The sequence below is a fragment of the Paraburkholderia caledonica NBRC 102488 genome, assembly GCF_000685095.1.
Classification (GTDB): Bacteria; Pseudomonadota; Gammaproteobacteria; order Burkholderiales; family Burkholderiaceae; genus Paraburkholderia; species Paraburkholderia caledonica.
Window position 1 is genome coordinate 285,539 of the sequence record NZ_BAYE01000006.1, and the last position, 56,612, is coordinate 342,150.

55 protein-coding genes (2 of these 55 running past the window's edge) are annotated in these 56,612 nt (G+C 60.8%); 25 read left to right on the forward strand and 30 right to left on the reverse strand.

All coding sequences use genetic code 11. The features are described 5' to 3' along the window. The 7 genes from BCA01S_RS15150 to BCA01S_RS15180 form a co-directional block, all read left to right on the forward strand. On the forward strand, positions 1-73 hold the end of the coding sequence (locus tag BCA01S_RS15150; RefSeq protein WP_027777625.1) for a beta-galactosidase. It extends 1,913 nt beyond the left edge of the window; 73 of the gene's 1,986 nt are visible here — the last part of the coding sequence; its start codon lies off the left edge, out of view; its stop codon occupies positions 71-73. An 88-nt stretch (positions 74-161) separates the two neighbouring features. Continuing rightward, on the forward strand, positions 162-1,415 hold the full coding sequence (locus BCA01S_RS15155) for an ABC transporter substrate-binding protein (RefSeq protein ID WP_027777626.1): 1,254 nt from the start codon (positions 162-164) through the stop codon (positions 1,413-1,415). Between the two features lie 78 nt (positions 1,416-1,493). Continuing rightward, a complete protein-coding gene (locus tag BCA01S_RS15160; protein ID WP_042318676.1) occupies positions 1,494-2,465 on the forward strand; it encodes a carbohydrate ABC transporter permease in 972 nt (323 codons plus the stop codon). 10 nt (positions 2,466-2,475) lie between these two features. After that, positions 2,476-3,327 (forward strand): carbohydrate ABC transporter permease, encoded by an 852-nt coding sequence (locus tag BCA01S_RS15165; protein WP_020068273.1) that lies wholly within the window; start codon positions 2,476-2,478, stop codon positions 3,325-3,327. 233 nt (positions 3,328-3,560) lie between these two features. After that, positions 3,561-4,796, forward strand: a complete 1,236-nt coding sequence (locus tag BCA01S_RS15170; protein WP_027777628.1) for a Crp/Fnr family transcriptional regulator — start codon at positions 3,561-3,563, stop codon at positions 4,794-4,796. An 89-nt stretch (positions 4,797-4,885) separates the two neighbouring features. After that, positions 4,886-5,650: a flagellar motor protein gene (locus BCA01S_RS15175; protein WP_027777629.1), complete on the forward strand. Its 765-nt coding sequence runs from the start codon at positions 4,886-4,888 to the stop codon at positions 5,648-5,650. Positions 5,651-5,695: 45 nt separating this feature from the next. After that, the gene (locus BCA01S_RS15180; protein ID WP_027777630.1) at positions 5,696-6,388 is read left to right on the forward strand and encodes an OmpA family protein; all 693 of its coding nucleotides are present in this window, start codon (positions 5,696-5,698) and stop codon (positions 6,386-6,388) included. Between the two features lie 3 nt (positions 6,389-6,391). Here the strand turns inward: BCA01S_RS15180 and BCA01S_RS15185 are convergent, their stop codons facing one another. Continuing rightward, positions 6,392-8,065 carry an FAD-dependent oxidoreductase gene (locus BCA01S_RS15185; RefSeq protein WP_027777631.1) on the reverse strand — a complete coding sequence of 558 codons (1,674 nt, stop codon included), beginning with the start codon at positions 8,063-8,065 and terminating at the stop codon, positions 6,392-6,394. Between the two features lie 288 nt (positions 8,066-8,353). On the opposite strand from BCA01S_RS15185, the gene BCA01S_RS15190 reads away from it, so the two are divergent. Both BCA01S_RS15190 and BCA01S_RS15195 read left to right on the forward strand, forming a co-directional pair. After that, the gene (locus tag BCA01S_RS15190; RefSeq protein ID WP_027777632.1) at positions 8,354-9,904 is read left to right on the forward strand and encodes a methyl-accepting chemotaxis protein; all 1,551 of its coding nucleotides are present in this window, start codon (positions 8,354-8,356) and stop codon (positions 9,902-9,904) included. Positions 9,905-9,945: 41 nt separating this feature from the next. Beyond that, positions 9,946-11,046: a lactonase family protein gene (locus BCA01S_RS15195; RefSeq protein WP_042318678.1), complete on the forward strand. Its 1,101-nt coding sequence runs from the start codon at positions 9,946-9,948 to the stop codon at positions 11,044-11,046. 79 nt (positions 11,047-11,125) lie between these two features. Here BCA01S_RS15195 and BCA01S_RS15200 read toward each other — a convergent pair whose 3' ends face one another. Further along, entirely contained in the window at positions 11,126-11,710 is a 585-nt protein-coding gene (locus tag BCA01S_RS15200; RefSeq protein WP_027777634.1) for a glutathione binding-like protein, read from the reverse strand. Positions 11,711-11,834: 124 nt separating this feature from the next. Then, on the reverse strand, positions 11,835-13,670 hold the full coding sequence (locus BCA01S_RS15205) for a thiamine pyrophosphate-requiring protein (RefSeq protein WP_027777635.1): 1,836 nt from the start codon (positions 13,668-13,670) through the stop codon (positions 11,835-11,837). Positions 13,671-13,839: 169 nt separating this feature from the next. Between BCA01S_RS15205 and BCA01S_RS15210 the strand changes: the two genes are divergently transcribed. The 4 genes from BCA01S_RS15210 (at position 13,840) to BCA01S_RS15225 (ending at position 18,008) form a co-directional block, all read left to right on the forward strand. Continuing rightward, positions 13,840-14,838 carry an SDR family oxidoreductase gene (locus BCA01S_RS15210; protein WP_027777636.1) on the forward strand — a complete coding sequence of 333 codons (999 nt, stop codon included), beginning with the start codon at positions 13,840-13,842 and terminating at the stop codon, positions 14,836-14,838. Between the two features lie 118 nt (positions 14,839-14,956). After that, positions 14,957-15,598, forward strand: a complete 642-nt coding sequence (locus BCA01S_RS15215) for a DsbA family oxidoreductase (protein ID WP_027777637.1) — start codon at positions 14,957-14,959, stop codon at positions 15,596-15,598. Between the two features lie 81 nt (positions 15,599-15,679). Continuing rightward, entirely contained in the window at positions 15,680-17,692 is a 2,013-nt protein-coding gene (locus BCA01S_RS34890) for an NHL repeat-containing protein (protein WP_244145993.1), read from the forward strand. Further along, a complete protein-coding gene (locus BCA01S_RS15225; protein ID WP_027777638.1) occupies positions 17,676-18,008 on the forward strand; it encodes a DUF2322 family protein in 333 nt (110 codons plus the stop codon). The genes BCA01S_RS34890 and BCA01S_RS15225 overlap by 17 nt, the downstream gene beginning before the upstream one ends. A 42-nt stretch (positions 18,009-18,050) precedes the next feature. Here the strand turns inward: BCA01S_RS15225 and BCA01S_RS34895 are convergent, their stop codons facing one another. The 3 genes from BCA01S_RS34895 to BCA01S_RS37115 all read right to left on the reverse strand — a co-directional run bounded on the left by BCA01S_RS34895 (position 18,051) and on the right by BCA01S_RS37115 (position 22,560). Continuing rightward, the gene (locus BCA01S_RS34895; protein WP_042318681.1) at positions 18,051-19,568 is read right to left on the reverse strand and encodes a PepSY-associated TM helix domain-containing protein; all 1,518 of its coding nucleotides are present in this window, start codon (positions 19,566-19,568) and stop codon (positions 18,051-18,053) included. 54 nt (positions 19,569-19,622) lie between these two features. Then, the gene (locus tag BCA01S_RS15235) at positions 19,623-22,067 is read right to left on the reverse strand and encodes a TonB-dependent receptor (RefSeq protein WP_027777639.1); all 2,445 of its coding nucleotides are present in this window, start codon (positions 22,065-22,067) and stop codon (positions 19,623-19,625) included. A 91-nt stretch (positions 22,068-22,158) separates the two neighbouring features. After that, a complete protein-coding gene (locus BCA01S_RS37115; protein ID WP_084166868.1) occupies positions 22,159-22,560 on the reverse strand; it encodes a DUF2946 domain-containing protein in 402 nt (133 codons plus the stop codon). Positions 22,561-22,771: 211 nt separating this feature from the next. Between BCA01S_RS37115 and BCA01S_RS15245 the strand changes: the two genes are divergently transcribed. Continuing rightward, positions 22,772-24,922: a tetratricopeptide repeat protein gene (locus BCA01S_RS15245; protein ID WP_027777641.1), complete on the forward strand. Its 2,151-nt coding sequence runs from the start codon at positions 22,772-22,774 to the stop codon at positions 24,920-24,922. Between the two features lie 55 nt (positions 24,923-24,977). Here the strand turns inward: BCA01S_RS15245 and BCA01S_RS15250 are convergent, their stop codons facing one another. From BCA01S_RS15250 to BCA01S_RS15300, 10 genes are all read right to left on the reverse strand, one after another. Next, a complete protein-coding gene (locus BCA01S_RS15250) occupies positions 24,978-25,394 on the reverse strand; it encodes a DUF1801 domain-containing protein (protein WP_027777642.1) in 417 nt (138 codons plus the stop codon). A 23-nt stretch (positions 25,395-25,417) separates the two neighbouring features. Beyond that, the gene (locus BCA01S_RS15255; RefSeq protein WP_027777643.1) at positions 25,418-25,945 is read right to left on the reverse strand and encodes an SRPBCC family protein; all 528 of its coding nucleotides are present in this window, start codon (positions 25,943-25,945) and stop codon (positions 25,418-25,420) included. Continuing rightward, a complete protein-coding gene (locus BCA01S_RS15260; RefSeq protein WP_020068292.1) occupies positions 25,942-26,277 on the reverse strand; it encodes an ArsR/SmtB family transcription factor in 336 nt (111 codons plus the stop codon). The genes BCA01S_RS15255 and BCA01S_RS15260 overlap by 4 nt, the downstream gene beginning before the upstream one ends. A 99-nt stretch (positions 26,278-26,376) precedes the next feature. Further along, a complete protein-coding gene (hpaI, locus tag BCA01S_RS15270) occupies positions 26,377-27,180 on the reverse strand; it encodes a 4-hydroxy-2-oxoheptanedioate aldolase (RefSeq protein WP_027777644.1) in 804 nt (267 codons plus the stop codon). 8 nt (positions 27,181-27,188) lie between these two features. Further along, positions 27,189-27,992 (reverse strand): 2-oxo-hept-4-ene-1,7-dioate hydratase, encoded by an 804-nt coding sequence (gene hpaH, locus BCA01S_RS15275; RefSeq protein ID WP_027777645.1) that lies wholly within the window; start codon positions 27,990-27,992, stop codon positions 27,189-27,191. Between the two features lie 42 nt (positions 27,993-28,034). After that, positions 28,035-28,436, reverse strand: coding sequence for a 5-carboxymethyl-2-hydroxymuconate Delta-isomerase (locus tag BCA01S_RS15280; RefSeq protein ID WP_027777646.1), 402 nt, complete (start codon positions 28,434-28,436; stop codon positions 28,035-28,037). A 20-nt stretch (positions 28,437-28,456) separates the two neighbouring features. Then, a complete protein-coding gene (gene hpaD / locus BCA01S_RS15285) occupies positions 28,457-29,320 on the reverse strand; it encodes a 3,4-dihydroxyphenylacetate 2,3-dioxygenase (protein ID WP_027777647.1) in 864 nt (287 codons plus the stop codon). A 62-nt stretch (positions 29,321-29,382) separates the two neighbouring features. Beyond that, the gene (gene hpaE, locus BCA01S_RS15290; RefSeq protein WP_027777648.1) at positions 29,383-30,840 is read right to left on the reverse strand and encodes a 5-carboxymethyl-2-hydroxymuconate semialdehyde dehydrogenase; all 1,458 of its coding nucleotides are present in this window, start codon (positions 30,838-30,840) and stop codon (positions 29,383-29,385) included. Between the two features lie 28 nt (positions 30,841-30,868). Further along, complete coding sequence (locus BCA01S_RS15295; protein WP_027777649.1) at positions 30,869-31,627, reverse strand: fumarylacetoacetate hydrolase family protein; 759 nt, start codon at positions 31,625-31,627, stop codon at positions 30,869-30,871. Then, positions 31,624-32,397, reverse strand: coding sequence for a fumarylacetoacetate hydrolase family protein (locus BCA01S_RS15300; protein WP_027777650.1), 774 nt, complete (start codon positions 32,395-32,397; stop codon positions 31,624-31,626). The genes BCA01S_RS15295 and BCA01S_RS15300 overlap by 4 nt, the downstream gene beginning before the upstream one ends. 192 nt (positions 32,398-32,589) lie before the next feature. Here BCA01S_RS15300 and hpaR point away from each other — a divergent pair, with 192 nt between their 5' ends. After that, positions 32,590-32,997, forward strand: a complete 408-nt coding sequence (gene hpaR, locus BCA01S_RS15305) for a homoprotocatechuate degradation operon regulator HpaR (RefSeq protein WP_042318719.1) — start codon at positions 32,590-32,592, stop codon at positions 32,995-32,997. An 18-nt stretch (positions 32,998-33,015) separates the two neighbouring features. Here the strand turns inward: hpaR and BCA01S_RS15310 are convergent, their stop codons facing one another. Together BCA01S_RS15310 and BCA01S_RS15315 are read right to left on the reverse strand one after the other, a co-directional pair. Then, positions 33,016-34,158 carry a DSD1 family PLP-dependent enzyme gene (locus BCA01S_RS15310; protein ID WP_027777652.1) on the reverse strand — a complete coding sequence of 381 codons (1,143 nt, stop codon included), beginning with the start codon at positions 34,156-34,158 and terminating at the stop codon, positions 33,016-33,018. A gap of 132 nt (positions 34,159-34,290) precedes the next feature. Next, entirely contained in the window at positions 34,291-35,202 is a 912-nt protein-coding gene (locus tag BCA01S_RS15315; RefSeq protein WP_027777653.1) for a LysR family transcriptional regulator, read from the reverse strand. A 171-nt stretch (positions 35,203-35,373) separates the two neighbouring features. Between BCA01S_RS15315 and BCA01S_RS15320 the strand changes: the two genes are divergently transcribed. Further along, on the forward strand, positions 35,374-36,444 hold the full coding sequence (locus BCA01S_RS15320; RefSeq protein ID WP_027777654.1) for a hypothetical protein: 1,071 nt from the start codon (positions 35,374-35,376) through the stop codon (positions 36,442-36,444). A gap of 19 nt (positions 36,445-36,463) precedes the next feature. Here the strand turns inward: BCA01S_RS15320 and BCA01S_RS15325 are convergent, their stop codons facing one another. Continuing rightward, complete coding sequence (locus BCA01S_RS15325) at positions 36,464-37,873, reverse strand: MFS transporter (RefSeq protein ID WP_027777655.1); 1,410 nt, start codon at positions 37,871-37,873, stop codon at positions 36,464-36,466. Positions 37,874-38,199: 326 nt separating this feature from the next. On the opposite strand from BCA01S_RS15325, the gene BCA01S_RS15330 reads away from it, so the two are divergent. Then, a complete protein-coding gene (locus tag BCA01S_RS15330; protein ID WP_027777656.1) occupies positions 38,200-39,723 on the forward strand; it encodes a CoA-acylating methylmalonate-semialdehyde dehydrogenase in 1,524 nt (507 codons plus the stop codon). A 6-nt stretch (positions 39,724-39,729) separates the two neighbouring features. On the opposite strand, the gene BCA01S_RS15335 is transcribed toward BCA01S_RS15330, so the two are convergent. The 7 genes from BCA01S_RS15335 to BCA01S_RS39055 all read right to left on the reverse strand — a co-directional run bounded on the left by BCA01S_RS15335 (position 39,730) and on the right by BCA01S_RS39055 (position 47,033). Next, entirely contained in the window at positions 39,730-41,070 is a 1,341-nt protein-coding gene (locus BCA01S_RS15335) for an MFS transporter (RefSeq protein ID WP_027777657.1), read from the reverse strand. A gap of 52 nt (positions 41,071-41,122) precedes the next feature. Further along, on the reverse strand, positions 41,123-41,686 hold the full coding sequence (locus BCA01S_RS15340; protein WP_027777658.1) for an isochorismatase family protein: 564 nt from the start codon (positions 41,684-41,686) through the stop codon (positions 41,123-41,125). 29 nt (positions 41,687-41,715) lie between these two features. Continuing rightward, the gene (locus BCA01S_RS15345) at positions 41,716-42,168 is read right to left on the reverse strand and encodes a MarR family winged helix-turn-helix transcriptional regulator (RefSeq protein WP_027777659.1); all 453 of its coding nucleotides are present in this window, start codon (positions 42,166-42,168) and stop codon (positions 41,716-41,718) included. Positions 42,169-42,258: 90 nt separating this feature from the next. After that, entirely contained in the window at positions 42,259-44,193 is a 1,935-nt protein-coding gene (locus BCA01S_RS15350; protein ID WP_027777660.1) for a putative bifunctional diguanylate cyclase/phosphodiesterase, read from the reverse strand. Beyond that, complete coding sequence (locus BCA01S_RS15355; RefSeq protein ID WP_027777661.1) at positions 44,190-44,720, reverse strand: YfiR family protein; 531 nt, start codon at positions 44,718-44,720, stop codon at positions 44,190-44,192. The genes BCA01S_RS15350 and BCA01S_RS15355 overlap by 4 nt, the downstream gene beginning before the upstream one ends. Before the next feature lies 1 nt (position 44,721). Beyond that, a complete protein-coding gene (locus BCA01S_RS15360; RefSeq protein ID WP_244145994.1) occupies positions 44,722-46,605 on the reverse strand; it encodes a TonB-dependent receptor plug domain-containing protein in 1,884 nt (627 codons plus the stop codon). Then, entirely contained in the window at positions 46,587-47,033 is a 447-nt protein-coding gene (locus BCA01S_RS39055) for a hypothetical protein (protein WP_244145995.1), read from the reverse strand. Before BCA01S_RS39055 ends, BCA01S_RS15360 begins: the two co-directional genes overlap by 19 nt. 116 nt (positions 47,034-47,149) lie before the next feature. Between BCA01S_RS39055 and BCA01S_RS15365 the strand changes: the two genes are divergently transcribed. The 6 genes from BCA01S_RS15365 to BCA01S_RS15390 all read left to right on the forward strand — a co-directional run bounded on the left by BCA01S_RS15365 (position 47,150) and on the right by BCA01S_RS15390 (position 50,810). Then, positions 47,150-47,350 carry a hypothetical protein gene (locus tag BCA01S_RS15365; RefSeq protein ID WP_084166865.1) on the forward strand — a complete coding sequence of 67 codons (201 nt, stop codon included), beginning with the start codon at positions 47,150-47,152 and terminating at the stop codon, positions 47,348-47,350. Between the two features lie 375 nt (positions 47,351-47,725). After that, positions 47,726-48,010: a CsbD family protein gene (locus tag BCA01S_RS15370; protein WP_020068314.1), complete on the forward strand. Its 285-nt coding sequence runs from the start codon at positions 47,726-47,728 to the stop codon at positions 48,008-48,010. Between the two features lie 108 nt (positions 48,011-48,118). Next, complete coding sequence (locus tag BCA01S_RS15375; protein WP_027777664.1) at positions 48,119-48,493, forward strand: phage holin family protein; 375 nt, start codon at positions 48,119-48,121, stop codon at positions 48,491-48,493. Further along, positions 48,490-48,792, forward strand: coding sequence for a hypothetical protein (locus BCA01S_RS15380; RefSeq protein WP_027777665.1), 303 nt, complete (start codon positions 48,490-48,492; stop codon positions 48,790-48,792). The genes BCA01S_RS15375 and BCA01S_RS15380 overlap by 4 nt, the downstream gene beginning before the upstream one ends. Positions 48,793-48,937: 145 nt before the next feature. Next, on the forward strand, positions 48,938-50,107 hold the full coding sequence (locus BCA01S_RS15385; protein WP_027777666.1) for a zinc-dependent alcohol dehydrogenase: 1,170 nt from the start codon (positions 48,938-48,940) through the stop codon (positions 50,105-50,107). Between the two features lie 91 nt (positions 50,108-50,198). Then, entirely contained in the window at positions 50,199-50,810 is a 612-nt protein-coding gene (locus tag BCA01S_RS15390; RefSeq protein ID WP_027777667.1) for a hypothetical protein, read from the forward strand. Between the two features lie 138 nt (positions 50,811-50,948). Here BCA01S_RS15390 and BCA01S_RS37120 read toward each other — a convergent pair whose 3' ends face one another. Next, positions 50,949-51,206: a hypothetical protein gene (locus BCA01S_RS37120; protein WP_084166866.1), complete on the reverse strand. Its 258-nt coding sequence runs from the start codon at positions 51,204-51,206 to the stop codon at positions 50,949-50,951. Between the two features lie 204 nt (positions 51,207-51,410). Here BCA01S_RS37120 and BCA01S_RS15400 point away from each other — a divergent pair, with 204 nt between their 5' ends. Next, the gene (locus tag BCA01S_RS15400) at positions 51,411-52,619 is read left to right on the forward strand and encodes a zinc-dependent alcohol dehydrogenase (protein WP_027777669.1); all 1,209 of its coding nucleotides are present in this window, start codon (positions 51,411-51,413) and stop codon (positions 52,617-52,619) included. A gap of 109 nt (positions 52,620-52,728) precedes the next feature. Next, positions 52,729-54,474 (forward strand): RecQ family ATP-dependent DNA helicase, encoded by a 1,746-nt coding sequence (locus BCA01S_RS15405; RefSeq protein ID WP_027777670.1) that lies wholly within the window; start codon positions 52,729-52,731, stop codon positions 54,472-54,474. Here BCA01S_RS15405 and BCA01S_RS15410 read toward each other — a convergent pair. The 3 genes in view from BCA01S_RS15410 to BCA01S_RS15420 are tightly spaced (at most 57 nt apart) and all read right to left on the reverse strand, a layout consistent with a single transcriptional unit that may run on beyond the window. Beyond that, positions 54,453-55,472 carry a UDP-glucuronic acid decarboxylase family protein gene (locus BCA01S_RS15410; RefSeq protein ID WP_027777671.1) on the reverse strand — a complete coding sequence of 340 codons (1,020 nt, stop codon included), beginning with the start codon at positions 55,470-55,472 and terminating at the stop codon, positions 54,453-54,455. The two genes, BCA01S_RS15405 and BCA01S_RS15410, sit on opposite strands and share 22 nt — an antisense overlap. Before the next feature lie 57 nt (positions 55,473-55,529). Continuing rightward, positions 55,530-56,486, reverse strand: a complete 957-nt coding sequence (locus tag BCA01S_RS15415) for a glycosyltransferase family 4 protein (protein WP_027777672.1) — start codon at positions 56,484-56,486, stop codon at positions 55,530-55,532. Further along, a protein-coding gene (locus BCA01S_RS15420; RefSeq protein ID WP_027777673.1) for a glycosyltransferase family 9 protein crosses the window boundary here: on the reverse strand, positions 56,476-56,612 show its end. 1,003 nt of this gene lie beyond the right edge of the window; the window shows 137 of its 1,140 coding nt (coding positions 1,004-1,140); the start codon falls outside the window, past its right edge — the gene reads right to left on this strand; the stop codon is at positions 56,476-56,478. Before BCA01S_RS15420 ends, BCA01S_RS15415 begins: the two co-directional genes overlap by 11 nt.

The window sequence follows — 56,612 nt, forward strand, 5'->3', positions numbered from 1 at the left end:
GGCAGACAACGCATTTGTGATCGGCTCACGCGCTGTCGAGCCACAAGGCGTGGCAGTGTACCGAGCCGGATGACGGGTGCGGCGAGCGGGACGATGTGCAAACCGGAATTCCATGCAGTAACGACAACGATGCAAAATCAGGAATAAAGGAGACAGGTAGCATGAAAATGAAACCACGCAAGGTTCTGCTGGCACTCGCGGTCGCTGCGGCGGCTCTTGGCACGTCCGTCGTCAGCACTGCGCAGGCCGGCACGCTGACCGCAAATATCGCATTCAAGGGGGCGAGTCAGCGCGCGGTCTGGCAGTCTGTTGTGGATGAATTCAAGAAGGCGCATCCCGGCATCGACGTGAAGGTGTCGTTTATCGACGAAGAAGCGTACAAAGTGCAATTGCCGGGTTGGCTCTCCACTGTCGCGCCCGATATCGTCAACTGGCATGACGGCGAGCGCATGGCGTATTACGCGCAGCGCGGCCTTTTTGAAGACCTGAGCGGCGACTGGGCGAAGAACGGCTGGAACGACATGTATGCCTCGACGAAGGAAGCATCGTCGTATAAAGGCAAGCAATTTGCGGCGCCTACGGTGTATTACTCGTGGGGCATGTTCTATCGCAAGGATCTGTTCCAGAAAGCCGGCATCTCTGGCGAACCGAAAACGTGGGATCAGTTTCTCGACGACTGCAAGAAGCTGAAGGCCGCCGGCATTACGCCAATTGCCGTGGCGGGCCGCGATGCATGGACGCTCGCCGGCTGGTTCGACTATCTCGATCTCCGCTTGAATGGCAATGCGTTTCATCAGAAGCTGATGGCGGGTGAAATTGCGTACACCGATCCGCGTGTGAAGAAGGTCTATACGACGTGGAAGCAGTTGATCGACGCGGGTTATTTCATCGACAACTCCCTGTCCTACGATCTGGATTCGGTGCAGCCGTTCCTGTTCCAGGGCAAAGCCGCGATGATGCTGATGGGCACCTTCATCACCGCAGGCTTCCCGCCGAATGTGAAACCGGAGATGGGCTACTTCCAGTTCCCGATCATCGACGCCAATGTGCCGACCGCCGAAGACGGTCCGGTCGAATCGCTGCATATCCCGTCGAAGGCGAAGAACAAGGCGGACGCTCATACGTTCCTCGCGTTTGTCGAAACGCCTGAAATCGGCGCGAAGCTTGCTGCCGGTCTCGGGTCGCTGTCGGCGAATAGCAAGTCGCCGGAGCCGGAAGATCCGATCTCCAAGATTGGCTTCCAGATTCTTGCCAATACGAAAGGCGGCATTGCGCAGTTCTACGATCGCGACATGACGAAGGAAATGGCCGATGAAGGCATGAAGGGAATGCAGCAGTTCGTCTCCGATCCGACGAAGCTAGACAGCGTGCTCGCGCAACTGGAGCAGACGCGCAAGCGCATTTACAAGAAGTAGTGGGCGGTGGCGGCCGTTGGGTCGCCTTCCGGTGTGTCCGATCGGCAGCAACTGTATGTCGACAGCTCTGCATGGAGAATGATTTTGTCGCATTCCGTCACTCGTCATACTGTGGGCGGTCCCGCTGAATCAGGCGGCTCGCCGCTGCCTGCGTCGGGCAGCACAACGCGGGGCTACGCACGCGAGCGTCGTCCTTCGCCTACTGCGCGGCGTCAACGACGCGCCGCCTTTCTGTTTCTCGCGCCCGCTTGTGTGATGGTGGCCATTTATGTGATCTGGCCGATTCTGTCGACAATCCGCCTGAGCTTCTTCAACTGGGACGGCATGACGGAGCCGACTTTCGTCGGCCTCGCCAACTACACCGAACTGTTCCATACGCAGACGTTCTACACGGCGCTGAAGAACAACCTTATCTGGCTCCTGCTGTTTCTGCTCGCACCGCCGATGGGACTCGCCGTCGCGTTGTATCTGAACCAGGCGGTGGCCGGTATCCGGATCGTCAAGTCGCTCTTCTTTGCGCCGTTCGTATTGTCCGGTGTGGTGGTCGGGCTGATCTTCTCGTGGTTCTACGATCCAACGTTCGGCCTGCTCGCGGTGATTGTCGGCCACGGCGTGCCGGTACTCGGCGATCCGCGCTACGCAACGCCAGGCATTGTGTTTGCCGCGCTGTGGCCGCAAACGGCCTATTGCATGATCCTTTATCTGACAGGCCTCACTTCGCTAAACGCGGAACAGATCGAGGCGGCGCGCATGGAGGGCGCACGCGGCTGGTCGATGCTGTGGCATGTGATCCTGCCGCAATTGCGGCCCACTACTTTTATGGCAATCGTCGTCACGATTATCGGCGCATTGCGTAGTTTCGATCTGATCTCGGTGATGACGGGCGGCGGTCCTTTCGAAAGTTCGACCGTGCTCGCCTATTACATGTACGACCAGGCAATCAAGTACTACCGCATCGGCTATTCGGCGGCGGTGGCGGTCGTGCTGTTCGGCATCATGCTGGTGTACATCGTTTATCACCTGCGGCGGATGCTGCGCGCCGAGCAATAAGGAGCCAACCATGTTTCCAATTCCAATCGACAAGTGGAAACCGGCAACGCGCCGCGTCTACAAACTGACGCTGCCGATCGCATTGCTGATCTGGCTTCTACCGATGATCGCAGTGCTCGTCACATCGATACGCTCGAGCGAAGAACTCAGCGAGGGCAACTATTGGGGATGGCCGAAGCATTTTGCGCTGTTCGACAATTATCGCGAGGCGTTGACCACTTCGCCGATGCTGCATTACTTCTGGAACAGCGTGCTGATTACCGTGCCCGCGGTAATCGGTTCCATTGCACTTGCCGCAATGGCCGGCTTTGCGCTCGCAATCTACCGCTTTCGCGGCAATTCCTCACTGTTCGCTACTTTTGTCGCGGGCAACTTCGTGCCTGTGCAGGTATTGATGATCCCGGTACGCGATCTGTCGTTGCAGCTAGGGGTGTTCAACACGGTGAGCGCCCTGATTCTTTTCCATGTGTCGTTCCAGACAGGTTTTTGCGCGCTTTTTTTGCGCAACTTCATCAAGCAGTTGCCGTTCGAACTGGTCGAGGCGGCGCGGATTGAAGGTGCGAACGAGTGGACAGTGTTCTTCAGAATCGTCCTTCCGCTGATACGGCCCGCGCTCGCCGCATTGGCCATTCTCGTGTTCACGTTCGTGTGGAACGACTATTTCTGGGCGTTGTGCCTGACGCAAGGCGACGACGCTGCGCCGATCACCGTTGGTGTGGCCGCGCTGAAGGGGCAATGGACGACCGCATGGAACCTCGTTTCCGCCGGCTCGATCCTCGCTGCGTTGCCTTCCGTCGCAATGTTCTTCGCGATGCAGAAGCACTTTGTCGCAGGCTTGACATTCGGCGCGACGAAGGGTTAAAGCGGCTACCCGATGACCTTGCAAACGCACGAACGAAAAATAGCAAATCGAGTAGCGCGTATTGAGCGTTGAGAGTATGAGCGGCAAACGTTTGCGCGATTGCCGTCGCGTTTGCCCTCATTAAAGATTGGGATGGGCTTGTCGTTATCTAGTGAAATATGTCAGATCGTCGAACTGACTCGTGCTTGACGAAGGCACGCGCTGGACCAAAAAGCTCATCGGGGGTACCAATCTTGAACCAACAACGCACGCCATGGACGCGCACGGCGGCTCCGGGGGAAGTCATCTATTCAGAAGGCTTCCTGGGTGACGCAGTGATCTACGTCATTGCAGATGGCAAAGTCGAAATCTCCACCCAGTGCGATGAAAAAAAGGTCATTCTGGCTACGCTCGGCAAGGGCGAATTTTTCGGCGAAGCGGCGCTGTTGCCGCCCGAACCGCGAGCACACACCGCGAAAGCACTGAGCTTCTGCCAACTTACCGCCATCGCGGGCGGCATTGTCGAAGAAGAACTCGAGCGCGTCTCGCCGCTGCTGCGCCATATCGTGCGCACCATGATCCGTCGCGTCAAAAAGAAAGACGACATTCTCGCGACTAATACACATGCCGATTTTCTACCCGGCGTCCTTTCCTACGCACACGTTCTTTCGTTGATGGCCGGAGCCGAACCCAACGACAGATTCGATGGACGCGCGCGCCGTCCTCAAAACGAGGAAATCTCGATTCCGCTTTCCGAAGTCATCAAGAAATGCAACGCGATAGCGGGCCATTCGCGTCCGCATGTGATGGCAATGCTCAAGCGCATGGAGAAGCTCAATCTCGTGTCCATCGAAGGGGGACGCTCAGAGCGGCTGAACAATACATCTGGGCGCTATTCGGCAAGTGACGGCGCGGCGGGCCGGCAGCTCGTCACGTTCGACGCAGTGAAAATCACCGAACGCGCGCAGCAGGTGGCGGACCACGATCTGGACGTGTCGATCGGCAGCGAACTCGAACTCATCGAACTGGACGACCTGGAAGCCTTGATCGGCGTCGACCGGAAAGTAATTCTGAACAAGCTCTCTCACGCGGAGATCGCCGAGGACATCTTCGCATTCCGCAAGACCAAGGTACTCAACTACGTCGAGGAAAAAGGTCTCAGTTACTTCTCGCGCCGCAACGCGCGTGGCGCAGGCGAGTTGAAATCGCTCGACGATCTCGAGTTTGTCGATCAGCGCACGTTGTTCGAAGCGGTGAGTGCTTTCGATACCTATGACCTCGCGAAACTGCTGTCCGCGTCGGAGGGGCAGCCGATTGACGAGCGCCTGCAATCCGTGATGACGGAAGCCCGGAAGAAAGAGGTGTCGTGGGTCATGCGTCGAGAGATCAAGATCGACCCTGTCGAGATCATCGAAATCGAGCAGCGGTTCCTCGACACGGTGCGAACGCTGAAGTCACCCGTGGCAAATACTGCTCCGGCTGAGTCCTGACGCCTGCGGCGCCCGGTCCGCAACACCGGGCGCAACGCTTGAACGTTTAACTGTAATTCGCAGGCTGCTGCAGCCGGTCGCGAGGACGTATGGATCTTTTGACGATATTTGGCGTGGTGTTCGGCCTGACGGCGATCGTCGCGGGCTTCTCGCTCGAGGGCGGCAACTTCACATCGCTCTTTCAGCTGGAGGCGTTTGTCATCGTGCTAGGCGGCACCTTCGGGGCCGTGATGATCCAGAACACGTGGGCTCGGTTCTATGACGGTGTGAAGCAATTGCGCTTTGCTTTTGTCAAGGCGCGGCAAGTGGATCGCGAGAGCCTTTCCGTTCTGCTCGAATGGGGCGATCAGGCGAAACTCAATGGCATGCTGGTGTTCGAGTCGATCGACGCGAACGGAATTAGCCCGTTTGCCAAGCGAGGTCTTGAGCTGCTGGCAAACGGCGTATCGACCGCAGTGCTCGAAGATGCGTTGCAACGCGAGGTCGATGCCTATGAGCGCAATCACATGGCGGCCGCGCGAATCTGGCAGCAGGCGGGCGGTTATGCGCCGACGTTTGGCATTCTGGGCGCGGTGCTGGGCCTCATCCAGGTGACGGGCCATATGCTGGAACCGTCGCAATTGGGGCAGGGCATTGCGGTCGCGTTTGTTGCAACGCTGTATGGCCTGGCCCTGGCCAACCTCGTGTTTCTGCCGCTATACGGAAAGATCCGCGCTCAGGTGGACAGCGAATTGCGTTTCAGGCGTTTGTACCTCGACGGCCTGCTCGCCATCTCGCGAAAGGAATCGCCGCACACCATCGAAACGCGCCTGGCTGGCGACGTGCGCGAACGATCCGCCGAACTGCTCGGCTAATGGCTCGGCAATGCCTGAGCATCAATTCACAGCGGACTCGCGTGTATGAGCACATCGACTGGCAGCAAGCGTCTTCCGACGGACAAGACAGCGCATCAGGACGGTCACGATAGCGGCGAGCAGTCGGACCGCTGGCTGCTTTCGTACGCCGATCTGATCACCACGCTCATGGTGCTCTTTCTCGCGCTGTATGTTTTGCAACTCGCGAAGAACAGCGAGTTGCAAATCAAAACGCTGCAATATCACCCGGTGAAGGAGGCTGTCGACGTGCAGCCGCCCGTTACCGCAACGGATGCAAAAGAAGCTGCGAAGAAGCAACTTCTCTCGTTGCTGGAGCCTTTGCAGGGCAACCGTCAGATCACGATTTCGCACACGCCCCAAGGTGTGGAAATTGCGATTAACGCGAAAGTACTGTTCAATTCCGGCGACGCTCGTCTTTTGCCCGAATCGTTCGGTGTGCTGGATCAGATCGGCAAGGTGCTGCGTGAGCGCGCGAGAAACAACGTTCTGGTTGAAGGACACACGGACAGTTTGCCAATATCGACGGCGAAGTACGAATCCAATTGGGAACTGTCTTCCGCTCGGGCAGGCGCTGTCGTGCGCTTCTTCGCCGACAAGGGTATTGAAGCGCACCGTATGGCCGCCATCGGCCGCGCCGACAATTTTCCACTGGTTATCGGCAACGACGCGGCGGCCAATGCTGCGAATCGCCGCGTCACCATACTCGTCGAGTATTGAATGTCACGGTGCGAGCGCAAGGTACTGGTGTAGGGACTGAATCGCGGCCGCGCCTTCCCCGACGGCCGCCGCGACTCTTTTCACCGAACCGCTGCGCACGTCGCCCACTGCGAAAATGCCGGGTCTGCTGGTTTCTAGGAAATGCGCGGGGCGTTCCGACGTCCACTTGTGAGCGACATCGGGGCCCGTCAGCACAAAGCCATTCTTGTCCAGTTCGACGCAGTCGCCAAGCCATCCGGTACTTGGCTGCGCGCCGAGAAACAGGAACACGTGGCGAATAGCCTTCTCTTCGATTCGCCCCTGCTGGTTCCACTGAATCGATTCGAGATGTTCTTCCCCATTTAGCGCGACGATTTGCGTTCGCACGTGAACCGTGATGTTCGGCGCGGCTTCGATCCGCCGGATCAGGTAGTTGGACATGCTTGCGTTGAGTCCTTCGCCCCGAATCACGATATGCACATGGCGGGCGAATCCGGAGAGAAAGACCGCTGCCTGTCCCGCCGAATTACCTCCGCCGACAATGACGAGTTCTTCATTTCCACAAAACGCGGCTTCCATGAAAGTTGCGCTGTAATAGACGCCCCGACCCTGGAAATGCTCGAGCCGCTCAAGCTCCGGTTTGCGATAACGCGCGCCTGTTGCGATCACAACGGCGCGGGCATAAACATGCTCGTCGTAATTCAGGCGGATATGGAACGGCTGTCCTTTGTCGCATTCGATACCGAGTGCCTCGATCGGCACACCGACTTCCGCACCGAACTTCCGGCATTGGGACAGGCCACGTCCGGCGAGTGCCTGGCCGGAGATGCCCGTCGGAAAACCAAAGTAATTCTCGATCTTCGAGCTGGTGCCCGCCTGGCCACCGGGCGCCTTGGTGTCGAGAACCGCAACCCTCAGTCCTTCCGATGCGGCATACACGGCCGCAGCAAGACCGGCGGGTCCGGCGCCGACCACCACCACGTCGAATCGCTCGCCATTCAATCTGTCGGGGCTCAGGCCAATCGCGTCCGCCACGGCGCGATTCGTCGGCCGCTTGAGGATAGTGCCCTGCAACGTGACGAGTACCGGGAGATCTTCCTCAGTCGCGCCGTAGCGATCGAGCAGTGATTTGGCCTCTTCGTGCTCGGCAATGTCGAAATATGCCGACGGTTGCGCGTTGCGGCTCAGGAAGTGCCGCAATACGAGTGTCGGGAAAGAGCCGGAACTGCCAATCACGACTACGCCGCCGCTTTGATCCTGAATGTACGCGACGCGGCGCAGGATATAGGCGCGCATGATCGTCTCGCTCAGTTCCGCTTCTGCAACCACGAGTGCGCGCAGTGATTCCTCGTCGATCACGATCACCTCGCAATCGCTCGTTGCGCGTGCGGACGCCACCGCGCCGCGCCCGGCCAGCGTGCCGACTTCGCCGGTAAAGCTGCCAGGCCCGTGAGTACCCAGAAAATGTAGGTTCTCGCCGCTGCCGCGCGTCGCCTCGATGGTGCCTGACACAATCGCGAACATCGGAATGTGGCGATCGCCTTCGGTGAACAGTACCTCGCCGGCGCTCAGCTTGCGCCGCTCGCCGTATCTTTCCAGTACCGCAAACTGCGCGTCGTTCAGCCTGGGAAAGATCTGGTGGTGACGGCTGCCGCCTGCCAGCAGATCTTCACGCTTACCAGAAGTTTTGTCGCTCATGAGGTGTCCAATTAGAAAGACGCACGGTGCAGCACGTCGCTACGCTGCCGGATTGGAACGACGATGCGAATAATCGGCATCATCGGAATGGCGATGGACAGCGGTTTCGGCTGAGATTGTGCGCCAGAGTCGGTCCGCCAGTAAAGAGCGGCGTCAGGCCGGACAGGGCAAGGCGGCGCATGCAGGGGAGTGCCAATGGCATGCCGCGCGGGCCGGTCACATTCAAGTTCACGCATCATCTGCCGTTAATAATCAGGGAGAAACAGACAATGAACGGGTTCGGAAAGCATGCGCGATTTCACAGTAAGAAAAAGCTTACTCGCAGTACTGGTCCTGTTTGCCGCGATGATCACGTTTGGCGGCGTGGTGGGTGTCTTCGCGCTTGGCCGCTCGAACGAGAATGCGCAACGGCTCCAGGAGATTGCAACTCAGGAGATACTCGCCAACGACGGCTACAAAGACAGCACCCGCACCCGGGCAGCCCTCACTCGTGCTTACGCGGCGCTAAAGGAGCGCAACGATCTCGCCACTCGCGATTCTGCACTCGCTAGTGCGCAGCGAACCCTCGATCGCGCGGATGTCGAAACGCGTGCTTTCGCGTCGGCGTCCCGATTCGTGGGGCAGGACGATGCGCTGAAACAGCAGCTTGTCGACTCGTCGAATGCGCTGGCCGCAACACTGAAGAAGTCGTTCGACGCACTGCAGCGTGGCGACACCGACGCCTATGTCGCAATCAACGACCGCGATATTACGCTCGCCGGTCAGGTCTATTCGGCGAACGTGGAGAAGTTTCAGAACCTTGCTGGCGCGTTAGCGAAGGAGTCCGCGGCGAGAAATGAACGTGAATACGGCTGGATCGTCACGATGGTCGTCACGGGCGTCGCACTTGCTCTCGCATTGATCGTTGCCACGCACTTCGCGTTGCGTAAGATCGTGATCCACCCGTTACAGCAGGCGTCGAAACTGCTCGACCGGATCGCCGGCAATGATTTGACCACCTCTATTCCTGAAGGCAGCAAGAGCGAAATCGGCCAGTTGTTCTTGTCGATGTCGCGCATGCAGGCCGGGCTCGCGCAAACGGTGTCGAACGTCCGTGTCAATTGCGAGGCGATTCACGGCGGCGCGCGCGAGATCGCCGCAGGCAACCTCGACTTGTCGAGCCGCACCGAGGAACAGTCGGCATCGCTCGAAGAAACGGCGGCGAGCATGGAGGAGCTGACCTCCACCGTGAAGCAGAACGCGGACAACGCTCGCCAGGCGAGCACGCTCGCGGCGAGCGCTGCCGACGTGGCGCAGCGTGGCGGCGACGTCGTGCAGCGAGCGGTGCAGACGATGACCGCCATCACCGCTAGCTCGCAGAAGATCGCGGAGATTACGGGCATGATCGACAGCATCGCGTTTCAGACCAACATCCTGGCGCTCAATGCCGCTGTGGAATCGGCGCGGGCCGGCGAACAGGGACGCGGCTTCGCTGTGGTTGCCGGCGAAGTGCGCACGCTCGCTCAGCGCAGCGCGAGTGCCGCGCAGGAAATCAAGTCGCTCATTTCCGCTTCGGTAGATGACGTGCGGCACGGTAATGAACTCGTCACGCAGGCCGGCCGCACGATGACCGAAATCGTCGGAGCGGTTCAAGGCGTTGCGACGATCATGGCGGAGATCACGTCGGCAACCGTCGAGCAAACCGCGGGCATCGAGCAGGTTGGCAAGGCCGTGAGCCAGATGGACCAGGTGACGCAACAGAATGCGGCCCTTGTTGAAGAGGCTGCAGCCGCGGCGAGTGCTCTCGAGCATCAGGCCCAGTCGATGACCGATGCGGTGTCGGCATTCCGCCTCCGCTAACTTAGGTTGATATTCATATCCAACTCGATCGGAAAATAAACATGGGCGTTAAAGCCGTCTCACGTACACTCGCAATCCTGTTAGCCGGTGTAACGATGTCCGCCGCTACGCATGCGGCCACCTACGCGTATGTATCGAACGCGGACAGTCAGGACATTTCGGTGTTCAGCCTCGATACATCGAATGGCGCACTGAAGCCCGTGGAGACGGTGGGGCTGGCCGGCACCGTCATGCCAATGGCTTTGTCGCCGAACCACTTGCGGCTTTACGCAGGTGTGCGTTCGAAACCTTATCGCGTGGTGAGCTTCGCAATCAATCCGCTCGACGGCCGCCTCAGCGAACTGGGCAAGGCGCCTCTCGCGGAAAGCATGGCCTACGTGTCCACCGATGCGCGCGGCCATTACCTGTTCTCTGCTTCTTACGGCGGCAATCTGCTGGCCGTGAACAGCATCGACTTGAATGGCGTGGCGCAAGACGTTCAACAGATCATCAAAACAGGCCCAATGGCGCATGCTATTCGCAACGCGCCCGATAACCGTTACGTATTCGCGTCGGTGCTCGGCTCCGACGCCTGGTTGCGCCTGAAGTTCGATCCGTCGAAGGGTTCACTGACCGAAGACGCCGCGCCCGCGTATTCGCTTGCCGCCAAATCGGGGCCACGCCATTTCGTGTTCTCGCCGGATCACCGGTTTGTTTATCTGATCGATGAACTCGACGGCAAGCTGCACGTGCTCGCATTCGACAATCAGCGTGATTCGGCTAAACCGGTGCAGAGCATTTCTATTCTGCCGCCCAATTTTTCCGGCGATAAACCATGGGGCGCCGATGTTCACATCACGCCGGATGGCCGCTTCGTGTACGCGTCGGAACGCACTTCGAGCACGCTCGCTGCTTATCGCGTGGAGCGGGCGTCGGGCAAGCTGACACGTATCGGCACTTACGCCACCGAAAAGCAGCCGCGCGGCTTCAACGTCGATCCGTCGGGCAATTATCTGCTGGCGGTCGGACAATTGTCGACGAGCCTGAGCGCATACAGGATCGACCGGAAGACCGGCGCGTTGAGCGCGCTGGCGCAATACCCGGTGGGCAAGGGCGCGAACTGGGTCGAGATCGTGCAGTTTGACGGTTCGAACGCCGAGTAGATATCACGGCGGCTGCGACCGCTCGCAGCCGCCGATGCAAAACCGCGTCGCCGACCGCGGCGAACGCTGGCATGCTGCTTTATTCGATGCCCTCGTGTTTCAACGCGAGCTGTACAGCGGGCCGCGTCCGCATGCGTTGTGCAAAGTCCGCGAGTTTTTGCGGTACTTCTATGTTCGCTTCCTTGGCCCATAGAAGCATTGTGAACAGGTACGCGTCCACGACGCTTGCTTCTGCACCGAACAGATAGTCGCCCTTCAGCATGGTGGAAACGAGCTGGAAACGCTGGCCCAGCTTCTCCCGCGCGGCACTCGCTTCTTCATTCGACGCGGGTTTGAATACGCGGCCGAATTGCTTGTGCAATTCTGTTGAAATGAAAGCCAGCATCTCCACCAGACGTGTTGTGCCTAGCTCGCCCGACGGTGACAGTGACGGCTTGCGTTGTGCGACCCATGACAGAATTGCGACGTTTTCCGTGAGCCGTTGACCGTCGTCGAACTCCACTGTCGGGACATAGCTCTTCGGGTTAATTTCATTGAAATTTTGACCTGTCTCCGTTGTTTTCGTTTTCAGGTCGACGCGCACGCGGTCGAAATCCATACCTGCTTCATGCATGGCAATGTGATCGGCCAGACTGCACGCGCCCGGTGAGTAATAGAGCTTCATGATGCGGTCCTCCATATATTTTGGTTGGTGATCTCTTCAGGGCAGCATTCGGCATGCCCTACGAAGTGGCCGCTATGTCATTTCGTAGGGGCATGTAATGGCTAACTGGCCAGCGCCGCACGACTTACCCGTCGTGGTGACCCGGAAGCACTGCGCCAAGCACCTGCTTTGCGGTCTGCACGATTACGTTGCCTTCGTCCGGGTCGCCCTTCAGCAAGGTCGATGCAAATGCCTTGGCCTGTGCCAGCGTGATATGCGGCGGCAACGGGGCAATGTTCGGATCGGCCTTCACCTCGATCACGACGGGGCGATCGGCGGCCAGCGCTGTGTCCCACGCGGCGCCCATCTGCTCTGCGTCGTCGACATAAATGCCTTTCAGGCCGATCAACTCTGCGAACTTGTGATACGGCACCGAGGGAATGTCCTGTGATGCCTCGAATTTCGGATCGCCTTCCATCACGCGCTGTTCCCACGTCACCTGATTCAGGTCCTGGTTGTTCAGTACCATGCAGATCCAGCGCGGATCGGCCCAGCCTTTCCAGTACTTCGAAACGGTAATGAGTTCGGCCATGTTGTTCATTTGCATCGCGCCGTCGCCGACAAGAGCGATCACTGGGCGCTCGGGATAAGCGAACTTCGCCGCGATCGCATACGGCACGGCCGCGCCCATTGACGCAAGACCTCCCGACAGCGAGCACATCATGCCGCGTTGCACTTTCAGATCGCGTGCGTACCAGTTCGCGCAGGAGCCCGAATCGCTCGTCACAATGGCGTTCGACGGGACGCGCGGCGATAGTTCCCACACGGTGCGTTGCGGATTGACCGCGTCCTTGCCCGGCTCGTGTGCGCGCTTGTCGAGCGCCTTCCACCAGTCGGCAGTCCAGCCTTCAATCGTTTTACGCCACTCGCGATCCTTCTTGTGTTCGAGCAACGGCAGCAGCGCGCGCAGCGTTTCCACGCTATCGCCGACAAGGTTCACTTCCATTGGATAACGCAGGCTCAGCATGTCGGCCTTCAGGTCGATCTGCACACCGCGCGCTGCGCCTTCCTTCGGCAGGAACTCTGAGTATGGGAAGCCCGAGCCGATCATCAGCAACGTGTCGCACTCGGTCATGAGGTCATAGCTTGGCTTGGTGCCGAGCAGACCGATGGAGCCGGTGACCCACGGCAGATCGTCGGGCAGCGCGGCTTTACCGAGCAGCGCCTTCGCGACACCCGCGCCCAGCTTTTCAGCAACGGCGATCACTTCATCGGTCGCGTGCAATGCGCCGGCGCCGACGAGTATCGCGACTTTCTTGCCGGCGTTGAGCACGTCCGCGGCCTGTTGCAGATCTTCCGCTTGTGGAACGAGACGCGGCGCCCGATAGCCGACACCCGAATGCAACGTGCCATGTTTGCGAGCGGGCGGCTCGTAAGGCAAGTCCTGCAAGTCGTTCGGCAGAACGAGCGCGGTCACCTTGCGCTCGGAAAGTGCGGTACGTATCGCGCGATCCACGAGATGGCGCACTTGCGCGGGCACCGTGGCCTGCTGGACGAATGCCCCTGCGACATCTTTGAACAGAGAGACGAGATCGACTTCCTGCTGATAATGACCGCCGAGCGCTGAACGTGCCTGTTGACCCGTTATCGCCAGCACCGGCATGTGATCCATTCGGGCGTCGTAGAGTCCTGTGACAAGGTGCGATGCGCCGGGTCCGGACGTCGCGATGCAAACTCCGAGTTCGCCGGTGAATTTCGCATGGGCCGATGCCATGAAGGCCGCCATTTCCTCATGACGAACCTGAATGAATTCGATCGGCTCCGGTTGACCCGTGGTCTTGCGATGCTTTTTGGCCTCCGTTTGTGCGCGATTCAGCGCGCCGAATACGCCATTGATGCCGTCGCCTGGGTAGCCAAAGATACGGCGCACGCCCCACGCCTGTAGTCGCTCGATAATGAAGTCGCCGACGGTGATGGACATGGATAGCTCCTCACAAAAGTAATCATGATGTCGATCCAGACAGAGTTGCAAAGCGCGTTCCGCGTTCTTTCACGCAGAAAGAATCACCTTCTCATGCAGATCTAGTGGGCTCGCTTTTTGCTGCGCTGCTATGCAGACGTGCTGCGCGAACGAAGCACAAGGGATCGCCATGAACAAAGTTGTCGTCGTGACCGGAGCGGGTGCCGGAGTTGGACGCGCGGCTGCAGAGGAGTTTGCGCGGCACGGCTACGATGTCGCATTGTTATCGCGTGACCCGGCGCGGCTCGCGCGCGCCGCCGACGAGATCCAGCGTGCATATGGCGTGCGCGCCCTAGCCATTCCGACGGATGTCGCCGATGCTGAACGCGTAGAAGAAGCCGCCACGCGCACGGAGTCGGAACTCGGTCCTATCGACGTATGGGTCAACGTTGCAATGGCCACCGTCTTTGCACCCGTGTCGAAACTTACCGCACAGGAATTCGAGCGAGGTACCCAGGTGACCTATCTCGGCCAGGTGCATGGCACGATGGCCGCGCTGTCGCGGATGCGTACGCGCAATCGCGGCACTATCGTCAACGTGGGTTCCGCGCTTGGGTATCGCTCGGTGCCGCTGCAGTCGATTTATTGTGGAGCGAAGTTCGCGGTCCGCGGCTTCACCGACGCGCTGCGTTCCGAGATCATTCACGACCGGCTCAATGTGCATTTGACCATGGTCGATCTACCGGCACTGAATACGCCGCAATTCGACTGGGCGCTCAACAAGATGGGCAGGAAGGCAAAACCGGTCGCGCCTATTTTCCAGCCGGAAGTGGCCGCACGTGCCATCTATTTCGCCGCAACGCATAAGCGGCGCCAGATATGGGTGGGCTTTCCGACGGCTAAAGCAATTCTTGCAAACCGCTTTGCGCCGGGATTGCTCGACAGATATCTGGCAAAGGCGGGCTACGAGGGACAACTCACCGACGAACCGCTCAGCCCCGACGCGCCCAGCAATCTTTTCGATCCAGTACCCGGCGATTTTGGCGCGCACGGGCGTTTTGACCGCGAGTCGAAACCGGCTAGCCGGGAAATGTTGGCTGTTCGGCACCGCGGCGTTTTATGCGCTTTGGCCAGTATCGGGATCGCTGGCGGCATCGGTTTGCTGATCAAAAAGAGCCGAGGCGCATAACGCGCACGCGTGCAGCGGTGTTCCTTGCCGCGCTGGGAGACGTGAATGGCCGGGATCGGTAACAATATGCCTGTCTCCGACTGTCTCGACCTGTGACCCCATCGCCTTTAGGAAAGCCATGTCCCAACCGCTCACAATTGATTTCGTCTCCGATATCGCATGCCCTTGGTGCGCCATCGGCCTTTCCTCGCTTCAACTCGCGTTGGCGCGCCTGGGAGATGCCGTAAATGCACAGATCGTTGTGCATCCGTTCGAACTGAACCCGCAAATGGGTCCCGAGGGCGAGGCGATCGTCGACTATCTGGGCAAGAAGTATGGGCGCACGCCCGAGCAGATTGCGCAGACGCAGGAAATGATTCGCGAGCGCGGCGCAAGCGTCGGCTTCAATTTCGGACCGCGCACTTATGTCTATAACACTTTCGATGCGCACCGCCTGTTGCATTGGGCCGGTCTCGAAGGCAAGCAGTTGCCGCTCAAGCTCGAATTGCTGCGCGCTTATCATTCCGAGGGCCGCGACCCGAGCAACCATGACGTGCTCGTCGCAGCAGCTCAAGCGGTGGGACTGGACGCCGATGCAGCGCGCAACGTGCTGCAAAGCGGCGACTACGCCGACGAGGTCCGCGCGGAAGAAGAGGAATTCCAGTCACATGGCATCCAGTCGGTACCTGCGATCATCTTCAATCGCCGCTACCTGGTGAGCGGCGGCCAACCTGTCGAGACCTTCGAGCAGGTCATCCAGCAGATTCTCGCCGAGGCGTAAGCCGGCACTCCGGAATTTAAATGTCCGCACGCAGTCATGCGCGCTGTGACGCAAACGAAGTACCGCTGGAGGCAATCGTCGATGATCACAAAGCGGATCGCTGCCGCGTTGTTCGGCTTCGTGCTGATGGCGCTTGCCTGCGTGTGCCATGCGCAATACACGACCGACTGGCTCGCCAATACCTACGGCACGCTCGCGGCGCACGTCGGCAACGGCGCGCGCTCGATGTGGGTTGCGCCCGAAGGAGTGATTTACACGTCGTCGCTGTGGGACGAGAACGAGGGCGGTGTGGCCATCTATCAGAACGGCCAGAGCATCGGCTCGATCGGCACCCACGCGGACTTTCAGGGCAGCGCGATAACAGGCAATGCGACGTCCATCTTTACGGCGTTGCAGTACAACAGGTCGTTTGGCAGCGGCTCCGTGGGACGCTATAACCGCGCGACGAAAGCGCTCGAACTTCGTATTCCCGTCAGCGTGTGGACCGGCATACCTCACGCCGATGTCATCACCGGGCTCGCCACGGCAGGCACGCTGCTTTACGTCAGCGACTTTTACGGTAACCGTGTCCGCGTCTATACAACCGACGGCGTCTGGCAGCAGGACATTAGCGTAGCCGCTCCAGGCGCGCTTGCGCTCGATAGCGCGGGCAATTTGTGGGTGGCGCGAAAAAGTGCAGGTGTCGTATCCGAATTCAGTGCGGGCGGTGCGCCTTTGAGCACGATCCAGATGCCTGCCGCATCGCGGCCGTCGGCACTTTATTTCGATGTGTCGACGGGACGACTCATGGTCGGCGACGAAGGGCCCGACATGAACATCAAGATCTACAACGTTGCGGGCACGCCGACATTGGCCGGCACGTTCGGTGTTCAGGGCGGCTATCTGGACACGACGACGGGAATCAAAGGACAGGTTGGCGACAAGCGCTTCACGCGTGTGGCGGGCATTGGCAAAGACGCAGCCGGTACCCTTTATGTGCTGAACAATCCGTGGGGCGGCGGCTGGGACCTCGGCCGCAACGGCCCGACGGATCTGCATGCATACGACAGCGGCGGCAATCTGAAATGGAAACTGCAGGCACTGAACTTTGAGGCCGTCGCAGCGCCCGATCCCACGACAGACGGCGCCTGGTTTTACAGCGGTGCGCACATTTATACGGGCAGCGCGGGCGGCACCTTCGTTGCGAATACCGTCGATCCGTTCACCTATCCTTCAGACCCGCGACTGAACATTAACGACACCCAGCGCGGGCAGCACTTCGGTCAACTCGTCAGCGTGGGCGGAAACCGTATTCTGGTTGCGTCAGGTCAGAATCCCGATACCTTCAACTTCTATCATTTCAACGCGGCGAGCGGCTACATTGCGATACCTGACGGATCGATTCCGGGGACCGCGTTCAACACGACGGTGAAGATAACGGGGGGCTTTTGCATCGATAGCCGCGGCGATGTGTGGGCCGGTCTCGACAGGACCAATCATATCTATCACTACCCGCTCACAGGTTTCGACGGAAACGGCAAACCGTTGTGGGGACCGGCAATCACGATTTCCATTCCGCTGAGTATCCGGCCGTTGACGCGCATCATCTATCTGCCGGAGAGCGACACGATGATTCTTGCGCAAGGCGTTGCCGGGAGTTGGGACTGGACGGCGATTCAATCGCGCATCGAGGTTTATCACGGCTGGAGTGCGGGCAATACCACGCGGCCGCAGCCGGTGATCAAACTCACCGGTGCCAATCCGAAGTCGATTACGGCAGCGGGCAATTATCTTTTCGTCGGGTACGTGCATACGGTGCCGAACATCGACGCGTTCAATCTCACCACCGGCCAACTGGACACCACGCTAATCAACAACAGTCCCGGTACGGTGGATGTCGGCAACGATGTCGATTCGATGTACGGACTTCGCGCGTTTGTGCGAGCGAGCGGGGAGTACGTGGTCACAAAAGACAACTACAACGGGTCGAGCATTATCGTTTACCGCTGGACCCCGTGGGCGGGCGCGATGCAACGGGGCTATCGGATAAGATACGGCCCTCGTGGCAATTTTTCCCTGCTTAAAAGGAGTGGTTTCAGTGATTCAGGCGAGTGACGTATTCAAACAGAACCTTGCGCAAATGCCCGCAATCGACGGTATCGTACGCATCGATCTGATCGACGCGCAAGGCACGGTGGTGGCAAGCATCGAGAACAAGCCGGGCAAGCAGGGCTCGCTTGCGGTGTACAACTATTTGCAGCAGACATTCGGCACGCTCGACGCAAAAGCGGCCGAGCATGGTCTCGCGGTGTTCGGCGAACATACCGCCGACGCGCGCAACCGCCCGGGCGCGCATCCGAATGTCGATCATCTTCTCGCGATTGCAGCAGGCGCGCCGGCTTTGCGCATCGACGTTATTCAGGCTGCCTGAATCCGCTTATGATGCGCTTGAAAGTCTTTCGGGCGCACAGTGCTACCGTTCCACCGACTCATACGGTGTAACTCTCTCGCGCCGCGAAGCACGTCCGAATAGTACGCGGTCGCCGAGCCACACTACGATCAGCGTGGCGCCCATCAGCGGAAAGACGATGCCGAGCATGATGAGGCCGGTCTTCCAGCCGCGCATCGGCGGTGCGGCTCTCTCCCGCGAAGGCGCTCCGAGCGAGCGCTGCGGCCTGCGCTTCCACCACATCACGCAGCCGGTTGCAGCCATCATCGCAAGACCGAGCGAGATCGTGGCGGACAAGATCTGATTGGCAACGCCGAAATAACGGCCCATATGCAATGACGTGCCGTAGGAAACCGCTTTCGATATTGCGCCGTAGTCGGCATAGCGAATGTCCTTGAGCACCGCGCCGCTGTACTGGTCGATATAAATGGTGCGTTCCTTTTGCGGATCGGCCGGGAAGTAAGAGACGGTGTACACGCCCGTTGCCGATGTGGGCAACGCGATGTTGTAGCCGCTCGTCACGCCGAGCGCCGCCGCTTGCGAGACGATGCGCCCGAGCGGTAGCGGAGGCACTGTTCCTTCATCGGCGGAAGCAGGCACAGGCGCATTGCCGACGGCCCACGGCGTTTGCGGCAACGGCAGGTCGTCCATGACCATGCCGGGCATCGAGTCCTGCTGCGCGGCCTGTATGTCGTGCCCCACGTGTGTTGCATGAGTCTTTGTTTCCGTCGTGTTCGCGGATGCCTCGCCGCGCGCCGCGACGGGCAGCACGGAGCGCAACGGCAAGCCGCCCCAGGTGCCGGGCGGCGCGCCGAGATTGGCGGCGCTCGCGAGTGCCTTGAACTGCTTGCCCCACGAGCCCGACCATGGAAGACCCGTCAACACGAATGCCAGCGCGCCGAGTGCGAGCCAGATGCCCATCACCGCGTGAACGCTTTTCCACAACGGGCGGCCTTTCAGTGTGAGGCGCGGAACCAGCGCATCGCGTGCCCGCGTCGCTCCACGCGGCCACCACAGCGCAACGCCGGTGCCGATCATCACGAGTGTCCAGCATGCGGCGAGCTCCATCAGCAACTCGCCCGGCTTGCCCAGCAACAGCTTGCGATGGAGCATGCGGTCGATCTGCATGAAGCGATTCTCGACGCTCAACGTGCCGAGTACTTCTGCGTTATACGGATTCACATATACGCTTTGCTTTTCTCCATCCGCGAGACGGAAGATGAATTCCATGCTGCGCTCAGGCGTGTCCGGGATAACGGTGGTCGCCGCAACGGAACCGGTCGGCATCGCAGCCCGCGCTCGCGCCAGCAGTACGTCGGCTGGCATACGCGGTGCGGTTCGAGATTCGACGACGAGAAGCTGCGGATAAAGCAGCGGTTCAATCTGGGGTTGAAAGCAGTACAGCGTGCCTGTTATTGCCAGCACGACGAGGAACGGCATCACGAACACTCCGGCATAGAAATGCCATCGCCACAGCGTGCGATAGCCGCTGCTGTTGGTCGTAGTGCCCGATGCAGCATTTTGCTGAATGGTGGTGGACATGGAATCCTCCTGCAAAAATGATCTGGTTCTTCCGGATTTGCGCGGCGCCGCGCATTACATGCGCAGCTTCGCTTCCACGTAGAAGGTACGGCCCGGATACGGGTGATAGACGTAGTAGCGCTCATCGAAAATGTTATCCACGCCAATGCCCACTTCGCTAAGCTTCGTGGGCTTGAACGTGAACTTCGCGTCCGCCACTGCGTATGAGCTCGTGCCGCCGAATACGTCCGGATTCGTGTCGGTGTTAGTGAGCGTGTTGTATTGGCGGCCTGAATAGCGCGCGGCAAGCGTCAATGCCGAACGCTCGTCGAAGCGATAGGTCGCTGCAATGTTCGCGCGCCACAATGGAATGCGATAAAAGTACTTGCCGACGCTTGCGGGGTTTTGCGCGTTGGCGAGAATCTTCGACTGCGTATAAGCGACGCTCGCAAGCAGATCCAGTCCACGCATGAATACGTTCTCGCCCGCATAACCCGTTTCGACACCTCGCGAGCGCACCTTGCCGATGTTCTGGAAGTTCGTCACGCTTGGAATCACGGTCGTGTCCGTCTGGCTGAAGATCGTGTTCTTTACGTCGTCCTGAAACAGCGAGAAGCGGAAGATGCCATTCCAGTGCGCCCATTCGGCTGTCAGTTCTTTCGAGAGATCGTCTTCCGGTTTGAGGTTCGGATTGTTATTGACGATTGACGAGCCATTGATTTGCCCCTGGAACAATTCGCTGACGGTTGGAAACCGATATGCGCGGCCAATTGAAGCGCGCAACGTCAGGTCGTCGCTCACGTCGAACGAAACAGAAGCTTTAGGCGAAAAGTGCCGCTGATTCGCGTCGCTCAGCGCGATCGTGGTACCGGGCAGGGACTGCGATCCGTCGTATGCATGCCAGTCTTCGTAACGTATGCCGTACACGAATTTCCAGCGCGGCAGGAAGCGCCATGCATCCTGTGCGTACAGCGCCTGAGTTTGCGTCTTGCCGGCGAATGAGTTGGCAAACGCAGCGGTTGCGCCATCGCGCCAGTTGAGCGTCGAATAGCTTTCGTTGTCGAGAAAGTAATTGTCGTAGTGATAGCCTAAGCTGAGCGCGTGATTGGCCAGCCCCGCCTGCGTCGACGCCGGTGTGTAAGTGGTGCGCAGATCGAGCGTTTTCCAGCCGGTACCGTCGCCGAGAGTGACGGTGCCCGCGCCATTGCCGGCCGCCCCGGAATTGGCGAGACGCGCGACGTTATCGCCCACGTCGTAATACGATGCGATCACCTCGCCATTCCAGCCCGTCGCATGGCGCGTTTTCAACGACACGCCGTATAGCCAGTTCTCGCTATGTCCGAGGCTCGGCGCAAAGGCGGCTGCTGGAACGGTGTACTCGTATCCGTCAATGGCTACCTTTCCGCTGTACACAGGGTTGCCGTTTGCGTCGCGCAGAAAGCTCGACGTCTGACTGTTATACGTTTGGTGCCAATAGCCCAGCGTGAAACCGCCTTGCAGTGTCGGCGTGAAGTCGTACTGCATCTTCAGCTTGAACTGGTCTTGCACCGTATGTTCAATGCCTTCGCCGTTAATGCCGAGTATGGCCGTCGGTGTATTGGTCTGGTTGTTGTAAAAGTAGGCGCCAGTCACGGGCGTGTCGCCTGCTCTTGCAGGCGTGCCCGATTTGGCGAGTGTGGCGAATTGCAGCGGCTGACTCGTGTTTTCCAGGTGGTTCACGCCCAGCGAATATGAGAACTTGCCGATCCGGTCGCCTAGCGAAGCACTCGCTTCACTGCCGTTGAAATTGCGATTCACGCCGTAGAGACTGAAATGCTGGGTGAATGCTTTTACGTCGGCTTCGGCTTCGAATTTCTTCGGCATGTGCGTGCTGATCAGCACCGTTGCGCCGAGCGAATTGCCCGGATATAGCGCGGAATAGGGGCCGTAAATCACATCGACTCGCTGTATCTCGTCGGGAGAGACCATCGACCAGCGAGGCGGAAAGGAAAAGCTGTTGCCGAGCAGATTGCTGAGCAGCAGGCCGTCCGCATAGACGAGACCGCGTGCGCTCTGTGTGTTGCTTGTGCCGCGCACTGCGATGATCGAATTCAGATCGCCGATAAAACGCTTACGGACCGCAAGGTTCGGCATGTACTTCAACACGTCTTCGGTGTTGACGACATTCCAATTGGAGAATTGATCGCGCGTAACCGTTTCAACCGTGGCGGGCAGATTTGGATCGACCGCGCGCGTCGCAGCGCTCTGATCGGCGGCGCTATTCGCGCTCACGCTTACGGTGGGCAGCGTGGTGTCGGCGCTAACTGTATCGGCACGAGCGGGCGACGCTGACAACGCCGCGAACCCTGCCAGGCCCGTCACAGCGGCCGGGAACAATGCGTGCAAATACGACGCAAATGAAGCGCAATGCAATCGCGCGAATGTGAAACCCCGAAAGGTGTGGACCGCACGAGTGGCGGCGCCGGCGCCACGCTCGAAGCGGACGCGGGCGGGCAACCTTCGCAACGCGAAGATGAACATGACAGTTTCCTTGATGCATTGAACGGACGATCGCGCGCGCCGTCGATGGATGCGACGAGTGCGGTCAATGCGCGATCAGAAACAACGACAATCAGGAAACGACAGGGGGGGCTCTTGGGCGCCCGGACGGAAACGCGCCGAGCGGTGTGAAGCGGGTGGAGAGAACAGGCGGTGCAGTGCCCGCAACCATAACGGCTAGCGGCGCGGGCGTTGCGGCAACCGTGGGCATTGCCACGTGATGTTGCAGGAGATGGCAGTACCCGCAAGCGCCGAAGGCGTCGTCGTGACTGAGATGCACCGCCATTGCATCGGCATGGGCTGCCTGATCTGCCGCGCCGGGCTGGACCGTTTGCAGCGCCGAACACAACGCGGCGATCGGCTCCTGCGCGCGGTTGGACGCCAGCACCTGACTCACGGCGGGCGCAAACACGACGAGCCACATGGCGATGAGGCCAAGCCAGGCTGTCAGACGGTTGCGGGAACGTGGAGTCATGGCGATGAGCAAGGAAACGCGGGCGATTCTAGCATTGCGCGCCGCTTTTTTCTGCCTGATGCCGGCTATAGCAGCGGATTGACGGCGTAAAACCGCTCATTTCGCGCCGTTACAATCGCGCCGCATCGCTTAATCTGCGTGATACATGTTCGCTTTCGCGCAACATGCGCGATTCCGTGCGCGAACGCCAGACCGCAACGTAACCCGACTCATGACTCTCACGCAGACGCTTGCCTCTTCTATCACCGAACTGAACCAGCAGGCGATGGCGCTTTATTCCGCGGATCAATTCGCTGCGGCATTATCGACCGTCATGCCGGTGATCGAGCGGGACGAAAGCGCGCTGGACGACGCTACGATTCACGCAATGGCCGACGCGCTCAACCTTGCGGGCGCTTCTTCGTGCCGTCTCGGCGAGCCGGACGATGCCGAGCGTTATTGGCGCCGGTGTTTGCGCATGATGCCGGGCTACGTCGAGGTATATGAAAGCCTCGGCGCGCTGCTGAAAGCGCGTGGACGTCTGTCCGCGGCAAAGGCAATCTACCGGCAACTGATCGTTCTGCAGCCCGGCCATGCGGATGCCCACAATCAGCTAGGCGCAGTGCTTTATGCACAGGGCTACCACGAAGATGCGGAAGCGTCGTACCGCAGGGCGCTCGTGCTACGCCCGGATCACGCAGAAGCGCATTACAACCACGGCGTCGTGCTGCACGCACTGCAACGCGTGGATGAGGCCGAAGCCGCTTATCGCGAGACGCTCGTCCGATTGCCGGCGCATGCGGAAGCACACAACAACCTGGGCAACGTATTGATGGACCTTGGCCGCGTCGCGCAAGCGGACGCTGCTTATCGCGAGGCGCTCACGATCAGACCGCAGTATCCAGAGGCATTGAATAACCTTGCCGGCGCGCTCAAGGCAGCGCAGCGCCTGACCGAGGCGGAACTTGCGTGCCGGCTTGCGTTGACCATGCGGCCCGATTACGCGGAAGCCCACGTGAATCTCGGGGCCACGTTGACCGATCTGCAGCGGCTGCCCGAGGCGGAGGCGGCCTACCGCAAGGCAATTGCGCTTCGTGCCGATTACGCCGAGGCGTACTACAACCTCGGCATTACACTCTTCAAGCTCGAACGTTTGACCGAGGCCGCAGAGGCATACCGGGAAGCGGTTCGTCTGCGGCCCGGCATCGCGCCCGCGCACAACAATCTCGGCTGCGTTCTGCGCCTGCTCGATCGCTTGCCTGAAGCTGTTGAGTGCTTCGAGCAGGCTCTGTGCGTTCATCCCGATCTCGCGGAAGCGCATTACAACCTCGGCGCTACGCTCGCACAGCTGAAGCGCTTGCCCGAATCTGAAAGTGCGTACCGTCGCGCGCTTGAATTGCGTGCCGATTACGGCGACGCTTGCTTCGGTCTAGCCACGTTGCTGCTCGGCATGGGGCGTTTCGACGAAGGGTGGCGGCTATACGAATGCCGTTATCGACTAGCCGGTTTCGTGCATCGGCACACGGCTCAGAGACTAAATTGCCCGCAATGGCAGGGCGACGCGCTGTCGGGGCGTTCGCTGCTCGTCTGGCAGGAAGACGGTCTCGGCGATATGCTGCAATTCAGCCGTTATTTCGCCTTGCTCAAGGCGCAGGGCGCAGCGCATATCGCGTTCGCCTGCGCGCCCGCGCTGCATAGGCTGATGGCTTGCGTAGACGGCGTTGATGCCGTACTCGACCACGACACGGCCGTCGCGCGCGCCTCCGCTTACGACTGCTGGACGAGTCTGCTGAGTGCGCCGCTGCATCTGCGCACGGCTGTCGACACCATCCCGCGACCGGTCCGGCTTGCGGTGGAACCGTCGCTCGTCGAACGGTGGCGGACCGTGCTCGACGCACTGCCGCCGGGTCGCAGGATCGGCCTCGTATGGAAGGGAAACGCGAAGCATCATAACGACGCGAACCGCTCGATTCCGTCGCTCGCGACGCTTGCGCCGCTGTGGAGCGTAGACGGCGTGAGTTTCGTGAGTCTGCAAAAGGGGCAGGGCGAGGACGAAGCACGAAATCTGCGTGCCAGTCAGCCGTTGCTTCACCTCGGCTCGATGGTGACCGATCTGGCCGACAGCGCTGCGATCGTCGAGCAACTCGATCTAGTGATTTGCGTGGATACGTCGATCGCGCATCTCGCTGCGTCGCTGGGCAAACCTTGCTGGGTGATCCTGCCGGAAAAAGATGTCGACTGGCGCTGGATGCACGAGCGTAGCGATTCGCCGTGGTATCCGCACACGCTGCGGTTATTTCGCCGCGAGCGAGGAGAGGAGTGGGCCGTGGTCGTCGAAAGAGTGAGGCAGGCGTGCGTGGCGCGATTCGGCGTGCGCAATTAACAAGGAGCGGCGCAAGCGCGCCTCGACTCGCTGGCACTACGGCTCTGAGCCGCGACTACTTCGCCCGCTTCGGCTTTGCCTTTTTGCTGGACGTGTTCAACGCGATTGCGGCTCGAATGAGCCACTTGAACGCATCTGCGTCGAGTTCTTCACCCTCATGAATGTCGATTGCGCGCCGCACGTTTCCGTCGAGACTCGAGTTGAACAGCTTCGCCGGGTCTTCCAACGATGCCCCCTTCGCGAAGGTCAGTTTCACGACCGACTTGTAAGACTCGCCCGTGCAGATGATTCCATCATGCGACCACACAGGCGTGCCCATCCACTTCCATTCTTCCACCACATCCGGATCAGCCTCTTTGATGAGCTTGCGCATCGCGCTCAAGGTCGTCCCGCGCCAGTCTGCGAGGTCCGCGATTCTTTTGTCGATCAGTTCGGAGGCCGACTGGGTTTCTGTGGAAGCGGAGCGGTTCATATCGTTCTCCTCGGCTTTCCGGTTCAAAGGCCGAACTGCTTTGCGTATTCGGTATTCAGGCGCGGCCACTCGAATTTCATTGCTTCGCCGGCGACGATACGTCCAATCGGATCGTCGGCAAGCAAATGGTCGAGCACGTCGAGGCAGATGTGCCAGCCAGCCGCACCCATCGATATGAAGTTGCGATCGATGTTGTGCCATAGCGTGAGACGCGTGCCGTCGCCGAGCGCTTCGAGTTGCCAGCGAAGATCGTTCTCGCCCCAGCGATACTCGAGCAGGTTGGGCGCGTCGGCGCGCGTCACCTGGGTCTCGGACACTTGCGGTGTGGGCGTGCCTACCGTGGAGAGCTTCACTGGACCGACCGAGGCGAGGCTGTGGTCCGCGTCGAACGGCGCCCATTCGCGCAAGCTGGCAGGATCCGTCAGCGCTTGCCACACTTTCTCCGGCGAATGGCGCAACTCACGCACGAGGACGAGTGTCCATCTGTCTCCGTCTTTCTGAACTTTGGCTCCGGCAGCAGGACCGGGCCTGTAAGACTCGCGATTGCTCATCGTTTCTTCTCCTTGCGGGGCGGTGCGGGATGGGTCTGATCGAGATGACGCTCGAGCGCGTCGAGATGAACCGACCAGAAACGGCGAAACGGAGCGAGCCAGGCGTCGATTTCCATGAGCGGCTCGGGCTTGATCCGATACACACGCCGCTGCGCCTCGACACGCGACTCAACGAAGCCGGCGTCCCGAAGCACTCGCAGATGCTTTGAAACAGAGGGCTGCGAGAGCTTGAGCTGTTCCTCGATATCGCCCACGGATTGCTCCGAAGAGGCAAGCAGACTGAGGATAGCGCGGCGGCTCGGCTCGGCGATGACAGCAAATGTTGAGTCCATGGTGCTTATATACCTCGCGGAGTATATAAATGTCAAGCCGCGAGGCATGACGAAACGCGGTCGCCTTACGGTGATGATTGCGGCCTTGCTTGCGGCTTTTTAGTACCCGCCCCGCACGCTGACGTGCGATCCCGCAGCGTTCTTATACGATGCCGCCAGATCTGCTGCCGCGCGGCTCAGCAAACCCGTATCCGTTCCGACAGCGACAAACGACGCGCCGGCCGCAAGATATTCTTCGGCGATCGCCCGATCCGGCGCCAGTACGCCCGCTGCCTTGCCCGCGCGCCGTACGCTTTCGATGCCGCCGCGAATCGCCTCGCGCACGCTGGCCTCGCCGGGTTGGCCGAGCAGACCCATCGACGCACTCAGATCCGCGGGGCCGAAAAACACGCCTTCCACGCCGTCGACAGCGGCAATCGCCGCCAGGTTGTTCATGCCTTCCACGGTCTCCACCTGAACCAGTACGCAGAGTTCGTCTGCGGCGCGGGTCAGGTAGTCGGGGATGCGGTTCCAGCGCGACGCGCGCGCCAATGCGCTGCCCACGCCGCGAATGCCTTGCGGCGGATAACGCGTTGCCGCCACCGCTTCGACCGCCTGGACGGCGGTGTCGATCATCGGCAGTAGTAACGTCTGCGCGCCGATGTCGAGCAGCTGCTTGATCAACGCGCTATCGCTTCGCACGGGACGTACCACTGCATGCGACGTATAAGCCGCCACCGCCTGCAACTGCGCGAGCGTGCTGCGCACGTCGTTCGGTGCGTGCTCGTTGTCGATCAATAGCCAGTCGAAACCGGCAGTGGCGAGCAACTCGGTCACGTAGGCGTCGGCCAGCGCCGCCCACAAGCCGAATTGCGGCGTACCTTCACGCAGTGCGCGTTTGAATGTGTTCTGCGGCAGGGACATGTGCGTGCTCAGATGAAGTTCAAACCGATGCCGCCTAGCGGACCATAATCGACGTGGAAGGTGTCGCCCGCTTTGGCGGGGATCGGGCTCGTGAATGAACCGCTCAGAATCACGTCGTTCGCATTCAGCATTTCGTCGTATGGGGCGATCTTGTTCGCGAGCCACGCGACGCCGGTTGCCGGGTGATTCAGCACCGCGGCCGCAAGCCCGCTTTCTTCGACGGCGCCGTTCTTGTAGAGCAACGCGCCGACCCAGCGAAGATCGACATCGAGCGGACGCACCGGACGCCCGCCCAGCACGATGCCCGCATTCGCCGCGAAGTCGGAAATGGTGTCGTAGACCTTGCGCGGGGCACGCGTCTCGCGGTCGAATTGCTCGATGCGCGCGTCGATAATTTCCACTGCGGGCGTCACATAAGCCGTTGCGTCGAGCACGTCGAACAGCGTAACGCCCGGGCCTTTCAGGGGCCTGCTGAGCACAAAGGCAAGCTCGACTTCGACGCGCGGCGCAATGAAGCGGTCCGCGCGGATGTCCTGACCGTTTTCGATAAACATGCTGTCGAGCAGCGGCGCATAGTCCGGCTCGTCGATCTGCGAAGAACGCTGCATCGCGCGCGACGTGAGGCCGATCTTGCGCCCCTTGATCACATGTCCTTCGGCGAGCTTGAGGTTCACCCATTCGCGCTGGATTGCGTAACCGTCTTCGACAGTCATCTGCGGATAAGCCGCGGAAAAGTGGCGCAATTGCGTGCGTGTTTTCTCTGCGTTGTCGAGTTGGGCGGCGAGCTCGCGAATGGTTTGTTGGTCTAGCATGATGAGTTCTCTATTGAGCCGCAGTCAGTGTGTTCCGGCTCGCTACTGCGCTTTGAGCCGCGCGTGCAGGTTGTTATGTTTCCAGGTGCCGGCTTCGCTGAATTCGTTGATTTCGAGCGATAACGCTAGTCCGCTCTGTTCGAACTCATTGGCGAAGTGCTGTTTGATGAGCGCGAATAGCGCATCGCCCGTTGCCTTCTTCGTGGCATCGGAGCGGCCTGCGGCAATCTTCAGGATTGCGTGGAGAAATGCTGCGTCGGCGCGTCCGTCTGCGATGCAATAGTGTTCACATCGCAACGCGCGGACGCGAATGCCGCCGAGCGGAAAGACACGTTGTTCGTTATCGCGCTGTTCAGCGAGGCATTGAGCGAGGGTATTGCACAGGCGGCCAATACTTTCTGCGTCAGCAAGATTCGCGCTGTACTCGAGTGTTAGATGCGGCACGTCAGTCTCCTTTACGCAAGTCAGGCGGTCAGTGGAGTCACTGGAAAGATCGCATTGATCTGGCCCGTACCCGAACTGCCGAAATAAGGCGTGACGACTTCCACCTTGCCGTCATAGCGGTCCCAGCCGAGCGCGCCCAGCAGCATCGCCGTGTCGTGCATGCCGCCTTCGCCCCAGCATTTTTCGTTGTAAAGCGGCAGCATTTCGCAGAACGTCTTCCAGTCGCCGGCTTGCCACAACTCGACAACCCGGCGGTCCATCTGTTCGAGAAACGGGCTCCATACTTTATGCATGAACTGCTCGGCGGTGCCGTTGTTGGCGAAATGGTGACTCAGCGAACCGCTTGCCAGAATCGCGACGGTGCCGTCGTAACGCTCTTCGATCGCCTTGCGCACCGCAAGCCCAAAGCGCGCGCTTGTATCAAGGTCATGCCACATGCACCAGCCGGCTACCGACACCGTCTTGAAGTGCTGATCGCCGTTCATATAGCGCATGGGCACCAGCGTGCCATATTCGAGTTCGAGCGTGGTCTCGCTATGCGCGCGGCTTTTCACACCCATTTCGTTAGCCACTTCCGCAATCAGATTGCCGAGGTCCACGTTGCCCGGATACGCGTAGGGCATGTTCTTGATGAAATGCGGTAATTCGTTGCTCGTGTAGATGCCTTCGAACTTCGGCGCGCAATTGATGTGGTACTCGCTATTAACGAGCCAATGCACGTCGAACACGACGATGGTATCCACGCCCAGTTCGCGGCAACGCCGGCCAATCTCACGATGGCCGTCGATTGCGGGCTGACGGCAACCCTTGTGCGGACCGTCGAGCTCGGACAGATATAACGACGGCACGTGTGTCACTTTTGCTGCCAGCGCGAGTTTGCCCATCGCGGTCTCCTCTTGTTTATGTCGCGAAACGCAGTGCGGCTCGCGCTCGACACGTCGGCGTGTCAGACGCCCCAGCGTGGAATGTGATGCGAACCGAGCGACACGCAAACGTTCTTCGGTTCGAGGAATACTTCATAGCTCCACGTACCGCCTTCGCGCCCCACGCCCGATGCCTTCGTACCGCCGAACGGCTGGCGCAGGTCGCGCACGTTCTGACTGTTGACGAAGCACATGCCGGCTTCGACGGCGGCCGCAACACGATGCGCGCGCCCCGTGTTCTCCGTCCAGATGTAGCTCGAAAGACCGTATGAGATGTCGTTAGCGAGTCTGATCGCGTCGGCTTCGTCGTCGAATGGGATCAGGCATGCAACGGGGCCAAAAATCTCTTCCTGCGCAATACGCATACGGTTGTCGACATCGACGAATACCGTAGGCATCACGAAGTTGCCATGACGCATGGAGTCGGGCAACCCGGGCATGTCGAGACCGCCGCAGGCAAGCGTTGCGCCTTCTTTCGGTCCGAGTTCGATATAGCTGCGCACTTTCGCCAGGTGCCCCTGGCTGATCATCGGTCCGATGATCGTGCTGTCGGCAAGCGGATCGCCAACCGTGAGACGCTTCGCACGTTCGATAAAGCGTTCAGCGAATTTCGCGTAAATCGACTTTTGCACGAGGATCCGCGAGCCGGCCGTACAGCGTTCGCCGTTGTTCGAGAAGATCATGAATACGGCAGCATCGAGCGCACGTTCGAAATCGGCGTCGTCGAAAATGACGAACGGCGACTTTCCGCCGAGTTCCATTGAAAACTTCTTGAGTCCGGCGCTCTGCACGATCCGGTTGCCCGTCGCAGTCGATCCGGTAAAGGAGACCGCGTGCACGTCCGGATGCGCGACTAGCGGCTCGCCCGTTTCTTTGCCGAAACCATGCACGACGTTCAGCACGCCGGCCGGGATTCCCGCTTCGAGAGCGAGGTTGCCGAGCATCGACGCAGTAAGCGGCGACAGCTCGCTCATTTTCAGAACCGCGGTGTTGCCGAACGCGAGACAGGGCGCGACCTTCCACGTGGCCGTCATGAACGGTACATTCCACGGCGAAATGAGCGCGCACACGCCGACCGGATGAAAAAGCGTGTAGTTCAGATGCGTGTCGGTAGGGTAGGTGTGGCCGTCCACGCGTGTGCACATCTCGGCGAAATAGCTGAAGTTGTCGGCCGCGCGCGGCACGAGTTGCTTGCGCGTCTGTGAAATGGTCTGGCCTGTGTCCTTCGTTTCGGTGTCCGATATCTCGGGCACGTTCTTCCCGATCAGCTCGCCGAGCTTGCGAATCAACTTTGCGCGTTCCGCAGCGGGCTTGCCCGCCCATGCGGGGAATGCTTCCTTTGCGGCTCGCACCGCGGCATCGACTTCCGCCTCTGTGCCACGGGCCACTTCCGCAAGTACTTCTTGCGTCGCCGGATTGACCGTTTCGAAGTAATCTTTCGCGCCGCCTGCTTTGCCGTTGATCAGATGTTCGATTCGCATTGCGTTGTCCTTTGCTTTTTTCTGGCGGTCAGGCGCGGCCGAAGTCCGCGTCGGATGCAATCGTATTGACGAGACGGCCGAGGCCGTCTATCTCGCACACCACTTCGTCTCCCGCATCGACATTGACGATGCCCTCGGGCGTACCTGTGAGGATCACGTCGCCGGGTGCGAGCGTCATGAAGCTGCTCAGATATTCGATCAACGCGGGAATATCGGTCACGAGATCGCGCGTATTGCCGCGCTGTTGCAGCGTGCCGTTGACGAACGTGCGCAACTCCAGTTGCGTGACGTCTTCAACGTCGGCTGCGTCGACGAACCATGGGCCGAGCACCGTGCCGCCGTCGCGATTCTTCACGCGCAGGTTGGGGCGGTAATAGTTTTCGAGGTAGTCGCGGATCGCGTAGTCGTTGGCGATCGTATAGCCGGCCACGTGTTGCATCGCATTGTCGCGCGTCACATTGCGTGCGCCCTGGCCTATTACGACAGCGAGCTCGCACTCGTAGTGCATGAAGGCGACGTCGGCCGGGCGGCGCGTAAAGCCCCGATGACCGAGAACCGTGCCCGGTCCCTTCAGGAAAACGAGCGGCTCTTCCTGCTTGTTGAATTGCAACTCTTTCGCGTGCTCAGCGTAATTCAAGCCAAGCGCGAAGATGGTGCCGACTTCAATGGGCGCGAGCCAGACGATCTGATCTTCGCGGCACACGCGGCCGTCTGCAAGCAGCACGCCTTGTGGATGCGGATAGGCTTCGTGAATCGCTCCGGCGTAAGCAACACGGCCGCGCATCATGGCTGTTCTCCGTCTAATTCTTTTGGGCCGATGAACGACACGTGAAGCGGCGGCAGCGCGCCGATCGACAGGGTCGCCGCGTCGCCGACGTGGGCAATGGGCGAGCCATGCGGAACGCCGAGCGTGATGACGTCGCCCGCCGCGAGCGTCATGAATTCGGTGATGTCGGCAAGCAGTCGCGCCACATCGCGTACCGACGAAGCGGTGCTGGCCGCGAAAGCACCCGCATCGTTCAGCGACACGGCGATGGCCAGCTCGTCGGGATTCGCAACATGACGCGCCGCGACAACCGCAGGCCCTACCACACAGAAACCGTCGCGGGCGCGAAAACGTACCGACGGTCTGTACACACTCGCATGCGGCACGCTGAGATCGGCCACGACCGTATAGCCCGCGATGTAATCGAACGCGCGCTCCGCGCTCACCTGCGTCGCGTTGCGCCCAATCACGATGCCGAGCGACGCGCCTACTTCGACGCCCAGTGTGTCGTCGGGTATGACGATTTGCCCACGATGTCCCGCAAGCGTGTTTCGCGGCTTCAGATAAAGAACCGGCGCTTTCGGCGGTGATTTGTACGGCGCTGCGTGCATTGCATCGCCTAGCGCCTCTAGCGCCGCACGGTCATTGAGCAATGTTCCGTAGATCGCGCCGCTAACCGGCGGACGGCAGGCGATGCCGCGCGCGAGTAACGCCGCTGCGGCATGCGCGTCTACGTCGCGAGGCAGCGCGTCGCCTTCAGGGTGCAGCAGATGATCGGCAAGTGCAAACATGACCTGACAGTGCCTCTGAATGGATACTTGGCATAAACACTAACATGTTAGTAGTATTGCGCTTGATATGATCCAGGGTCAATAGCCAGTCGGCTGATCGCGGGTTTTCCCTTAAGCTTCGACGGCTGCTTCCAACCATCGTCCACTATGTCTTCGTCCGCTTCCACACGAGTTTTGCACCGCAATCTGCCGATGCTGTTGCTGCGCGCCCGAGAAAAAATGATGGAGCGTTTTCGCCCATTGATTACCGCGCATGGACTGACTGAGCAGCAATGGCGCGTGATTCGCGCGCTCAACGAGCACGGCCCGATGGAGCCGCGTCATATCTCCGACATCTGCACGATTTCGAGTCCCAGCATGGCAGGCGTGCTCGCACGCATGGAGAGCATGGAGCTTGTGACGAAGGAGCGTTTCGCGGAAGATCAGCGCCGCGTGCTCGTGTCGCTAACCGACACGAGCGTCGAACTGGTGCGCGTGATCTCCAAGGATCTGGAGGCGCACTATCGGGAGCTGGAGCGCAAGGTGGGGCCGGAGATCGTCGGGCGGGTTTATCGCGCCGTGGACGATCTGCTGGCCGGTCTCGAGGAAGAAGACGACTGAGCGGGCACGCGGCGTTGCTTACCAGCCTTGGAAACGCATCCAGGGCGTGCTCTGGCCGTCTGGCGCAACGGCGTGGTACTCGGGGAACTGCGCGCCGGTCGCGCACGCGTGGTTGGGCAGAATGCGCAGTTTCATGCCGATCGGAAAGCGTTGCGTAATGTCGCCGTTAGCTTCGTGCGCGCCTTCTTCGGTCGGTGAAAGAATGCCGTGTTCCTGGTTCGCGCCGCTCACCACGTAGCCGGCAAGCGGCGTGCCGTTGAGCAGACACGGCTGACCGTAGCCGAAATCGTGCGCCTGCTTCGACGTGCCGCGATCGCGGCTAAAAGCCATCCATCCGGCGTCGAGTATGGCCCATCCTTTCTCGGGCTGATGACCGATTACGGTGGCCAGCACGCTTAACGCAATGTCCTCGAGCGCACAAACGCCGACGTTGTGCATGACGAGATCGAAGAATACATAGACGCCCGCCCGCACCTCGGTCACGCCATCCAGCTGTGTGGCAGCGAGCGCCGTGGGTGTGGATCCGACACTGACCTCCGGGCAAGGGATGCCAGCCTCGCGCAAGCGCTGCGCGGCGCGAACACAGCCGGCGCGTTCCTGTTCCGCCAGCGCGGCGAGCGCTTCAGGTGTGTCGAGTTCGTAACTGGAGCCTGCGTGCGTCATGACACCGCCGACCGTCATGCCGTTCTCGTGCAGAATGCGGCCGACGTGGAGCAAGCTCTCGTGCTCCGGCGTGATGCCTGAGCGGTGCCCGTCGGTGTCTACTTCGATCCATACCTCGAACGTCGCGCCATGCTGATCGCCGAACGCGGCGATGGCCGCTGCCGCGGTCGGGTTGTCCACCACCAGCTTGAGATTGCAGCCCTGGCGGCGCAGCGCCAATGCTCGCGGCAGTTTCGAAGGCGCGATGCTGACTGCGTAAAGAATGTCATTCACGCCGGCGGCATGGAACGCTTCGGCTTCCTTTAGCGTGGAGACAGTAATGCCGCGCGCGCCGGCGGCAATTTGCGCTCGCACGACGTCGATACATTTGGTGGTCTTTACATGCGGACGGAACGCGACGCCGAGCGTGTTCATGTGCGCCTGCATACGCGCAATGTTCTTTTGCATCCGGCCAATGTCGATCAGGGCCGCGGGCGTTTCGATCTGTTCGAGTTTCATGCTTTCACCGGGAAGTGGGCGGGGTTTCGAGGATACGGCTCAAGCCCGTGGGAGCGGAACACCAGGCGCCAATTATAAAGTCGGCATGCGGCGCGAAACTTCAACGGATCGAATTCATAGATTCAGTCTGGCTTAATGCGAGATTCGCCACGGCGGCAGCGGCCGGAATCTCGCCTGCAAGTGCTGCATGAAAGTTCGTGTACGCGCGGGCAAGCCAGCACGTTGATGGGTGAGCGCGATGACGTTCGCGTCCGGAGTTTTCCACGCGGGCAGCAAGCGCACGAGCCTTCCTTTCGCGATGTCGTCCGCAACGTCCCATTCGGAACGCAGGATCACGCCGCGGCCTTCGCATGCCCATTGACGGATCACGTCGCCGTCGTTGCAGCTCAAGTGCGATGAAACGCGTACGCTGCGGCGTGTGCGGCCGCGGCTGAACTGCCAGAGGGTGACGTCTTCGTTATTCTCGCGCAGCACGATACACGGCAGCCCGGCGAGGTCGTCGGGCGACTCGGGCGCGCCTATACGTTTGACGAGCGCGGGCGCCGCGCATACGAAGCGCGCGTTGGGGGCGATCGTGTAACCCACGCGGTTGGATATCGGCAGGTCGCCGATATGCACGACGATGTCGAAGCGTTCAGCCGTATCCATGAGCGGCTGGTCCGACAGCGTCAACGCGACGTCGATATCCGGATGCTGCTGCTGAAAGTCGGCAATCGCGGGCGCCACGTAACGCCGCCCGAAACCGAGCGGCGCGTTGACTTTCAATGTGCCGACCAGGCCCCCGCGGCGCATCTGCAGATCTTCGAACAGCGTATCGAATTGCTGTACGAGTTCCGCGCCGCGTTCGCAGAGCAGCGTGCCTTCTTCGGTAAATTGAAGGCGTCGCGCGCTGCGGTTGAGCAGTTGGGCACCGAGCTTCTTCTCCAGTTGTTGCAGACGCTGCGTGATCGCCGAAGGTGACAGCCCCAACTTTCGCGCCGCGGCGACAAGGCTGCCACTTTCGCGTATCGTCAGCAGGAAGCGTATATCGGCGGAGTCGTTCATGAAGGTGCGGTTTTCAGTCCAGGACCATGGAGCTTAATGCGTTTGCCTGCACGCTTCCAGTGCCGGTGCAGGATGAAAGGTAAAGTGGTGCTTCTGTAACGCAGACGACAGCTCAAAACGCTACAGTATGCGCAGCATGATTCCCTATCGCTTCACTAAAAGAGAACACCGATGCCGTTGTCACATGAGGTCGACGCCGCACCGAAAAGTGCCCTGAAACAGGGCGTATTTCTGCACACTGGGTGGCGAAGCGCAGGCACCTGGGTGTGGTCCCGTCTTCGGGCGCTCAACGCTGTGACCGCCTTTTACGAGCCGCTCAGCAATGTACTTGCCGATTTGAGCCTCGCAGATGTCGCCGCAAGCCGTCCCACGCTGACCTCGGGACATCCGCCGCTCGACGCCCCTTACTTCGACGAGTACACGCCGTTTCTGCATGAAGGCGCGCGCGGTGTGGCCGGCTACAGCAGGCAATTCAGCATCGACCGTTTCGGCGACGTGCCGGATGCCGGATTCCCCGCGCTGCACGCATATTTACGCAACTTGTGCGATCACTCGACGCGGCAAGGCAGCGTGCCGGTGTTCAAGTTCTGCCGGTCGTCGGGAAGGTTGCCGTGGCTCAGACACGCCTTTCCCGATGCGATGCACGTTGGTGTGTTGCGCAATCCCGCTTCGCAATTTGCTTCCGGCTGGCTACTCAACCAGCAATGGCGTAATCCGTTTTTTGTTGCCGCGCCTTTTCGCGTGCTCGGATTGAATCGTGCGGAACCGGTGGTGAAGCAGGTCATCGACATGTGCGATGTGAAGTTGCCGCCCGCCACGCCGGCTTCCGACGACGCCTACGCAATGGCCTGCGAACAGTACGCACGCAGCGCGGAAGGCAATAATGCATACCGGGCATTCGTCGCGCTATGGATTCTTTGCGCGTGGCGAATGGGGCAAGGAGTCGATCTGCTCATCGACATGGATCAGCTTGGACAGTCGCGCGAATACGCTGCTCGTTTGCGAGCGAGCTTCGAAGCGCAGAGTGGCTTGTCGCCCGATTTCAGCGGCGCGCGCGATCTGGTCGAGGAAACGCGGCGCAACGCGGCGCGCATCGGCGCAATAGACGGCGGGTCGATGCGCGCGGTACATTCCGCAGCGCTAAAATTTCTCAAGGCGCAAAGCGGTATCGAGGCAGCCTTTATTGAGCGGGTGCGTGAGCAAATGGTCCTCGCTAACGAGTTGACTGCGCAATGGCGCTAAACGCGCATTGTTTTTCTGCCTATGAAGCCACGGCCTTTTTCGATTCCGCCATTGTTTCTGCCCTCAGCCGGTCGTAGCTGGTCTTGTCGAGCGGCACCGCGCCCGGCTGGCCCAGATCGGACAGTTTGACCCGGTAGTTCTCCCGCGCGCTCCATGCGGTCACCGCCGCGATGATCGTGATGCCGAACGTGATCGCTCCAATCGTGATTGGAACATTGTGCGATCCCGGCGGCGCGACATACGCAAATAGTGCGGGCAGCAGCGCCGTAATCGTCGTCCCGATGTTCTGCCCGATCGCCATCGCGGAGACGCGCGAGCGGGTGGGAAAAAGTTCTGGATAGAAACTCGGGAACGTGGCGTTATAGCCCTGGTAGACAATGCCCCACATGAGGATCGACATGACGATCGCGAGCCCTACGTTGTGAATACTGATCGCATAGAGGTACGCAAATGAGAGCAGCCCCGCGCCGAGTGCGCCGACTATGATCGGCAGGCGTCGCCCGATCCGGTCCGACAGATTGCCCACGTACGGGATCACGAGCACGGCCACAATGTTGCCGATCACCGGGATCCATAGATAAACGCTTTTCGAAAAGCCGATACCGTACGCGGCCTGCACCGCATAGGCAGCGCCGAAAATCGTCGCGACCACGGGAATCACGTTCATCAGCGAGCAGCCGACCACGCGCAGCATGTCCACCCAGTTGTAGCGGAACGCCTCGGCAATCGGCGACTTCGGCACGCCGCCGCTCGCGTCTTCTTTGGCGAAAGCGGGCGTTTCCTCGACCGCGCGCCGGATGATGTAGCCGGCCACCAGCACCACGGCACTCAGTAGAAATGGAATGCGCCAGCCCCAGGAATTGAACGAACTCTCCTCCATGTAATAGGCGAGCGGCAGAAACACGGCGGCAGCGAGAATCTGTCCGGCCTGCACGCCTTGCAGCGTGAAACTGGCGTAATAGCCGCGTCGTCCAAATGGCGCATGTTCGAGAATCATCGAACTCGCGCCCGAGATTTCGCCGGCGACCGCAAAGCCCTGAATCAGCCGAAGTACAACGAGCAGCGCGGGTGCAAGCAAGCCGACATGCTGATAGGTGGGCAGCAGGCCCACCGCCATCGTCGAAAAGCCCATCAGGAACATGCACAGCAGCAGAACGTTCTTGCGGCCATGCGTGTCGCCCCAATGTCCGAGCACGAACGCGCCGATTGGCCGCGCGACGTAACCCACACCGTAAGTCGCCAGCGAGGCGACGATCGCGATCTTTGGATTGCCGGACGGAAAGAACAGCTGAGGAAAGATCAGCGCCGCTGCCTGCGCGTAAATGAAGAAATCGTAGTATTCGAGTGCCGAGCCGATCCAGCCACTGGCGGTTGCCTTGCGCGCCTGCCCGCGATGCTTGCGGTCATCCACCGATACATTCGTTGTCATGTTGCGCCTCCTCACCTGATTTTTGGGTGACCAGCTTCTGCGGCTGCCTCATTTGGCGTCCGGCGCGCCAACTATGCAAGCCAGGATTTGTACGACGGGGCCGAGGCTTGCGGCAAGTGCATGCTGCAATGCGGAAGAACGCACAACGCCGCCGGTCACGCGCGGCGCTCCCAGCACAGTTGCCGCACAAAAAACAATACAGTGAGGCGCGGTTCTGTTTTGCTGTATCGGGAATATGCGGCGCAGCGTCGATACAGTTGACGGACTCCAATCCGTCTGTCCGCCCGGTCCGAATGCCGCGGCACATCCCGAATCCGAGGTAATCAATGAACGCAGCAAACGAACAAGCGAAACTTTCGGTTCAACAGATCGGCCACTATTTCGGCGGGGCTGCGATCGACCCGACCAGCGGCCGCTTCAAGGAAGTGTTCAATCCCGCGACGGGTCAAGTGACAGGGGCGGTCGCGCTGGCGTCGATCGAGGAAGTGGATGCTGCAGTGCAATCCGCGAAAGCCGCCTTCGCCGCGTGGAGTGAAACCGCGCCGCTCAAGCGCGCACGCATTCTGTTCAAGTTCAAAGAACTGCTCAACAAGCACCACGACGAACTCGCGATGCTCATTACGCGCGAGCACGGCAAGGTGTTCACGGACGCGCAAGGGGAGGTCGTGCGTGGCATCGAAGTGGTCGAATTCGCGTGCGGCATTCCGAATCTGCTGAAGACCGATTTCACCGACCAGATCGGCGGCGGCATCGACAACTGGAATCTGCGCCAACCGCTCGGCGTGGTCGCGGGCATCACGCCGTTCAATTTCCCGGTTATGGTGCCCATGTGGATGTTCCCCGTGGCGCTGGCTTGTGGCAACACTTTCGTGCTGAAGCCGTCAGAACGCGATCCTTCGGCGTCGCTGCGCATTGCGGAACTGTTGAAAGAAGCCGGTCTGCCGGGCGGCGTATTCAATGTGGTCAACGGCGACAAGGTGGCCGTCGATGCACTCATTGAACATCCGGACGTCGCCGCACTGTCGTTCGTCGGTTCGACTCCGATCGCCGAGTACATCCATGCGGAGGCGTCGAAGCGCGGCAAGCGCGTGCAGGCTCTCGGCGGTGCCAAGAATCACCTCGTGGTGATGCCCGACGCCGATCTCGACCAGGCCGTCGACGCGCTGATCGGCGCGGCATACGGATCAGCTGGCGAGCGCTGCATGGCAATTTCGGTGGCGGTAGCAGTGGGTAACGTCGCCGACAAGTTGATCGAAAAGCTGGTGCCGCGCGTCAAGTCGCTCGTGATCAAGAACGGCGAGAACCTCGACGCTGAAATGGGCCCGCTCGTGACCGCGGAGCACAAGGCGAAAGTCGCGGGCTATATCGCATCGGGCGAAGAAGAGGGTGCGACGCTCATCGTGGACGGCCGCGCGCATCCGGTCACGAACGAAGCAGGCTTCTTCATTGGCGGAACGCTGTTCGACAATGTCGGCACGCAAATGAAGATCTATAAGGAAGAGATCTTCGGCCCAGTGCTTGCCGTGGTGCGGGTGCCCGATTTCGCCAGCGCGGTGGAACTCATCAACGCGCATGAGTTTGGTAACGGCGTGTCGCTCTTTACGTCGGACGGCGGTGTGGCGCGCGCTTTCGGCCGGCAAATTCAGGTCGGTATGGTCGGCATCAATGTGCCCATTCCAGTGCCAATGGCGTGGCACTCGTTTGGCGGATGGAAGAGGTCGCTATTCGGCGATCATCATGCGTATGGCGAAGAAGGCGTGCGCTTCTATACACGGTACAAGAGCATCATGCAGCGCTGGCCGGATAGCATCGCAAAGGGTGCTGAGTTCACGATGCCGGTCGCGAAGTAACTCGCGCTACACACCTGATGAAGACTCTTCTTCCGCTTCATCCAGGACGGCGTTTTGCACGGCTATCGCGGGGCTCACATACGGCGGCGCCTGGCGCGGCTCGTCAATGCTGTAGCGCAGACGTCCCGCGTCCACGTACACGCGAAAGCCCCTGTATTTGACGAGGTACAGCAGGCCCACGAGCGCGGCGGCGAAGCCCGACGCCGCGCCCACGCCAAGCGCCCAGCGCGGGCCGAAACGGTCTGCTACCCAGCCCACCACGGGCGCGCCGAGCGGAGTGCCCCCGAGCGCAATGGCGAGCAGGATCGCGATCACCCGGCCTCGCATGGCCGGCTCCGTGGAGAGTTGCACGAGACTGTTGGTGGATGTGTTGAAGGTTTGCGTCGACACACCGATGAAGGCGAGCATCACGCCGAAGAGCACATAGTTCGGCATTAGCGAAGCTGCCGTGCAGCCCACGCCGAATACTGCCGCGGCACCGAGCAGCAAAGCCATGCGCGGTTGTGCGCGGCGCGCCGCAAGCAGCGCGCCGGTGACGGAACCGATCGCCATGGTCGAACTCAACACGCCGTATTCGCCCGCGCCCGCATGGAATGCGGTGACGGACATCGTCGAAATAAAAATAGGGAAGTTAAGGCCGAACGTGCCGATCAGGAACTGCATGAGCAGCGCCGCCTTCAGATCGGGGCGCTTCCATACATAGCGGAATCCTTCCACGAAGCTGCCGCGCGAGCGCATTGCACGAGGCTTTGCATGTAGCTCGCGAGCGCGCAACATGCGCAACGCGCCGAGGACGGCGATAAACGAGAGCGCGTTGATCAGAAACACCCAGCCCGTTCCAACCGACGCGATCAGCAGACCCGCCACCGCCGGACCGATCATTCGCGCGGCATTGAACGACGTGGAGTTGAGCGCGACCGCATTGGAAAGATCGCTTTCGCCGACGAGGTCCGACACGAAAGTCTGACGCGCGGGCGAATCGAATGCGGTTACGCAGCCGAGCAGTCCTGCGAAAACGTAGACCTGCCAGAGTTGCACGAGGCCGGTAATCGTAAGCAGCCCAAGGCCAAGCGCGAGACTGCCCATGGCCGCCTGCGTGATGAACAGGAGCTTGCGGCGGTCGAAATGATCGGCCGCATAGCCGGTGAGCGGCAGTAAAAGCATTTGCGGCCCGAACTGCAGCGACATTACGATACCCACGGAAGTCGCATTGTGTTGCGTGAGTTCCGTGAGGACCAGCCAGTCCTGCGCGGTGCGTTGCATCCATGTACCGACATTGGAGACGATCGCACCACTCGCCCACACACGGTAATTGAAGTTGCGCAGCGAACGGAACGTACTGCTCACCGGAATTCATCTCCTACCAATGTCTGGATGGTGTCTGGCCGACAGCGCATGCTCATGCGCGCGTTTGTTCCAGCATGGCGAGCACTTCCTGCGTGGTGCCGGTCTCGCCGAGGCGCGGGAAGATTCGCGTGAGGCTGTTCGTGTGAGCGTCCAGGTGCAGGTCGGTCATTGCGTCGACAGCAAACGCGATGTTCAGACCTAGCTCGTGCGCGAAACGCGCGGTTGATTCAATGCCGACGCTGGTCGCCACACCCGCGAGCACGATTTGCGTCACGCCTTGCTCGCGCAGATACGCTTCGAGATCGGTATTCGTGAACGCGCCCCACGTGTGTTTCGTCACCAGATGATCCGACGCTTGCCGGTTCAGTTCGGGCACGAGGTCGGCAAAACCCGCGGGGAAATTGCCGGTAGGACGCGCCTGCTCCGCGCGCCCCGGCGCGCCGCCCGCCACGTTCACCAGCACGACGGGCAGACCGTTGTGGCGAAACGCGTGGGCTAATTGGGCCGCGCGTGCGACCACTTCAGCCGTGGGATGAGCGGTGGGCATTGCGACGATGCCTTGCTGTAAGTCGATCACCACCAGTGCGGTCTTTGCGTCGAGCGTGGTCAGTGCCATGTGAGCTCCAGTTCTGGTCTGCGTGAGAATTACGATTCGGTCAGGCGTTTGAGCAGTTCGACACCGGCGGCAAGTTGCTGCTGCTCGGCTGCCGAAAAGCGCGTCTGGATAGTGCGAAACAGCCAGTCTTCGCGTGCGGCGCGACTCGCCTTGATCTTCTTGCGGAAGGCGGGCGTGAGCGAAAGAACCGTTTGCCGGCCGTCGTTCGGATCGGGGGCGCCCCTTACGAGGCCTGCGGCTTTCAAAACAGAAAGCGTCTCGCTCATGGATTGCGGACGCATGCCCTGGGTGCGCGCGAGTTCGGTGACCGTTGCGGGGCCGTCGCGTTCGAGCAGGCCGAGAACCTGTATCTGCGAAGGCGTGAAATCGCCGAGATGAGCCTCTTCGCGCAGACGGCGACGCAGCTTGCCGGTCAGCACCCGCAGATCTTCGGCGAGTGCGTGAAGCGAATCGGAGTCGAGCGGCGGATCGTTCTTGCCCATGTGTGCCAGCAGAAAGCCAGACGAATATATGAAGGTAACCTGTGTAGGCTACCTTCATATATGGCACGGGTCAAGTGGACGGTCAGTCTCTCAGGCTGTTGGCACACGGTGCGACCGCGGCGCGACCGGCGTTCTGCTACGCGGGTCTGTCTGTTCTTTTTCCGCGCGAATGATCGCGAGCAGTTGTTCGAGCCGCATCGGACGGCCGGTCAGGAAGCCTTGCACCACATCGCAGCGCGCGTCGCACAGCCATTCGAGTTGCGCGGGATACTCGACGCCTTCCGCGACGACCAGCAGGCCGAAGCTATGCGCCATCGAAATGATCGCGGTGACGATGGGCTGACCGCCATTGGGCAATGGACAGATGAAACTGCGGTCGATCTTGATGCTGTGCACCGGAAAAGATTGCAGGTATGACAGCGACGAGTACCCCGTGCCGAAGTCGTCGAGCGACAGGCGCACGCCGACGGCACGCAATTCCTGCATTGCCTGAATGCCCACCGACATATTGGACATCAACTGGCTCTCGGTCAGTTCGAGTTCGAGCAGCGAAGCCGGCAGGCCGCTTTTTTTCAACGCGGTGCACACTTCGTCCGTGAAGCCTTCGGTTCGCAGTTGGCGTGCGGAAATGTTCACGGCCACATGCACGCCTGCATTCGTGCCGGCATTCCAGCTCGCGGCGTCGCGGCACGCACGCGACAAGACCCAGCGGCCAAGCGCGACGATCAGATCGCTGTTTTCGGCAATCGGAACGAATTCGGCCGGCAAAATGGGGCCTTCCGTCGGATGCGTCCAACGGACGAGCGCCTCCGCGCCGAGCAGGCGGCCGGAAAGGCAGTCGAATTGCGGCTGATAGACGATGTCGAGTCCGTCGTGTTCGAGCGCCTTGCGCAGTTCGGCTTCGATGCGCGCGCGCCGTTGCGCCTCGGCCGTCATCTCGCTCTGAAACTCGACCGCAATGCTCTTGCCCCTGCTTTTCGCCGAATACAGCGCAATGTCCGCATTGCTGACCAGTTCCGCGATTTCGGCGGTGTCCTCGGGATAAATGCTGAACCCCACGCTTGCCGTCACGGCCGACTCGATGCCAAGCAGAACGAATGGGCGTGACAGGTTGCGCGCGACGCGGCCCGCCGTGGCGCGCGCACGAACGCGGCTAGCATCGGGCCCGAGCACGACAGCGAATTCGTCGCCGCCGATTCGGCTCACCAGATCGTGAGGCCGGACGACGTTGCGCAACGCCTCGGCGACCTGCTTGAGCAGTTCATCGCCGGCGCCGTGGCCGAGCGTATCGTTGACGGTCTTGAAGTTGTCGAGGTCCACCATCATCAGCGCGACGCGTTTATTCGCGGCGCTTGCCTTGTGCAGGCGCGTCTTCAGTTCATCGTAGAACGCACGGCGATTAGGCAGGTCCGTCAGCGGATCAGTCGAAGCAAGATATTCGAGGTCTTTCTCCGCGCGCGACACACGCTCGCGCATGCGCTTCATGACGAGCGATGCAATCCACACCGAACACAGCGACGCGCCGACAAGAAAGCAGCCGTACTGGGCAACCTGCGTTTTTATAGCGTCAGTCGTCGCTACGACCACGATGCTGCCGAGCAACCGGTCGTTATGAATGATGGGTGCCGCGACGAAGATGTCTTCGAGTGAAAGATGGCGCGAGCCGCCCACGTTCGCGAGCGTGCCTTCTTCGTAGTCAACTCGGCTGAGCCCCGGGCGCGCATAGCGCACGAACAGTTCGCCATCTGGCGTATAGACGGTTGCGCTCTCCACATGCGGAACCTTGCGAAGCGAGCCGAGTACTTCAGCAGTCGCTTCGCGGTCGCCGAACATGGCCGAGGCGGTCAGATTCTCTGCGAGCACCGATGCCTGCATGCTGACGTCGTCGGTCAGCGACGCGCGCAGCGAAAGCGCCTGATAGATCAGCAGCACGACACTGGAAATGAGCAGCGCGATCGCCACGCCGACCAGATTCACATGTTCGCGTGGCCATACAAGCCGTGACCATCCGGAGAAACTTTTCATAGAACCGTCCTCGCGAGGCGCATGAGTTTCGAACTGAGCGTGATGCGCCGGCGTGAAGCCTCGCTAACGTTGATATCGAACTTAAGATGATCGCCGTCGCGCACGAGGCGAATCACCCAGCCCTGCTCCGCGGTGTCGACCTCGCTCACGATCACGACGGGCGCGTCGGATGCCAGCAGCGCCTTGACTGCCGCGCTCAATGGAGTGTTTGCGGTTAACACGACGAGGTGGCAATCGGCGGTTTTTTCCGTGCGAGGCAGCGGCCGAACGCGCCATCCCTGTTTGCCCGCACGCTTGCCGTCGAGCTTGGCGAGCGCCTGACCGAGCGGCCTCTCCTGGTCCACGCACACTGAGAGGACGTTGTCCGCCGAGCGTCCTGGTGGCCAGTCGGTGAACTGCGCAAAGTTGAAGATGTAGGCCGCCTCGAGGGCGGACAGGTCCACCTGTGCATCGACCGATGTCTGCACGATCAGCGGCGACGCGAACACGAAACACGCCGCTATGGTCCTGATGCGAACGCGATTCATGTCAGAACCCGTAGACGGCCTTGAACACGAAGGTCCGGCTTTGCTGCGCAACTGTCTCCTGGGTGAAGCCCGGACCCACTGGGTCGGCGTACCGTTTGTCGGTCAGGTTATAAATGGAAAACGACAGGTCCGCACCGCGAATCAGCCGTCGCGAACTCAGCGTGAGGTTCGCGAGGCAGAAACCGCCGGTTTCGCCGACCGCGGCCAGTCGCGTGGACGTGCATTGCACTTCGAGTCCCGATACCAGCGCATTCGCGAAGAACGGCACCGCCACATTGGCTTTCGCGAGATGCTTCGGCGAATTCTGGAGTGCGGCCCCGGTGTTGGAGTCGTGAGCTATCTGGTACGAATAGCTGGCGCGCACCCGCGTGCCTGCGATTTGCTGCTCATAGGCGAGTTCCGCGCCTCGCGCGGTGGCGCGATCGACATTGCGGAAGATATAAAGACCGGCGCTCTGCTGTGTCGTCGTGATCAGCTCGCGCGCGTTGTACTGGAACAGCGAGAGTGTCGCGCGGGCCATCGCGGACACGGCTCTTTCATATACGAGTTCGGTCGTCGCGATGTGCTCTGCCTTCAGCGATGAATTACCCAACTGGCCGTCGGCGCCGCCTACCGCGTAGTACATCTCGTATGCGTTCGGCGCGCGATAGGCCTCGCCGTACAGCAGCTTGAAGGTGTCGCGCGGAGTCAGCTTGTAGACGAGCCCGATGCGCGGACTCAGGTTGCCGCCCGAGGCCGTCTGCTGGTCGTAACGCAAGCCCGCATTCAGCGTGAAATTCGCGGGCAACGTGATTTCATCTTCGATATAGACACCGGCGCGGTTGCCGCTGTGATGGTCGTCGAGCAATTGCGAATACGGATCGACGTTGTAGTTGTACTGGTTCAGGCGCGCGTCTCTGGCGAAGTCCGTACCGATCACGATCCGATGTTTGTCGATCGACGACACGGTCGCGTGCACATCGGCGCCGTACCAGAGCGCGTGGCTGCCGTCGACATTGGCCACATACGGTTGCGGACCATAGACCGAGGGCATCCGGTAGTCGTAGCGGCCCCAGTACACCTGCGATGACAGCGTCACGCCGTCGGCAAGCAAATGCTGGTACGAGAGATCCAGATAGCTTCGCGTGTCCGTCACGCTGAAGGGCGCATTGAACACCGCGCCGTACGGCGCATCGGGCACGCCCTTCGTGCCGTTTCCGTAAATGAACGTCAGCCGGAAATCGCCATACGCGGCCTTGCCGAGAAAGTTCTGCGCGCGGTCGTAGTCCAGCCGGTTGGCGACGCCGTTGTTCTGCTCGGGCGTGTCGAATGCCGGATAGTACAGATCCTGACCGCTGCGTCCATACGACGTCGCGGAAACAAGAATGTCGGCACCGTGCGCACCATGCCAGCCGTATGAAGCACGCGCCTTTTTCTCGCCGAAGCTCCCCACCGCGACGGCGGCTTCCGCGCCCGCCAGATCGCTGCCGGTTTTCGTAATCACGTTGATCACGCCGAAAAGCGCGTTCGCGCCGTACATCGCCGAACCCGGGCCCGGCACATACTCGATGCGCTTCACCAGATCCATGTCGAGCGGGAAGTCCGTGCCGATGGGTGCCTGACCGTACACACCGTCGTTCGTACGCATGCCGTCGATCAGCAGCAGGAACCGGCTGTTGTAATCGCCAGGACGCTGAAAGCCGCGCGAGCCGAGGTATTCATATGAGCGGTCGTTCGTCACATACAGGCCCGGCAACGACGCGAGCGCATCGGCAAGCGTGCGCCAGCCGAACTGACTGATGTCTTCGGCGGTAAGAACGACCACGGCGGCTGGTGCGTCGGTAACCGACTGATCGAAACGTGACGCCGTGCTGACAGTGACCTGCATCAGCGCCTCCAATGGCATCGCCGCCAACTCCTCGGCGTCCGGGGCCGAAGCTGCGCTCGCGCGAGGCTCGTTACCGGCGAAAGCTGCCGGCGAACAGAGCGTTGCCAGTCCCGCGACAGAACAAGCGACCAGGCGTTGAGAAAGGAAAAAAGAAGCGCGCGTAGTTGGAACCATGACAGCCGGTAAATCGGGAACGCTCCTTCAAAGTGGATCGTCACCTGCTTGTTATCGGCGCGAGCATGGGAAGCTTGAGTCGGCGTGAGCCGCCGCGCTGTGCGCGGGCTGACTTCACAGCAGCCTTGGACGAGGCTGAAGTTGTAAAAAGGGAATAGGGATATCCGACGTTTGAAGCCATGCATGGCGCAAAATCCGAAGGCCTTGCCGCGTGCATACGCCTTTTCAAATCGTCGAATAGCGCGTGGCGCATGGATTTCGGCGGTATCCAACGGAGGCCTCGTGAAGTCGCGGCACGCGGCTTGCTGTAAGAGCCGTTTTTACCGCCGCCCTCACCGTCATGCAACAAACTTTCAATTCGAGAACTCTCGGCTCCATGCGACAGGCGATGATCGAACGTGATCTCGCCCATATCGAACAGGTTCTCGTGCGCTCGCATGCAAGTGCTAGCGACAATTCGGCTTTTCCGCTCTCCTACTGGCACGAGCGTCTGCGTCGCATCAAGGACGGCGGGCAACTGTGGGGCGTGCACCTTCGTAAGATCGACACACTGCAGCGCCTGCTCAACGGTGCATTGCCGCAAAGTTAAGCCAGTCGTTTGACACTGAAACGCGCGCCTCCAACGCATAGGCGCGCGTCATGAATACCCTGGTTGCGCCAATGCGCACGTCCATGTAACGGCGCGTTTTTGACGTCGGGCATAGGCGCGATGTTCTCGGTACGCGCGATGCGCTAGTCGTACTTCGCGTACATCCGCCGTTTCTCCCTCCGCATCCTCCGTTCTCTTCTCCTTGCTCTCTCTTGCGCGCCGGCTCCTTTGGGCTCGCTCCCGTCGACTGCCGGTGAGTTCTCTTCGGGCGCTCACGCGGCGCGCTTCTTGCGGCGTGTCGACAACGCATGCCGGGGCTCCGGCTGCGCGGCCAGTGCTGTGCACCCTAGTGCGCGCAAACCACGGAGAGCAAACATGGAAACAGGAAAAGTGGAAGGGGCAGTGAAGGAAATAGGCGGCAAGGTGCAGGAGGCGGCGGGCGAGATGCTCGGCGACACCGGGACCCAGATGGCCGGCACCGCCCGCGAACTAAGCGGCAAGGCTCAACAGGTGTGGGCGGATCTCACGGACGTCGTGCGCGAGACGACCACCGAGCGGCCGTTCACCGCGCTCGCGATTGCGGCGGCCGCGGGGTTCATTCTCGGCGCGCTGCGCTCGGCAACCGCACGCGATGTTCGTGGCGACAGGGATTACCGTTAGATACGGTTGACATAGAGTCGATTGCATCGTTCGGATCAAGCGCTCGTCGCCGGTTGACGTAACCGGTGGCGAGCGCCCGTGACGGCAATTGCTGGCGGGAGATACAGGATGTCGATACATACCAAAGTGAGCCAGTGGCGCAACGTGGCGCGTTTCTGTTCGAGTCGGGCGGTGGACTACGCCGAACTTCTGGCACTCGAACTGGAGGAGGCGAAAGGGCGATTGGTGCGCGAAGTCATCGCGATGGTCGTGCTGGCGGTCGCTGCCATGTTCACCCTCTCTTTTCTGTGCGTGGCCATCATCGTGACGGCGTGGAATACGCCTTACGTCATTGCCGTTGCGTGGGGTGTTGCAGCTGCGTGGCTCGTCATATCGATCGCCACCTTCGCGATGATGAAGGCCCAGAAGCCCGTCGAGCCATTGCATGTGCTGCGCGACGAAGTGTCCCATGACCTGGAAGCCCTGAAGGACGCCCTGAAATGAAACACGATCCAGCCTGGCATCAGGAACGCCGCGCGGCGATCCTTCAGCGCATGGCCGCCTCGCGCGCGCGCCTGCTGTCTGCAAATCTGGCACTGCACACGCCTCGGCGAACCGCGATAGCGGGTGTGCCGGCCGTCAACGCAATGAGTTCTCTCGCCGACACGCCTTACCTGGCACTGGTGCTCGCGGCCGGTCTTGCGGCCGTGCTTCTCGGGCCGCGCAAAGCGATTGGAACGCTCGCACGCACAAGCGTAATGGCGTGGCTCACGAGGACCGCGCGCAGTGTGTTTCAGCGCTAGCGCCATTTGACGCTTTCATGCCGGCGCCATCGACTCCACGTGCGATGCGGCGACTATCGCGCGGTACGAGACCGCGCGGCACGCCGGATGCACATGTGTTCGCGTTTCACCCGCGAGTAGTTGAACCGTTCAGTGTGGAGGATATATGAAGGCGCTTAGATGGCATGGCAAGAAAGACATCCGCTGCGTCACTGTGCCCGATCCGAAGATCGAACACCCGCGCGACGCGATCATCAAGGTGTCGAGTTGCGCGATTTGCGGCTCCGACCTGCATCTTTACGACGGCTTCATGCCCGGCATGGAGTCCGGCGACATCATGGGCCACGAGTTCATGGGCGAGGTGGTGGAAGTCGGCAAGGAGAACAGCGCGCTGAAGGTCGGTGACCGCGTGGTCGTGCCGTTCACCATCATCTGCGGCGAATGCGATCAATGCAAACGCGGCAACTTTTCCGTGTGCGAACGGAGTAATCGCAACAAGGACATTGCCGACAAGATGTTCGGCCATACCACAGCGGGCCTGTTCGGCTACACGCATCTGACTGGCGGCTATCCTGGCGGGCAGGCCGAGTTCGTACGCGTGCCGTTTGCGGACAAAACGCATGTGAAGATTCCGGACGGTCTTAGCGACGAGCAGGTGCTTTTCCTCGGGGACATTTTTCCGACCGGCTGGCAGGCTGCGGTGCAATGCGATATCGAGCCTACCGATACCGTCGCGATCTGGGGCGCCGGCCCGGTCGGGCAAATGGCGATTCGCAGCGCCGTGCTGCTCGGCGCAAAGCAGGTGATTGCGATCGACTGCGTACCCGAGCGTCTTTCCATGGCGCGCGCGGGCGGCGCCGTCACGATCGACTTCAAGGAAGAGAGCGTCCTTGAACGGCTGAAGGAACTGACGGGCGGCAAGGGGCCGGAAAAATGTATCGACGCTGTCGGCATGGAATCGCACGCAACGCGTTCGGTTGACGCCATGTACGACCGCGCAAAGCAGGCCGTGATGCTCGAAACCGACCGGCCGCACGTGCTGCGCGAGATGATCTACGTTTGCCGTCCTGCGGGAACGTTGTCGGTGCCGGGCGTCTACGGCGGTCTGGTAGACAAGATTCCGTTCGGTGCGTCGATGAACAAGGGCCTGACATGGCGCATGGGACAGACGCACGTCAACCGCTGGACCGACGATCTGCTGCGGCGAATCCAGGAAGGGCAGATCGACCCGTCGTTCGTCATCACGCACACGGTTTCGCTCGATGAAGGCCCGCGCATGTACAAGACGTTCCGCGACAAGGAAGACGGCTGCATCAAGGTCGTGCTCAAACCCTGACGCGTCGGGCAGTGATCGTCGCGACACTGGCGCTGTCTGTTATTTCACGTGAGCCGCGCTGACGTGGCTCCCCAGAATGAAGGTGGTGTAAATGGATTCTCGTACTGAACCGAAGCAGAAGAGCGCTCGCGCTCTGAAGGAACGACTGCCGCAGCCCCATTCGATCGCGCGCGGTCTTGGGTGGTACAGCATTGCGCTCGGCCTTGCAGAACTGGTGGCGCCGCGCATGATGGCTCGCGCGGCAGGTGTCGAGACAGGACCCGGCACTATGCGCTTCTATGGTTTGCGCGAACTTGCGTGCGGCGTCGGCATACTGGCGTCGCGCGATCCGCGGCCATTCTTGTGGGCACGCGTAGGCGGCGATGCGCTCGACCTTGGCACGCTCGCGCTGACGTCGAACAAATGGAGCGCACGCGACCGGCAACGGGCGGCAGCCGCGGCCGTGAACGTGGCCTGTGTCACGGCGCTCGACGTGTATGCCGCCAATTGCGTGGAGAGTGTGCCGCGGTTGCCGTCGGCGGACTACAGCGATCGCACCGGTTTTTCCAGCTCGCCCGAGCAGATGCGCGGCGCCGCGCTCGCGGACTTCGAAACGCCACGCGACATGCGCACGCCGGATGCGCTAGCGCCTTATACGCGCGGCGAACAGTCGTCGACGACGGGTCAGCGCCTGCGTGCGGGCAGCGCGACGAGCGCCGCATAAGCCTTCGCATCAGCGTAGAAAGCGTACCTTCCGGACGGCGGGTACGCTTCATTCAGCGTTAAGTTTGGGCGCTATATAGGCTTGTCTTGCACGGTGTCTTTGCAACCATCTGGTCATGCGAACAACACGCGCACAGCGTCACGCTGACAGATCGCCCTTGCTGGTTGGATGTCCTTCGGCGCCACCCGGTTCGAGATCAGGATCCACGTGATCGTGCTCAGGGGTGTACGGCCCTTCAGACGGGTGTTCTTTTCCCTTTGGAACCAGAGTCGGATCGATGCTTCCATGCTCCCGCTCTTCCACTGTGCCGTCGGATTTGATCTTGACGTCTCCATCACCCAGCTTCTCACGCCGCTGGTCCGCGCGTTCCACGGGATCGGACGGTTCCTGGTTCATGCTTTTCTCCTCTCAGGTTAATTGACGCTTCGTTCACGCACATCGAAAGCGAGCAAAAGCGATACCCGCCTTGCAGACGATGTTTCAGATGAAGTGTTGCACGCGGATTGCTGTGCAGAGACAAGGCTCGCGAATTCAACGCGGGCTGTCGCTGCAGGCAGCCCGGGCCGCGACGCTGTCAGACCTGAGAGAAGGAGAGTGCAGATGAAAGCAGTCGTATTTCACGGCATAGGGGACATCCGTCTCGACAATGTTCCCGATCCCAAACTCGAGCAACCCACCGACGCGCTCGTACGTCTCACGTCCAGCGCGATTTGCGGCACCGATCTGCATATGGTGCGCGGCACGTTGGGCGGCATGGTGCCGGGCACGATTCTCGGCCATGAAGGAATCGGCATCGTCGAGGAAGTGGGCCGCAGTGTGCGCAATCTGCGCCAAGGCGATCGCGTGCTGATTCCGTCGACTATCTCGTGCGGATATTGCTCGTATTGCCGCTCGGGCTACACGGCCCAATGCGACAACGCAAATCCGAATGGCGCAAGCGCCGGCACTGCGTTCTTCGGTGGACCGAAAACGACCGGCCCGTTCCAGGGCCTGCAGGCGCAATACGCGCGCACGCCGCTGGCGCACGCGAGCCTGATCCGCTTACCCGACGAAATCGACGATGACCGCGCGATCCTGCTCTCCGATATCTTTCCTACCGGCTATTTCGGCGCGCAACTGGCGGGCGTTCGTACCGGCGATACGGTCGCGGTGTTCGGAGCGGGTCCAGTGGGCCAGTTTGCCATTGCGAGCGCGAAGCTGATGGGCGCCGGCCGCGTGATTGCGGTGGACCGCATAGCGTCGCGACTGGACATGGCTCGCACGCAAGGCGCAGAAGTAATCAATTTCGACGAGGAAGATCCGGTCGACATGATTTTGCAACTGACCGGCGGCATCGGCGTGGATCGCGTGATCGATGCAGTGGGCGTGGACGCGGTGCGTGCCGAGCACGGCCCGGCCGCGCAGAAAGAGCGCGACCAGCAACAGGCCTTCGACAAGGAAGTGAAGGAGATTGCGCCCGATACGAACCCCGATGGCGATAACTGGCGTCCGGGCAGCGGACCCTCGCAGGTATTGACGTGGTCTGTCAGAGCGGTGGCGAAAGCGGGCACCGTGTCGATCATCGGCGTGTATCCGCCCAACGACCGCGTTTTTCCGATTGGCGAAGCAATGAACCGCAATCTCGTCGTGCGCATGGGCAACTGCAATCACCGCGCGATTACGCCGCATCTCGTTGAGATCGTGCGTAACGGCTCGTTCGATCCGCTTGCCGTGCTGACGCAGCGCGAGCCGATTACCGACGCGATCGAGGCATATCGCGCGTTCGACAATCGCGAGCCGGGCTGGATCAAGGTCAAGCTGCAACCGTGAGCGGCGGGTCACGCCGCTGCGCGCGGGGACTCGTCTCTCACGTCGTCTTTCACACTCATCTCACTTCAACCGCGGGCGAAAACGCCCGCAAGGACGCTTGTTTCCAACTATGACAGTCGACCAACGGCTTCGCAGCATGCGCAAGACCATGCGTGACATGTTCGGTATCGTGCGCTTGCGCGCCGGTCAGGAGGACATTATCCGCAGCGTATTGCAACACCACGACACGCTTGCCACGATGCCGACCGGCGCGGGCAAGTCGCTTTGCTATCAGTTGCCGGCGCTGCATCTCGAAGGCACCACGCTCGTCGTGTCGCCGCTGATCGCGCTTATGAAAGACCAGGCCGACAAGCTGCTTGCCGCTGGAATCGACTGCACACTCGTGAACAGCACACTGCGTAGTCGCGCCGAGCGCGAAGCGCTGGAGCGGATTGCGGCAGGCGAGAGCGGCATCGTGTTCGTGACGCCGGAGCGCCTTGCGCAACCGGCCTTCATCGAGACGTTGCGCGCGCGCCCCGAAAACCGCGTAGGACTAGTGGTGGTCGACGAGGCGCACTGCGTATCGCAATGGGGACACGACTTTCGCCCCGCGTTCCTGCAGATCGCGGCTGCGGTGAAGTCGCTGGGGCAGCCGCCGGTGCTTGCGTTGACTGCCACCGCGACGCCACGCGTGCTCGACGACATCGTGCACTCGCTTGCATTGCGCGAACCGCGTGTGGTTCGCACGGGCACGTATCGCCAGAATCTGCGCTATCGCGTCGTGCAGGTCAGCACGGCGGGAGGCAAGGACGGCGCAGCGCGCGCGGTGACCGCCAAGCGCGAGCAATTGTCGAAGCTGATTGCATCGCTTAGCGGGACCGGCATCGTCTACGCGGCGACTGTGCGCGACGTCGATCGCATTTACGGCTGGCTCACGGAGGCAGGCGAGTCGGTCTCGCACTATCACGGTCGAATGGCGGCTGACGCTCGCGAAGAGGCGCAGGAGCAGTTCATGTCGGGCGCGACCCGATTGATGATCGCAACCAACGCATTCGGCATGGGCATCGACAAGGCGGACATACGCTTCGTGATCCATTACCAGATTCCCGGCAGCCTCGACGCTTACTATCAGGAAACGGGCCGCGCAGGCCGTGACGGCGAACCCGCCGATTGCGTGCTGCTGTTCGATCTGAACGACCGGCGCATTCAGCAATTCTTCCTCGCGGGACGCTATCCGAGCGTCGAGCTCGCGCAGCGGGTCTACGACACGCTTGCCGCGCGTATTGCCGACGAACCGAAGGGCGTCACGCTGGCCGCGCTCAAGCAGGCATTGCCGGATGTCGGTGCGGGCAAGCTGGAAGTCGCGTTGAACATGCTGGTCGACGCCCGCGTGGCCGGCCGCGACCGGCAGCGCCGCTATCGTCTGCGAAGCCGCGAGGGCGCGCAGGAGTCCTCGCGCGACGCGGTTGCCAATGCCGCGGCGCGATTCGAACAGATGAGTGCGCACGACAGGGAAACGCTGCAGCAGATGATCGACTACGCGCAAACGGGTCAATGCCGGTGGCGCGCGATCCTCGACTATTACGGCGACTCGCCTGCCGCCGAGCGCTGCGGCGTCTGCGACAACTGCGTGAATCCGCCGCAAATCGACATGGCGCCCGACGCTATCGTTGCACCGGAGACGCACGGGAATGAAGTCGCACAACGCAAGCGTGAGCCGCGCAAAGTACGCGTCTGGACTCCGGGCGATGCCGTGCGCGTGCCGCGCTATGGCGCCGGTGAGGTCGCGCTGGCGAGCGGCGAGCAGGTGGCCGTGCAGTTCCCCGACGGCAGCACCCGCACGTTTCTGGCGAGTTACGTGAGGGCGGGGCGCTGATCCACATGCGCCCCAATCGAGGCAACATCGGCGGTCGCTTCCGACGTTGCCTCGATCCGCGCGCGGAAGTAGCGCGCGGTCTCTTTCAGTCCGTCGTCGAGCGAGGTTTTTGGCTGCCAGCCGAGCAGCTCGCGCGCGCGTGAAATGTCCGGTTGACGATGCCACGGGTCGTCGGTCGGCAGCGGATGCAGTTCAAGCGGGGAACTTGAGCCCGTAATTGCCACAATGCGTTGCGCGATCTCGCGCATGCTCACTTCGTGCGGATTGCCGAGATTGACCGGGCCGCCGGGGTCTTCTGCGGTGTTCATCAAACGGATGAACGCGTCGATCATGTCGTCAACGTAGCAGAACGAACGCGTTTGGGAGCCGTCGCCATAGAGCGTGATCGGCTCGCCGCGCAGCGCCTGCATCATGAAGTTCGACACCACGCGGCCATCGGCGGGATGCATGCGCGGCCCATACGTATTGAAGATTCTCGCAATGCGAATAGAAAGCCCATGTTGACGGCGGTAGTCCATGAAGAGCGTTTCCGCGCAGCGCTTGCCTTCGTCGTAGCACGAGCGCGGTCCGATCGGATTCACGTGGCCCCAGTAGTCTTCTTTCTGCGGATGCACGAGCGCATCGCCATACACTTCGCTCGTCGATGCCTGGAAGATTCTTGCTTTCACGCGCTTGGCGAGTCCGAGCATGTTGATCGCACCGTGCACGCTCGTCTTGGTGGTTTGTACCGGATCATGTTGATAGTGAATCGGCGACGCAGGGCAGGCGAGGTTGTAGATCTCGTCGACTTCCACATAGAGCGGAAATGTCACGTCGTGACGCATCAGCTCGAAGTTCGGGCAATCGAGAAGATGCGCGATGTTGTCCTTCGTGCCCGTGTAGAAGTTGTCGACGCACAGCACGTCGTGGCCTTGCGTCACGAGCCGCTCGCACAGGTGTGAGCCGAGAAAGCCGGCGCCGCCTGTGACCAGAATCCGCTTGCGGGTAAGTTCTTTCATGTTGCGTGGTCCTAGTCGTCTTACGATTATCCGGCGCAAGCCGCGCCGATCTGTGGCCTACGCGGTCACTTGCAGCAGCGCGTTGTGCCAGTCCTGCGCGAAACGGTCAATGTGGTACCGCTCCAGCGCCGTGCGTCGAGCGCCCTCGCCGAGGCGCCTGGCTTCCGCAGGATCGCGAAGCAGTTCATGCATTGCGTCGACAAGCGCATTCACGTCTGTATGCACGAAACCGTTTTCGCCATTTCGGATCACCGTCGCCAGTTCAGTAGTCGCGAGGCCCACGATCGGCATGCCTATCGTCATCGCTTCTACGATGGCGAGGCCGAGACTGGTCCAACGGATCGGATTGAAGAAGAAGCGATAGCGCGCGGTGAACGCGGCCAGATCCAGATTGCCGACTTCACCAATGCCGTCGAGCCGCTCGGCGTCCATGCCGACGAGGTCGAGCGGCACGCGCGTGCGCGCGTCGGCGAATACGTCGGCGCCGAGGCGCCGGCCGCGCTGAGCGAGATGATTCACGACGACAATGCCGCGCTCCAGTTCGCCGGTATAGCGCACGCCTTCCGGCACCACCACGCCATGTTCGATTACGCGCGTAGGGGTCACGCCGCAATCCCACATCAACTGATTGAAGTGCGTGACGTGAACCAGCAGCGTGTCCGGATCGTCGACCCAATGCCATTGCTGGAACGGGTTCTCCTGCGGCGGATCGTGTTCGATATACACGCGCGGCAAGCGGCGCTGCGCGTCGCTCAACACGTGCTCGCGGTCATATTCCCAATGCGTCTTGTGCTGATACAGGATCACGTCGAACTCCTGATCCGGCACGTCGTCCGCATTGATTTCGTGGACGTTGTCGCCCCATGGCAGCACGCCCACTTTGCCTGCATAGCCAGGCGGATGACCCGGCTTCGTCACCAGATAAAAGTCGTGCGGCGCCTGTGTCAGGTAGTACAGGTAGTTGCCGTGCACGTGCCATGTCAGCACACGGAGACGGCGGCAGTTACGCAGCATGGTGCAACTCCTCGAAGGATCCGGTTTCGGCATGCGTATGCAATGCGCAGGGACCGGCCGGATGCGCGCCGCGAACTTCGGCCAGCTGCGCGCGCGCCGTCTCGACGACGCGGTCCACGCCGATGT

Coding starts and splice junctions, on each gene's coding strand:
- BCA01S_RS15155 (WP_027777626.1), top strand. CDS start 162: ATGAAAATGAAACCACGCAAGGTTCTGCTGGCACTCGCGGTCGCTGCG.
- BCA01S_RS15160 (WP_042318676.1), top strand. CDS start 1,494: ATGATTTTGTCGCATTCCGTCACTCGTCATACTGTGGGCGGTCCCGCT.
- BCA01S_RS15165 (WP_020068273.1), top strand. CDS start 2,476: ATGTTTCCAATTCCAATCGACAAGTGGAAACCGGCAACGCGCCGCGTC.
- BCA01S_RS15175 (WP_027777629.1), top strand. CDS start 4,886: ATGGATCTTTTGACGATATTTGGCGTGGTGTTCGGCCTGACGGCGATC.
- BCA01S_RS15180 (WP_027777630.1), top strand. CDS start 5,696: ATGAGCACATCGACTGGCAGCAAGCGTCTTCCGACGGACAAGACAGCG.
- BCA01S_RS15185 (WP_027777631.1), bottom strand. CDS start 8,065: ATGAGCGACAAAACTTCTGGTAAGCGTGAAGATCTGCTGGCAGGCGGC.
- BCA01S_RS15190 (WP_027777632.1), top strand. CDS start 8,354: ATGCGCGATTTCACAGTAAGAAAAAGCTTACTCGCAGTACTGGTCCTG.
- BCA01S_RS15195 (WP_042318678.1), top strand. CDS start 9,946: ATGGGCGTTAAAGCCGTCTCACGTACACTCGCAATCCTGTTAGCCGGT.
- BCA01S_RS15200 (WP_027777634.1), bottom strand. CDS start 11,710: ATGAAGCTCTATTACTCACCGGGCGCGTGCAGTCTGGCCGATCACATT.
- BCA01S_RS15205 (WP_027777635.1), bottom strand. CDS start 13,670: ATGTCCATCACCGTCGGCGACTTCATTATCGAGCGACTACAGGCGTGG.
- BCA01S_RS15210 (WP_027777636.1), top strand. CDS start 13,840: ATGAACAAAGTTGTCGTCGTGACCGGAGCGGGTGCCGGAGTTGGACGC.
- BCA01S_RS15215 (WP_027777637.1), top strand. CDS start 14,957: ATGTCCCAACCGCTCACAATTGATTTCGTCTCCGATATCGCATGCCCT.
- BCA01S_RS34890 (WP_244145993.1), top strand. CDS start 15,680: ATGATCACAAAGCGGATCGCTGCCGCGTTGTTCGGCTTCGTGCTGATG.
- BCA01S_RS34895 (WP_042318681.1), bottom strand. CDS start 19,568: ATGTCCACCACCATTCAGCAAAATGCTGCATCGGGCACTACGACCAAC.
- BCA01S_RS15235 (WP_027777639.1), bottom strand. CDS start 22,067: ATGTTCATCTTCGCGTTGCGAAGGTTGCCCGCCCGCGTCCGCTTCGAG.
- BCA01S_RS37115 (WP_084166868.1), bottom strand. CDS start 22,560: ATGACTCCACGTTCCCGCAACCGTCTGACAGCCTGGCTTGGCCTCATC.
- BCA01S_RS15245 (WP_027777641.1), top strand. CDS start 22,772: ATGACTCTCACGCAGACGCTTGCCTCTTCTATCACCGAACTGAACCAG.
- BCA01S_RS15250 (WP_027777642.1), bottom strand. CDS start 25,394: ATGAACCGCTCCGCTTCCACAGAAACCCAGTCGGCCTCCGAACTGATC.
- BCA01S_RS15255 (WP_027777643.1), bottom strand. CDS start 25,945: ATGAGCAATCGCGAGTCTTACAGGCCCGGTCCTGCTGCCGGAGCCAAA.
- BCA01S_RS15260 (WP_020068292.1), bottom strand. CDS start 26,277: ATGGACTCAACATTTGCTGTCATCGCCGAGCCGAGCCGCCGCGCTATC.
- hpaI (WP_027777644.1), bottom strand. CDS start 27,180: ATGTCCCTGCCGCAGAACACATTCAAACGCGCACTGCGTGAAGGTACG.
- hpaH (WP_027777645.1), bottom strand. CDS start 27,992: ATGCTAGACCAACAAACCATTCGCGAGCTCGCCGCCCAACTCGACAAC.
- hpaD (WP_027777647.1), bottom strand. CDS start 29,320: ATGGGCAAACTCGCGCTGGCAGCAAAAGTGACACACGTGCCGTCGTTA.
- hpaE (WP_027777648.1), bottom strand. CDS start 30,840: ATGCGAATCGAACATCTGATCAACGGCAAAGCAGGCGGCGCGAAAGAT.
- BCA01S_RS15295 (WP_027777649.1), bottom strand. CDS start 31,627: ATGATGCGCGGCCGTGTTGCTTACGCCGGAGCGATTCACGAAGCCTAT.
- BCA01S_RS15300 (WP_027777650.1), bottom strand. CDS start 32,397: ATGTTTGCACTTGCCGATCATCTGCTGCACCCTGAAGGCGACGCGCTG.
- hpaR (WP_042318719.1), top strand. CDS start 32,590: ATGCTGTTGCTGCGCGCCCGAGAAAAAATGATGGAGCGTTTTCGCCCA.
- BCA01S_RS15310 (WP_027777652.1), bottom strand. CDS start 34,158: ATGAAACTCGAACAGATCGAAACGCCCGCGGCCCTGATCGACATTGGC.
- BCA01S_RS15315 (WP_027777653.1), bottom strand. CDS start 35,202: ATGAACGACTCCGCCGATATACGCTTCCTGCTGACGATACGCGAAAGT.
- BCA01S_RS15320 (WP_027777654.1), top strand. CDS start 35,374: ATGCCGTTGTCACATGAGGTCGACGCCGCACCGAAAAGTGCCCTGAAA.
- BCA01S_RS15325 (WP_027777655.1), bottom strand. CDS start 37,873: ATGACAACGAATGTATCGGTGGATGACCGCAAGCATCGCGGGCAGGCG.
- BCA01S_RS15330 (WP_027777656.1), top strand. CDS start 38,200: ATGAACGCAGCAAACGAACAAGCGAAACTTTCGGTTCAACAGATCGGC.
- BCA01S_RS15340 (WP_027777658.1), bottom strand. CDS start 41,686: ATGGCACTGACCACGCTCGACGCAAAGACCGCACTGGTGGTGATCGAC.
- BCA01S_RS15345 (WP_027777659.1), bottom strand. CDS start 42,168: ATGGGCAAGAACGATCCGCCGCTCGACTCCGATTCGCTTCACGCACTC.
- BCA01S_RS15350 (WP_027777660.1), bottom strand. CDS start 44,193: ATGAAAAGTTTCTCCGGATGGTCACGGCTTGTATGGCCACGCGAACAT.
- BCA01S_RS15355 (WP_027777661.1), bottom strand. CDS start 44,720: ATGAATCGCGTTCGCATCAGGACCATAGCGGCGTGTTTCGTGTTCGCG.
- BCA01S_RS15360 (WP_244145994.1), bottom strand. CDS start 46,605: ATGCCATTGGAGGCGCTGATGCAGGTCACTGTCAGCACGGCGTCACGT.
- BCA01S_RS15365 (WP_084166865.1), top strand. CDS start 47,150: ATGATCGAACGTGATCTCGCCCATATCGAACAGGTTCTCGTGCGCTCG.
- BCA01S_RS15370 (WP_020068314.1), top strand. CDS start 47,726: ATGGAAACAGGAAAAGTGGAAGGGGCAGTGAAGGAAATAGGCGGCAAG.
- BCA01S_RS15375 (WP_027777664.1), top strand. CDS start 48,119: ATGTCGATACATACCAAAGTGAGCCAGTGGCGCAACGTGGCGCGTTTC.
- BCA01S_RS15380 (WP_027777665.1), top strand. CDS start 48,490: ATGAAACACGATCCAGCCTGGCATCAGGAACGCCGCGCGGCGATCCTT.
- BCA01S_RS15385 (WP_027777666.1), top strand. CDS start 48,938: ATGAAGGCGCTTAGATGGCATGGCAAGAAAGACATCCGCTGCGTCACT.
- BCA01S_RS15390 (WP_027777667.1), top strand. CDS start 50,199: ATGGATTCTCGTACTGAACCGAAGCAGAAGAGCGCTCGCGCTCTGAAG.
- BCA01S_RS37120 (WP_084166866.1), bottom strand. CDS start 51,206: ATGAACCAGGAACCGTCCGATCCCGTGGAACGCGCGGACCAGCGGCGT.
- BCA01S_RS15400 (WP_027777669.1), top strand. CDS start 51,411: ATGAAAGCAGTCGTATTTCACGGCATAGGGGACATCCGTCTCGACAAT.
- BCA01S_RS15405 (WP_027777670.1), top strand. CDS start 52,729: ATGACAGTCGACCAACGGCTTCGCAGCATGCGCAAGACCATGCGTGAC.
- BCA01S_RS15410 (WP_027777671.1), bottom strand. CDS start 55,472: ATGAAAGAACTTACCCGCAAGCGGATTCTGGTCACAGGCGGCGCCGGC.
- BCA01S_RS15415 (WP_027777672.1), bottom strand. CDS start 56,486: ATGCTGCGTAACTGCCGCCGTCTCCGTGTGCTGACATGGCACGTGCAC.